Source organism: Pseudomonas sp. KH_017 (assembly GCF_057840285.1).
On sequence record NZ_CM174509.1, the window covers coordinates 1,972,310 to 2,029,554 of the forward strand.

The window sequence follows — 57,245 nt, forward strand, 5'->3', positions numbered from 1 at the left end:
GATGCGTTCATCGGCATGCTGGAAGGGCGCAACTTCGGCAAACTGGTGGTTCGGGTTTCCCGGGACTGAGTAATTGACGCTGCAATTTGACGCTCAACCGAGGCGCGGGTATAAACCGCGTCTCGTTGTTTTGTCGGACTTTTCCACCATGAGCTTCAGCCCTTTGATTCGCCAACTGATCGACGCCCTGCGAATTTTGCCAGGCGTGGGTCAGAAAACCGCCCAGCGCATGGCGTTGCAGTTGCTCGAGCGTGACCGCAGCGGCGGCTCGCGACTGGCGCTGGCGCTGAGCCAGGCCATGGAAGGGGTCGGTCACTGCCGCTTGTGCCGTACGCTGACGGAAGATGATCTGTGCCCGCAATGCGCCGATACCCGTCGCGACGACACCTTGCTTTGCGTGGTGGAAGGCCCGATGGACGTCTATGCGGTGGAGCAGACGGGTTTCCGTGGGCGCTATTTCGTGCTCAAGGGGCATCTGTCGCCGCTCGACGGCTTGGGCCCGGAAGCCATCGGCATTCCGCAGTTAATGGCGCGGATCGAAGAGGCCGGCACATTCGCTGAAGTCATCCTGGCCACCAACCCGACCGTGGAAGGTGAAGCCACAGCGCACTACATCGCCCAATTGCTCAGCAGCAAAGGCCTGATCGCCTCGCGTATCGCCCATGGCGTGCCGCTGGGTGGTGAACTGGAACTGGTGGATGGCGGGACGCTGGCGCATTCGTTTGCCGGGCGTAAGCCGATTTCGCTCTGAGTTCATGTGGCGTCCATGCTGACGCCATCGCGAACAAGCCCGCTCCCGCAGGGTTTTGTGTTTGCCGCATGATCCGGGCACGACGCATAACCTGTGGGAGCGGGCTTGCCCGCGAAGGCGTCCTCTCAGACACCGCAACTACAAGATCTGCCACCCCCCACCCAACGCCTTGTACAGCGCAATACTCGCCTGCATCCGCGACAGCCGCAGTTGCACGTTCAAATCCTGCGCCGCATACAGCGTGCGCTGGGTTTCCAGCACCGTCAGTAAATCCTCGGCCCCGGCCTGGTAACGGCTTTGCGCGATGTTGAACGCGGTCTGCGCCTGGCTCAGCTCTTCACTCTGCCACCCGCGTTGTTCATCCAGTCCGCGAATGCTGTTGAGGGCTTTTTCGACGTCGGCGAAGCCGTTGATGATCGCGCCGCGATAAGTCTCCAGCAGTTCTTCCTGGCGCGCCGTGGCCTTGTCGCGCTGGGCGCCGAGGCGGCCGTTGTTGAACACCGGCGCGAGCAGCCCGGCAGTGAGGTTGTAGAAGGGGCTGCGCAGAATGTCGTCGGCCCGGTCGGCGCCGGAGCCGATTTCGGCGGTGAGGGTCACGGTCGGCAGCATCGCGGCCCGGGCGACGGTGACGTCGGCCTGGGCCGCGGCCAGTTGCGCCTCGGCCCGGGCAATGTCCGGACGGCGGCTGAGCAACTGGCTGGGTACCCCGGCGTCAATCGCGGGCCAGGTCAGTTGATCGAAGTGTTCCTGGCCCAACGACAGCGCCTGAACCGGGCGGCCGAGCAGGGCGGCGAGGCTGATCCGTGCATCCTCGGCCTGTTGCTGCACCAGCGGCAGCTGGCGTTGCTGCGCCGCCACCAGGCTTTTTTGCTGCGCCAGTTCCAGGGCCGTGGCCGAGCCCGAATCGAAACGGGTCTGCACCAGTTTCAACACGCTTTGGGCATTCGCCAGATTCAACCCGGCGATGCGGCTCTGCTCCTGCAATGACAAGGCTTGCGCGTAGCCGTTGGCCACGCCGCTGAGCAACGTCAATTCCACCGTGGCCTGATCGAACTCGCTGGCTTGCAGACTGAATTGCGCACTGTCGCGGCTGGCCCGTTGGCCACCCCAGAAATCGATTTCGTAGCTGGCAACCAGGTTCGCCGTGAAGTAGTCGACGGCATCGTTATCGCTGTCGGCATCGAGCTGACTGTAGCCGCTGCCGCGCAGCAGTTTCTGGCGATTGGCGTTGACCCCGGCCTTGACCTCGGGCAGTTGCGAGCCGCCGGCAATCACCGTGTCGGCCTGTGCCTGGCGCACTCTTGCGATGGCCGCGGCCAGGTCGTAGCTGCCCAGCCGTGCCTGTTCGATCAGGCGCCCCAGTTGCGGGCTGCCGAAGCGGTTCCACCATTGCTGGTTGTCATGGACAGAGCCTGCGCTGTGCGGCGATTGCCAGGCGGCCGGCGGCTGGATGCCGCTGTCGGGGCGCTGGGGCGGGGTGCCGCAGGCACTGAGCAACAGGCACAGGGTTAACACACTGAGTGGCGGCTTCATCAATCGATCATTCACTGGTAAGGGCCGTGACCGGGTCGAGTCGGGCAGCCTTGCGGGCCGGCATGTAGCCGAAAACGACACCGGTGACCAGGGCGCAGCCGAAGGCGCCCAGCACCGCTATCAGGGAGAACGCGACAGCGACTTCGCTGAAAATCAGCACGCCACCGACGATCAGCGCCAGGGCAATCCCGGTGAGGCCACCCACCACCGAGAGCATCACCGCTTCGGTGAGGAACTGGCGCAGGATGTCGCGCTGGCGGGCACCGGTGGCCATGCGGATACCGATCTCGCGGGTGCGTTCGCGCACGGTCATGAGCATGATGTTCATCACGCCGATCCCGCCCACCAGCAACGAAATCGCCGCAATCGAGCCGAGCATCAGCGACAGGGTGTTTTGCGTGCGCGCCTCGGCCTGGATCATCGCCGCGTTGTTGGTCAGTTCGAAATCGTGCTTGCCGTTGTGCAGGCGCAGCATCAGTTGCTCGATGGCTTTTTCGGTTTCCTTGACCTTGCGCGCATCGGCGGCGGCGATGGCGATGTACTCGGGATTGTGGGTGCCGAACAGCCGCACACTGGCGGCGGAGTAGGGGATGGCGATGCGGTCGTCGCTGTCGGAGTCGCCGGAGCTGGCGCCTTTTTCCGCGAGCACGCCGACCACCTGGAAGGGGACGTTTTCGATCAGGATGTACTGGCCGATCGGGTTGGCCACGTCCTTGAGCAGTTTGGTCCGCACCTTGTGCCCGATCACCGCGACCGCCGCGGCGTTCTGTTCATCGGCGTGGGTGAAGTAGCTGCCTTCGACCACCGGCCAGTTGAAAATCGCCGGGAAGTTGGTGTCGTTGCCACCGACGTAGCTCAAGTGGTCGAGGTTGCCAAAGCGCACCCCGGCCTCCTGGCCGTTGACCGGCATGATCCGCATCACCTGGGGCAAGCTGGCAATCGCCGCGACTTCATCGAGGGTGACGATGCCCATGGGCGTGCGCGGGTTGGGCGCCGAGCCGCTGAGGTAAATGATGTTGGAACCGAACGCACCCATCTGCGCCATCACCTGGCGCTTGCTGCCTTCGCCGACGGCCAGCATCACCACCACCGAAGCCACGCCTATGATGATCCCGAGCAAGGTCAGTGCGGTGCGGAACTTGTTGATCCACATCACCCGCCACGCCGCGTGCACGGCATCGACCAATTCGCCTTTCCAGGCGCCGGTGGCTTCGGCGCCTTCGCTCAGGCGTCTGCGCAGATCGACGGCTTGCAGGGCGCCGGGGTTGGCCGAGTTTTGCGCGGTGGGATTGTCCCGGGCGCTGTCGCTGATGATCTCGCCGTCGCGAATTTCGATGATGCGTTTGGCCCGGGCCGCCACTTCGCGGTCGTGGGTGATGAGGATCACCACGTGGCCCTGGCTGGCCAGTTCGTCGAGCAGGGTCATGACCTCGGCGCCGCTGTGGCTGTCGAGGGCGCCGGTGGGCTCGTCGGCCAGGATGATGTGGCCGCCATTCATCAACGCGCGGGCAATCGACACCCGTTGCTGCTGCCCGCCGGAGAGTTGATGGGGGCGGTTGCCGGTGCGCGAAGCCAGGCCGAGGCGCTCGAGCAGAGCGGCGGCGCGGGCGTGGCGTTCGGCGGCCGGGGTGCCTGCGTAGATCGCCGGCATCTCGACGTTTTCCTGGGCCGAACCGGATGGAATCAGGTGGTAGCCCTGGAACACAAAACCGAAGGCTTCGCGCCGCAGCCAGGCCAGTTCGTCACTGTCCAGGGCCGCGACGTTTTCCCCGGCGAAGCGGTATTCGCCCGAAGTAGGGCGGTCGAGGCAGCCGAGGATGTTCATCAGTGTCGATTTGCCGGAACCGGAAGCGCCGACAATCGCCACGAACTCCCCGGCATGGATCGACAGGTCGATGCCACGCAGCACATGGACTTCAGGCGCATCGCCACCGCCGTAGGCTTTGCGGATGTCCGAAAGGTCGATCAGGGGCGTGAGCATTCAGCCGCCACTCCCGTCGACCGGGCCGATCAACAGGTGATCGCCTTCTTGCAGGCCGTCGAGGATCTGCACCCGCAGGCGGTCGCTGATGCCAGTGCGCACGTTGCGCTGTTCGATGCTGCCGTTGCTGGCGACCACTTGTGCTGTCTGCCGGTCTGTCTGCGGGCCGGCCTGCAGGGCTGCTATGGGCGCGGTGAGTACGTTCTGCGCCTGATTGGCGACGAAAAATACCTGGGTGGTCATTTCCGCCATCAAGGCGTTGTCGGCGTTGTCGACGTCCAGCAACACGGTGTACAGCACCACGCGGGCACTCCCGCTTTTGCTGGCGCTGGCGGGGCTGCCGCCGCCCTGGCTGGTCTGGTCCAGCGGCTTGGGCGGGACGGGGAGGATTTGCCGCACGGTGCTGGTCCAGCGCCGGGTGCCGCCACTCAGGGTGGTGAACCAGGCGTGCATGCCGGGTTTGACGTGGCCGATGTCGGCCTCCGAGACCTCGGCCCACACGGTCATCGGCGACAGTTTGGCGATGCGCAGGATCAGCGGCGTTTGCTGCTGGGCGTTGAGGGTCTGGCCGACCCGGGCATCCAGCGCGACCACGGTGCCGGCCATTGGTGCATATATGCGCGTGTAGCCGAGCTCCGCCTGGTCGCTGCGCAGGCTGGCCTCGGCCTGGCGGATCTGCGCCTGGAACATGTCGACCCGTGCCTGGGTGGCGCGCAGTTCGGCCTGGGCGGTCTGCACGTCTTCTTCACGGGTGGCGCCGCCGGCGGCGAGGTTCTGTTGACGCTGGTACTTCTGCCGAGCCAGGTCGTGTTGCGCGCGTTGTTCCTGCAGCTGCGCCTTGAGATTTTCGACGGAGAAGCGCCCGGCATCGAGTTTGGCCTGTTGGGTGGACGGGTCGATTTCCACCAGCAATTGGCCTTCCTTGACCACATCGCCGACTTCCACATGGATCTTGTGGATCTGCCCGGACGCCTGGGCGCCGACGTCGACATAGCGCCGCGGTTGCAGGGTGCCCAATGCGGTGACGCTGCTTTCAATGTCGGCGCGGCTGACCTGGACGGTGGCGAACCCGTCGCGGCCCGGCGGGATGAACTGCCAGGCGGCGACGGCAACCACGGGGATCAGACAAAGTGCTGCAAGCAGGGCGCGTCGGGTCTGTCGGGGACGTTTCATGCAGGGTTCCGGCCTGGGAAAATCGGCCCGTCGTTCAGCAGCGGGACGATGGCTGAACGCTGCCGGCAGGGCCGGACAGGGACGGGGAGCTGTCCTGTAAACGTAGAAAGCACCGGGGAATTTAGGTGCTGAAACAAACTAATGTGGGAGCGGGCTTGCTCGCGAAGGCGGTGTGTCAGGCGCATGAATGATGAATGTGCCGGCCTCTTCGCGAGCAAGCCCGCTCCCACATAGTTCACGACTATTTATCGGGCAAGTTGAAGCAGTACTTTAAATCTATATGAGAATTACTATAAATTACGCGACTCGAACTGCCACTATCGTGCCACTGTGTGATTCAGCAGTCGCCGAAACGGCTCAAGGACAGAAACCGCACCCCCGTGCGGACGGGAGTCATGTTGGAAAACTACTATCGCGAACTGGTGTGTTTCCTGAACGCCAGGCTGGGCAACCGTCAGGTGGCCGAAGATGTGGTGCATGACGCTTATCTGCGGGTTCTGGAGCGCTCCAGTGATACGCCGATCGAGCAGCCCCGGGCATTCCTTTATCGCACCGCCCTCAACCTGGTTATCGATGACCATCGACGCAACACCCTGCGTCAGGCCGAACCTCTGGACGTGCTCGATAATGAGGAGCGCTATTTCACCCCTTCGCCGCAAAACGTGCTCGATCATGGCCAGCGCCTGGACATGCTCCAGCGGGCCTTGGCGGAGTTGCCACGGCTGTGCCGCGAGAGTTTCCTGCTGCGCAAGATCGAAGGCCTGTCCCATCCGCAAATTGCCGAGCAACTGGGCATTTCCCGGGCAATGGTCGAGAAGCACATAGTCAATGCCATGAAGCATTGCCGTATACGCATGCGGCAGTGGGACGCCCAGTGATCCTGCGCGGTTAAATTTTTTTTCACGGTCCTCGTTCCTACTCAACAGACGACCTGTTGTGCGGCCCTTGGCGGGTCAGGTCACTTAGGTTCAATGCCCCGCTCTTGAGGGGAACATCCAGAGGACACTGGACATGACACAGGCAATTGCATCGCCCCTCGTTCACGACCTGATCGGCGTCGGATTCGGCCCGTCGAACCTGGCACTGGCCATCGCGCTGCAAGAGCGCGGGGCGAGCCAGGGCAACCTGGATGTGCTGTTTCTCGACAAACAGGCCGACTACCGCTGGCACGGCAACACTCTGGTGACCCAGAGCGAGTTGCAGATTTCCTTCCTCAAGGACCTGGTGACCCTGCGCAATCCGACCAGCCCTTACTCGTTCGTCAATTACCTCAAGGCCCACGGGCGCCTGGTGGACTTCATCAACCTGGGCACCTTCTATCCATGCCGCATGGAGTACAACGACTACCTGCGCTGGGTCGCCGGGCAGTTCACCGCGCAAAGCCGCTATGGCGAAGAAGTGCTGACCATCGAGCCGGTGCTGCACAACCATCAGGTCGAGGCGTTGCGGGTGATTTCCCGCGATGCGACGGGGCATCAACAGGTGCGCACCACCCGTTCGGTGGTGGTCAGCGCCGGTGGCACGCCACGCATTCCCGAGGTGTTCAAGGCGCTCAAGGATGACGGCCGGGTGTTCCATCACTCCCAGTACCTGGCGCAGATGGCCAAGCAGCCGTGCGTGGACAACCGGCCGATGAGCATTGCGATCATCGGTGGCGGGCAGAGCGCGGCCGAAGCCTTCATCGATTTGAACGACAGCTTCCCGTCGGTGCAGGTGGACATGATCCTGCGCGGCTCGGCACTCAAGCCGGCCGACGACAGCCCCTTCGTCAACGAAGTGTTCTCGCCGGAGTTCACCGACCTGGTGTTCCAGCAGCCCGACAGCGAGCGCGAGCGACTGGTCAACGAGTACCACAACACCAACTACTCGGTGGTGGACATCGATCTGATCGAGCGCATCTACGGCATCTTCTATCGGCAGAAAGTCTCGGGCATCGCCCGTCATGCGTTCCGTACCCTGACCACCCTCTCAAAGGCCACCGCCAACGAACGGGGCATCGAACTGGTGTTGCGCAACAACGCCACCGGCGAAGTCTCGGTGCGTCACTACGACGCCGTGGTGCTGGCCACCGGTTACGAACGGCAGATGCACCGCAAGCTGCTGGCACCGCTGGAGGAGTACCTGGGCAATTTCGAGGTCGATCGCCACTACAAGCTGATCACCGATGAACGCTGCAAGGCCGGCCTCTACATGCAGGGCTTTTGCCAGGCCAGCCATGGGCTGAGCGACACCTTGCTGTCGATCCTGCCGATTCGTGCCGACGAAATTGCCGGTTCGTTGTATGAGCATGGCAAGCATCGCGGGCATGGGCGGTCGGTGGTGGATTTGTTGTTGGCCACGGCCAGCTAGGATCTTCAGCGCCTGTCAGGCCGCCTTCGCGAGCAAGCCCGCTCCCACAATTGATCTGCGAACACAGGTCAAAATGTGGGAGCGGGCTTGCTCGCGAAGAGGCCATAAAAAACACCACAAATTTTGATTCCTGAACCCTTCCTGAAGAACCCCGCGATTCCCCCTGCAATATTTTGTATCGGGTTTACTCTCCAAACATCGGGGCGTAAGCTTCGCGCGTTTTCATCCATTACGGAGACCCACAGTGGGTACTTGTTCGAGTGACAGTTGTCGGCCGGTCTCGGTAACCGGCATTTTCTCGGCAAGATAACGCGCAGTCTCCTGTGCCGTTGTCTCGCCGAAAAGCGAGCAGCGGCATCCTGATCATGGCCAGTCCCGGCCGTGTCCCGACGCCCCTCTCATCGACGCTGAACAGTGCGTGGTTTCGACTTTTTGTCGTAGCCGCCGCTCTATCGACACGCCTGTCATTCGTGACCGGCGCGCCTGGCCTTGCTTTGCCGGTTGTCCCGGCGGCAGCGGCGTGGACCTGCCTGCTCGACGGTTTCCCGGCTGACCAAAGGGGCACCAGCCATGAAACTTACCCTCAAGGAATTCTTCGCAGGCTTCCTGCGTAACCGCCACATCGCCCGGCACTTCCGTCGCCTGGCGTTGCTGGAAACCTTCACCGACACCACGGTCAGCCGTGAAGTCCCGCCCACCCTGGCGCAAACCCTGGTGGCCGCTGCCGGTAGCGACACCGGTCAATTGCTCAACACCCTGGGCAGTCACACCGACGGCTTGAGCGAACTCGAAGCCGATGCCCTGCGCGAGCAATTCGGCCTCAATGAAGTCGAGCACGAACAGCCGCTGCCCTGGTGGACGCACCTGTGGCACTGCTACAAGAATCCGTTCAACCTGCTGCTGACGTTGCTGGCGGTCATCTCCTGGCTGACCGAAGACATGAAAGCCGCCATCGTGATTTTCTCCATGGTGGTGCTCTCGACCTTGCTGCGCTTCTGGCAGGAAACCAAATCCAACCAGGCCGCCGATGCTCTCAAGGCCATGGTCAGCAACACCGCCACGGTGATGCGCCGGGACCTTGAGGACCGTGGCGCGCAGCGCATCGAATTGCCGATCAGGCAACTGGTGCCGGGCGATCTGATCGTGTTGTCGGCCGGCGACATGATTCCCGCCGATTGCCGGGTGCTCAGCGCCAAGGACCTGTTCGTCAGCCAGGCGGCCATGACCGGCGAGTCGATGCCGGTGGAAAAGTTTCCCCATCAGCAGGACCGCAACACGCTCAATCCGCTGGACCTGGACAACATCCTGTTCATGGGCACCAACGTGGTGTCCGGCACGGCCATGGCGGTGATCCTTACCACCGGCAACAGCACCTATTTCGGTGCCCTGGCCCAGCGCGTCGGCGCCACCGACCGGGCGCCGACTTCGTTTCAGACCGGGGTCAACAAAGTCAGTTGGCTGCTGATCCGCTTCATGTTCGTGATGGCGCCGCTGGTGTTGTTCATCAACGGTTTCACCAAGGGCGACTGGAGCGAAGCGTTGCTGTTCGCGCTGTCGATTGCCGTGGGCCTGACCCCGGAAATGCTGCCGATGATCGTCACCTCGACCCTGGCCAAGGGCGCGGTGTTCCTGTCGCGCAAAAAAGTCATCGTCAAACGCCTCGACGCCATCCAGAACTTCGGCGCCATGGACGTGCTGTGCACCGACAAGACCGGCACCCTGACCCAGGACAAGATCTTCCTGGCGCGCAACGTCGACGTCTGGGGCAACGACTCGGATGACGTGCTGGAAATGGCCTACCTCAACAGCTACTACCAGACCGGCCTGAAAAACCTGCTGGATGTGGCGGTGCTCGAACATGTCGAAATCCACCGTGAGCTGAAAGTCGGCACGGCGTTTCGCAAGGTCGACGAGATCCCGTTCGACTTCACCCGCCGGCGCATGTCGGTGGTGGTCGCCGAGCGCGATCAACCGCACCTGCTGATCTGCAAGGGCGCGGTGGAAGAGGTGCTGGCGGTGTGCTCGCGGGTGCGCCATGGCGAAGTCGATGAAGCCTTGACCGAAGAACTGCTGGCGCGCATCCGTCAGGTCACGGCCACGTTCAACGCCGAAGGCCTGCGGGTGGTTGCGGTAGCGGCACGGCCAATGGTCGAAGGCCGCGACACCTACAGCCTGGCCGATGAACAGGCACTGACGCTGATCGGTTACGTGGCGTTCCTCGATCCGCCCAAAGAAAGCACCGCACCGGCCATCAAGGCCCTGGCCGCCCATGGCGTGGCGGTGAAAGTGTTGACCGGCGACAACGAACTGGTGACGGCGAAGATCTGCCGCGAAGTCGGCCTGGAACAGCAAGGCCTGCTGATGGGCAACGACATCGAACGCATGAGCGATGCCGAGCTGGCGAAGGCAGTGGAGACCACTAACGTCTTCGCCAGGCTGACGCCGTCGCACAAGGAGCGCATCGTCCGGCTGCTCAAGGGTAACGGCCATGTGGTCGGTTTCATGGGTGACGGCATCAACGACGCCCCGGCCCTGCGCACCGCCGACATCGGTATTTCCGTGGACAGCGCCGTGGACATCGCCAAGGAAGCGGCCGATATCATCCTGCTGGAAAAGAGCCTGATGGTGCTGGAGGAGGGCGTGCTGGAAGGGCGCCGGACCTTCGCCAACATGCTCAAGTACATCAAGATGACCGCCAGTTCAAACTTCGGCAACGTGTTCTCGGTGCTGGTGGCCAGTGCGTTCATCCCGTTCCTGCCAATGCTGCCGATGCACCTGCTGGTGCAGAACCTGCTCTATGACATTTCGCAGATCGCCATCCCGTTCGATAACGTCGATGACGAAATGCTCAAGCAACCGCAGCGCTGGCAACCGGCGGATGTCGGGCGCTTCATGCTGTTTTTCGGACCGATCAGTTCGATCTTCGACATCACCACGTTCGCCTTGATGTGGTACGTGTTCGATGCCAACACCCCGGATCACCAGACCCTGTTCCAGTCCGGCTGGTTCGTGGTCGGGCTGCTGACCCAGACCCTGATCGTGCACATGATTCGCACGCCGAAGATCCCGTTCCTGCAAAGCCGCGCGGCCATGCCCTTGCTGGTGATGACCGGATTGATCATGGCCGTGGGGATTTTCCTGCCGATGGGACCGCTGGCGCATTACTTCAAGTTGCAGGCGTTGCCGTCGCTGTACTTCGTGTTCCTGCCGGTGATCCTGCTGGCGTACATGGCGCTGACCCAGGCGGTGAAGGGGTTCTACATTCGCCGGTTTGGCTGGCAATAAGGCCGCGAGGCTGGCCAATCAATGCAACCCCTGTGGGAGCGAGCTTGCTCGCGATGACTGAGTGTCAGTCGGTATCTATGTCAACTGACACACCGCTTTCGCGAGCAAGCCCGCTCCCACAAGGGGATCGTGTGTTTTTCAAGGATTTCATCATGCAAGCACTTAACAACCTCAACCTGACCTCCCTGCTCGACACCCTGGTCAGCCTCAGCGCGGCCTTCATCCTCGGTGGCCTGATCGGTTTCGAGCGCCAGTACCGGCAGCGCACCGCGGGCCTGCGCACCAACGTGCTGGTGGCGGTGGGCGCGGCGATTTTCGTCGACATGGCCAACCGTCTCGCCGGTGCCGAAGGCGCCGTGCGGGTCGTAGCCTACGTGGTTTCCGGCATCGGCTTTCTCGGTGCCGGGGTGATCATGCGCGAAGAGGGCAATGTGCGTGGCCTCAATACGGCCGCAACGCTCTGGACCTCGGCGGCAGTCGGTGCCTGCGCCGGTGCCGACCTGCTGGCCGAGGCCTTGCTTGGCACCCTGTTTGTGCTCGCGGCAAACACGCTGCTGCGGCCAATCGTCAACAACATCAACCGTCAGCCGCTGGATGTGATTTCGGCGGAAGTCACCAACATCGTCTACGTCATTGCCCGGCGCACGCAGCAGAAAACCGTGCTGGCCTTGCTCGAAGCCGAGCTGGAACGCAGCAACTACCCGGCCAGCGATGTCGATGTGCATGCCTTCGGCACGGATGAAATTGAAATCGAAGCCACCCTGGCCACCACCTCGGTCGATGGTGATGAACTGGATGCGCTGGTGGCACGGATTTCAACCTCGACCCTGGTGGTGCAGGCGTTCTGGAGTCCGAGTACCACGGAGTAAAGTCCAGGGTTTCCCTGGCAAGAGTCAGACTAACCGGCATTTATTTGGGAATATTCCTACATAAACCTAGGGCGGTCTTCCGTAGGCTTTGCGACCTCTTGAAACCGACATCCTTTTGGAGGTCACCTTGCCGAACAAATCCCTGCGCATCCTGATCGCCGATGCGCAGCACTTCAACCGCCTGCGGATCGAGCGGCTGTTCAACCAGCTTGGCTATTTCCGGGTGGCTCCGGTGCAGAGCCTCGACGAGCTCCTTCCATTGGTTGAGTACGGTTGCGAGCCTCTGGATCTGGTGCTCGTCAATGGGGCGATGGCCAGCGGAGCGCTGGACCTGTTGAGTTTCTTTACCGACAACCCGCAGGTTCATCACGTCTTCATCTTTAATGAGCAGCAGGCGCCGTTGCCGCCAGTCGCGGGCAACGTCCAGGTCAGCCAGGCCGCTCTGCCGGACCTGGCGTCCGTTACGCAGTTGATGAGCGCCGTCGATCGCCGGCTACCGTTCGTCGGAACTGTCATTTCTGTCAGGTAGTTCTTTCCAGCCTTCCATGCAAGAGTCTATGCGCAGCGTTGTGCCTAACCGCTGTGGTGCCTGGAGGGCATTTTTTGCCCGATCGTGTTTTTTTGCACGGGAGTTGTCATGAAGTCAGCACTGATTGTGGAAGATCATCCGGTGGTTCGCTCCATGATCAAACTCGTACTCAAGGGCGAAGGGTTCAAGCAGATTTACGAGGCCTCCCGAGGCGATGAGGTCCTGGCGTTGATCCGGGAACATCAACCGGATGTCGTGCTGCTTGATCTGGGTCTTCCCGGTGTGGCGGGGCTTGAGGTGATGGACCGTATCAAGGCCGAAAACACGCGATGTCGCGTGGTGGTGTTCACCTCGCTGGAGGCCCAGTTCTATCAGGACCGCTGCATGCGTGCCGGGGCTGTTGCCTATGTTTCCAAGAGCAAGGACCTGGATGACTTGAAGGCGGCGGTGAACTCCGTGATGGCCGGCTATACCTATTTCGCCCAGATCCCTTCGAGTTCCGTGTCGATGGGGGAGTTGCAACGCAGTGAAAAGCAGTTGATCGACAGGCTCTCCAATCGTGAGTTGACCATTCTGCAGTACCTGGCCCGGGGTTCGAAAAACCTGGAAATCGCCGAGATCATGCACCTGAGCTACAAGACCGTCAGTACCTACAAGACCCGACTCACCCTCAAGCTCAATGTGAGCTCGTCGGTGCACTTGAGGGATTTCGCCCTGCGCAATCATTTGATCTGAATGAACGCTCTCCGACGACTGGCAGGCGGCTTGCTGATTGGCCTTCTTCTCTGGGCATCGACGGTCTGTGCGCAACAGTCGTTGACCCTGTTGGGACGCTCGAGTGCCGAAGGCCTGAGCGTCAGGTGGACGGAAACCGAACTGCACTGGCTAGAGAAAAAAAGCCGATTGGTGCTGGCGGTCTCGGCGCCGGACTATCCTCCTTTCGAGTTCAACACGGCGGGCAGGGTGTTCGAAGGCGTGACAGCCGATTACGCCGGGTTGCTCGAACAATTGTTGAACGTCGTCATCGAGGTTCAACGTTATCCGTCGCGGGCCGCCGCGGTGCAGGCCATCAAGGAAGGGCAGGCAGACCTGCTGGGAACGGCCAATCGATTTGAAGCCGAAGATCCGCTGTTACAGATGTCCAGCGCCTACGCGGTCGATCAACCGGTGCTGGTCACGCGTACCGATTTCCCTCCGGTGCTCGACCCGACACTGGCCGGCAAGCGGTTGGTGATGCTGTATCACTACTTGCCCGAATACAGCGTGCAACAGTTCTATTCCAAAGCGCAGGTCCAGCTGTTTCCCTCGACACTGGCGGCGATGGGCGCCGTGGCGTTCGGCCAGGCCGATGTCTATCTGGGCGATGCGATCAATGCCCATTATCTGATCAGCAAGAATTACCTGAACAACGTGCAACTGACGGACTTCTCGCCCATGGAGTCCGGGCGTTTTGCCTTTGCGATGGCCCGCGACAACGTTGCGCTATTGCGTGTCGTCAACAAGGCGCTGGCGGTCATCACCACCAATAAACAAATGAACATCCTGCGTCGTTGGGGGGCAAACGGGGTGTCTATCCCCGGCACCCAGTCATTGCAATTGAGCGTGGCCGAACAGCATTGGCTCGAACGCCATCCGCGGGTGAGGGTCGCGATCAACGAAAATATCCCGCCGATTTCATTTATCGACAGCGAAGGCAAGTTTCGCGGTATTGGCATCGATGTGCTGACGAAAATCAGTTTGCGCACCGGCTTGCAATTTGACATCCGCGGCATGAAGTCGGTGGCCGAGATGATGACCGGCATCACCAGCGGGCAGATCGATGTGCTGGCCGGTATCGGCCTCAGTTCCCAGCGTGAAGATCAACTGCTGTTCACCCGGTCGTTCCTGAGCAGCCCTTCGGTACTGGTGACCCACGTGGACACGGACAGCCCCAGGACGCTGGATGACATGGCGGGGAGAACCCTGGCGCTGACCCAGGGCAACATTGCCGGCGAGTACATTCGCCAGCATTACCCGCAGATCCAGCGGGTGGATGCGCCACTGTCGACGGACGCCATGGAAATGGTCGCCCAGGGCAAGGCCCAGGGCGGCATCAACTCCTTGATCAGCGCCCGTTACCTGATTTCCCGGCAGTATCGCGATCGCCTGCAAGTGACCAGCACCGTGGGCACCGACCCGGCACGAAGCACCCTGGCGACCAGTCGCGAAGCTACCGAACTGCATTCGATCCTGGACAAGGCGCTGTTGAGCATCCCTCCCGAAGAAATTGACGAGCTGACCCAGCCCTGGCGCTATGACTCGATGGTCGAGCAGAGTTACTGGCTGCGACACCGCCAGGCGATCGTGCAGGCGTTTGCGGTGGCGGGTGTCCTGCTGTTGCTCGCGTTGGCCGGGATCGTCTGGCAGCGGCGGCAGATTCGCCAGCGTCAGCAATTGCTCGGGCAATTGCAGGAAGCCAAGGACGCGGCGGACGACGCCAACCGGGCCAAGACCACGTTCCTGGCCACCATGAGCCATGAAATCCGCACGCCGATGAATGCCTTGATCGGTATGCTCGAACTGGCGCTGAAACGGGCCGATGAGGGGGAGACCGACCGCGCCGCCATCGAGGTGGCGTCCAACGCCGGGCAGCAGTTGCTGGATTTGATCGGCGACATTCTGGATGTCGCCCGGATCGAATCCGGGCATTTGTCGCTGGCGCCGGAGCGGGTCAATCTGCACGCGCTGGTGACGTCGGTCTGCCGGGTTTTCGAAGGGTTGGCGATACAGAAGAATCTGCAGTGGCGGGTCGAACTCGACGAGCACAGTGACTGCGACGTGATGCTCGACCCCACGCGCTTCAAACAGGTGCTGTCCAATCTGCTGAGCAATGCGATCAAGTTCACCCGGGAAGGCCAGGTGAGCCTGACGTTGCGAGTGCGGCCTCAAGCTCCGGCGCACCTCGCCGTCAGCGTACAGATCGAAGACAGCGGCATCGGCATCAGCGCATTCGACCAGCAACGCCTGTTCAGCCCGTTCGTGCAGGCGGGAAACAGTCAGCAGACAGCCCGGCAAGGTTCCGGCCTGGGCTTGGTGATCAGTCGTACCCTGTGCGAAACGATGGGCGGCCAGTTGCAACTCGACAGTGAGCCTGGGCGCGGGACGCGGGTGGACATCAGCCTGGTGCTGCCCGCCCTGCAAGCGTTACCCGCAGGGGGGACGCCCCAGGATCCGGCGCAGCTCACCACCCGGGCGTTGTCGATTCTGGTGGTCGACGATTATCCGGCCAATCGCCTGTTGCTCTCGCGGCAGCTGAGCTACCTGGGCCATCGCGTGGTGCTGGCTGAGGACGGGGCACAGGGGCTTGAACAGTGGCGTGGGCACGGGTTCGACCTGGTCATTACCGACTGCAACATGCCGGTGCTCAGTGGTTACGAATTGGCGGGCGCGATACGTGAGCAAGAGCGGGTGCAGGGGCTGTCGCCGACGCCGACGCTGATTCTGGGCTTCACCGCCAATGCGCAGGCCGAGGAGAAAGCCCGGTGTCAGGCCGCGGGCATGGACGATTGCCTGTTCAAACCCATTCGCCTGGTGGATTTGCAGGCGTGGCTGGCCCAGCGGTTTTCCAGCGCACCCCCAGCGGCAATCGACGACCATGGCTTCGCCGAATTCGATTTGAGCGGGCTGGAGCGCTATGTGGATTCGGACCGTGAGCTGATCGATCAACTGATGCACGATCTGGCGCTGACCAACCGCGAGGACCGCGTGCATTTGCTGGCCTTGCACGCCGGCGGCAATCGCCCGGGCTTGCAGACGCTGGCACACCGGATCAAGGGCGGGGCGCTGATGGTGCGAGCGCTTGCCCTGGTCGAGTGTTGCGAACAACTGGAGCAGGCGTGCAATGACGGCCGCGCGGCACTGATCGACGACGCCGTCGACCAGTTGCAGCAAGCCATGGCCCGCCTGGACCAGCGTCTGGAGCAGGATTGAGGCTCAATCCCAGTTTGGTGCGATGCCTTTCGGGCTGGTCAACCGGTGGCCGCGATCCAGCGTTGCGATCAAGGCCATGTCGGCCTCGCTCAAGGTCAGCTCGCGAGCCTTCAAGTTGCTTTCGAGATTGGCCCGACGCGTGGAAGACGGGATCACGGCGTAACCCGATTGCATGGCCCAGGCCAGGGTGACCTGCGCCGGAGTCGCGTGCAGGCGTTCGGCGATCTGCTGGATGAGCGGATCCTTGAGGACTTCACCGTAAGCCAGGGTCATGTACGAGGTGATACCGATGCCCTGGCTTTGTGCGAAGGCGACGACGTTGCGGTTTTGCAGGTACGGGTGCAGTTCGATCTGGTGGGTGGCGATGTGCTCGACTCCGATGGCTGCAATCGCTTGCTTCATCAGGCCGATGGTGAAGTTGGACACGCCGATCTGCCGGGTCAGGCCCAGGCGCTTGGCTTCGAGCAGGGCGCCCATGAACTCTTCGACCGGCACTTGATCGTCCGGCGACGGCCAGTGGATCAGGGTCAGGTCCAGGTAATCGGTCTGCAGTTTGCGCAGGCTTTGCTTCAGGCTGTCGATCAGACGATCACCGGCCAGGTTGGCGACCCAGATCTTGCTGGTGATGAACAGTTCGTCACGGGCGATACCGCAGGCAGCGATGGCTTCGCCGACGTCGGCTTCGTTCTCGTAGATTTGTGCGGTATCGATCACCCGGTAGCCGAGCGCCAGGGCGGTGCTCACCGAATCGATGACCACCTGGCCTTGCAAGCGAAAGGTACCCAGGCCGAAGGCGGGAATAGACATCAATGACTCCAGAGGTTGCAGTGGGGATGGGCGGCAGTATCCGCGCCTGCATCCGTGAGAAAAACCGCTGGATCGGCAAAGCAATGTTTACCGAAAGTCATGAATCGGGGCAGGAAGATGTGTTGATGGCGTCTGATCTGACGCCTTCGCGAGCAAGCCCGCTCCCACAGGGATTTACTGCGTCCACAGCTTTTGTGCACGACCCGGATCATTGTGGGAGCGGGCTTGCTCGCGAAGGGGGCAACCCGGTTTCAGAGCCTTACCCCGCGCCTCAAGCATCATGCAATTGGTCGATCTGGTCGCATACAACCATCCCCCTAAGCAATATCGCTACGACTGAATTCCTCCCCGAGAAAATCGATCAACGTGCGCACCGAAGGCAGCAGGCCCCGACGCGAGGGGAAGATGGCATGGATGACACCGCTCTTCGGTGCCCAGCCCGGCACCAGTTCCACCAGTTGCCCGGCAGCGATTTCATCTCGCACCACCACACTGGGCAGGTGCACGATGCCGATCCCGGCGAGCGCCGCATGGCGCAAGGCCAACAGGTCATCGGTGACCATCCGCGGCGCGTGCCGGATCATCGCGGTGCTGCCGTCGGCACCGAACAGTTCCCACTGATATTCGCGCTGCGCCGCGCCCCAGTGCAGGCTCGGCAAGCCGCTGAGGTCGGCCGGGGATGCCGGTGTCGACAGGCGCGATAAAAAGTCCGGGCTGCCGACCACGCTCTGGGTGCTGTTGCCCAGCACCTTCATCACCATGTCGGTGTTCTCCAGCGGCGGAAAACGTACCCGCAGGGCAATGTCGAAGCCTTCGTGAATCAGGTCGACCCGGCGGTTGGTGCTCTCGATGAACAACTCCACCAACGGGTACTTGAGCATGTAGCGGGTCAGCATCGGCCCGACCCAGGAATTGAGCAGCGCCGTCGGGCAACTGACTCGCACCAGGCCCTGGGGTTCGGAGCGGTTGCGCTCGATCAGTTCGGCGGCGCTTTCCGCCTCCACCCGCATGGCCAGGCAACGCTGGTAATAGGCCTGGCCGATTTCCGTCAATGAACAATGCCGGCTGGTGCGGTGCAGCAGGCGTACACCAAGGCGCTCTTCAAGCTCGGCGATGCGTCGGCTGAGCTTGGACTTGGGCATGTCCAGTGCCCGGCCGGCTGCGGCGAAACCGTGATGCTCCACCACCTGGGTGAAGTAGTAGAGGGTGTTGAGGTCTTCCACCATCGTTCTCCAAATAGAACGCTAAAGCTGATTTTTGCAGTCTAGCGCAGCAAAGGTCACGGTTTTAAGCTTTGTCCATGGCTTCACTCACCTCATCAGGAGACACCATGAAAAACATCATCGGTATCTACACCAGTCCACGGACCCATTGGGTTGGCGACGGTTTTCCGGTTCGCACGCTGTTTTCCTACGACAACCTGGGCAAACACATCAGCCCGTTCCTGTTGCTGGATCACGCCGGCCCCGCTGAATTCACCCCGACCAGCGAGCGACGTGGCGTTGGTCAGCATCCGCATCGTGGCTTCGAAACCGTGACTATCGTTTACAAGGGCGAACTGGAGCACCGGGACTCCACCGGCAGTGGCGGCAAGATCGGCCCCGGTGATGTGCAATGGATGACCGCGGCCTCGGGGATCCTGCATGAAGAGTTTCACTCCGAAGGTTTCGCCAAGAGCGGTGGCACCCTGGAGATGGTGCAACTGTGGGTCAACCTGCCGGCCAGGGACAAAATGGCCGACCCCGGCTACCAGACGATTCTCGACCGTGACATCCCGGCCATCGCCTTGAAGGACAACGCCGGCAGCCTGCGCCTGATCGCCGGTGAGTTCGACGGCCACAAGGGCGCGGCGCGCACCTTCACCCCGGTCGACGTGTGGGACATTCGCTTGAATGCCGGCAAGTTGCTCACCCTGGATCTGCATGAAGGGCGCAACACCGCACTGGTGGTGCTGCGCGGTACGGTTCAGGTCAATGGCCTGGAATCGGTGCGCCAGGGGCAACTGGCCCTGTTCGACCGCAAGGGCGATCAGGTGACCCTCGAAGCCAGCGAAGACGCGGTAGTGCTGTTGCTCAGCGGCGAGCCGATCGACGAGCCGATCGTCGGCCACGGGCCGTTCGTGATGAACACCGAGCAGGAAATCCACCAGGCCTTCGCCGACTTCCAGTCTGGTCGCTTCGGCCGGATGCACGCTTAGTTCGCAACGCTTTTACACCCGACTCTACACAGGATGAGTAGGCCGGTTTTCAGGCCAGGGATGGCTATTGCCCAAAAGAAAGAGGAAACGCTCATGAACACTGTCTACGCGGCCAACTTCAACGGCCAGAAACCGACCATCGACCCCAACGACAGCGCGATGCTGCTGATCGATCACCAGAGCGGACTGTTCCAGATCGTCAAGGACATGGACGTGCCCCAACTGCGCGCCAACGCCATTGCCCTGGCCAAGGCCGCGACCCTGCTGAAGATGCCGGTGATCACCACCGCTTCCGTTCCCCAGGGGCCTAACGGGCCGTTGATCCCGGAAATCCACGAGGCCGCACCCCATGCGCAATACGTGGCGCGCAAAGGTGAAATCAACGCCTGGGACAACCCGGAGTTTCACGCGGCGGTCAAAGCCACCGGCAAGAAAACCCTGGTGATCGCCGGCACCTTGACCAGCGTGTGCCTGGCGTTCCCGTCCATCGCCGCCGTGCATGAAGGCTACAAGGTGTTTGCCGTGGTCGACGCCTCCGGCAACCACTCGAAACTGGCCACTGATCTGACCGTTGCCCGTTTGGCCCAGGCCGGGGTGGTGCCGATCGACATCATGGCTACGCTCTCTGAGCTGCAAGGCTCGTGGAACCGTCCGGATGCCGAGCAGTGGGCCGCTGTCTACGCCCAGGCCATGCCGCATTATCAATTGCTGATCGAGAGTTACCTCAAGGCCCAGCAAGTGGCGAACGAACACGAGGCGCTGGACTCCCAGCGCTGACCGGTGACCCCACGCCGATTTCCAATCGGCATCGATAACATGCGAGGACTACTACAATGACCACTTCCTACAAGCGTCTGGACAAGGACAACGCCGCGGTTCTGATGGTTGATCATCAGGCGGGCCTGCTGTCACTGGTGCGCGACATCGACCCGGATCGATTCAAGAACAACGTGCTGGCCCTGGCCGACCTGGCCAAGTACTTCAAGCTGCCAACCATCCTCACCACCAGTTTCGAAACCGGTCCCAACGGACCGCTGGTGCCCGAGCTCAAGGCACTGTTTCCGGACGCGCCGTACATCGCTCGCCCGGGCCAGATCAACGCCTGGGACAACGAAGATTTCGTCAAGGCGATCAAGGCCACCGGCAAGAAACAACTGATCATCGCTGGTGTGGTGACGGAGGTGTGCGTGGCGTTCCCGGCGCTTTCGGCCCTGGCCGAAGGTTTTGAGGTGTTCGTGGTTACCGATGCGTCCGGCACTTTCAACGAACTGACCCGCGAGTCGGCGTGGAACCGTATGACCGCTCAGGGCGCGCAACTGATGACCTGGTTCGGCCTGGCCTGTGAACTGCACCGCGACTGGCGCAACGATGTCGAAGGGTTGGGCACATTGTTCTCCAACCACATTCCGGATTACCGCAACCTGATGACCAGCTACAGCACGCTGGCCAATAGCAAGTAACTTCGGCATCACGCATCCCCCCCTGTGGGAGCGAGCTTGCTCGCGATGGCGGCAAAACAGTCACTGATGTTCTGACTGTCAGGCCGCTATCGCGAGCAAGCTCGCTCCCACATTGGTTTTGTGGTGTTTGTGGGAGGGTGTTCATCCCGCCAAATCAATTGCTCCTACACTATGGCCAATCCATGCGATCTTCGCGTAATTGGCCCTGGCTGGAGTTGCTTGATGCTGTCATTGCTCACCGAACACCCGCTGATCTGCGCACTGGCGCTGATCCTGATCGATCTTGGATTGTGGTACTTGCTCAGTGCCCTTGGCAGCGCCTGGCGGCTGTTGGTGCGGGTGGTGATTTTTTCGTTGTTCAGCCTCCTGCTGTTCAACGAAGGCCTGAACCCGATGGAGCCGCCGCCCTGGCCTGATAACGTACCCTTGCATCTGGCGGCCACCGGCTTGCAGATCGGCTGGTGGTTGTTCGGTGCGCGGACCCTGACCGTGCTGATCGGCGCGGTGATGATGCAACGGGTCGGGCATACCGGGCGATTGCTTCAGGATTTGCTCGGTGCGGTGATTTTCCTGATCGCGGTCATTGCCGCCCTGGCCTATGTACTCGATCTGCCGGTCAAGGGCGTGCTGGCGACGTCCGGCGCGTTGGCGATCATTGTCGGCCTGGCCTTGCAAAGTACCCTCAGCGACGTGTTCTCCGGGATCGTCCTGAACACCACCAAACCCTACCAACTGGATGACTACATCTCCATCGATGGCATGGAAGGCCGGGTCACCGACATCGACTGGCGTGCCACGCGCCTGCAGACCGCCCAGGGTTGCATGGCGGTGATACCCAACTCCCTGGCCGCCAAGGCCAAGATCATCAATTTCAGTCGGCCGAGCGATATGTTCGGCATCTCCGTTTCGTTGGAAGTGAGCCCCCACGCGCGACCGAACACGGTGATCGAAGCCCTGGAGCGGGCCATGCAGGGTTGCCGCTTTCTGCTGGACACTCCGTCGCCGAGCGTCGGCATGAAAAGTGCCGGCAACACCGGCGTGGTCTATGAAATCAGCGGATTTGTCGCGCAGATGGACCAGAAGCGTTCGGTGCGCAATCAACTGTTCGACCTGGCCTACCGGCACTTGCAGGCGTCCGGCGTCAACCTGCTGTCGAGCGTGGAGCCCAATCCGCCAGGCAACCTGTCGCGGGCCCGGGCGTTGCTCGACAGTTCGCCGATTTTCTCCACCCTGCGCCAGGAAGAGAAAGACACCTTCAGCCAGAACATGACCTTGCAATCGTTCCGCGCCGGGGAAACGATCCTGGAGGCGGGGGAGGTCAGTGATCACCTGTTCATCATCGAGTCCGGGGTGGTGACCGTGACGCTGACCCGGCACGGCGAACCTTTTGAATCCGGGCGCATGGGGCCGGGGGAAGTGATAGGCGAAGCCGGGATCCTGGACGGCAGCTCGGTGCCTGCGCGGTTCACCGCCAAGACCTTCTGTGGCCTGTACCGCATCGAAAAGTCCTACCTCAAGCCGTGCCTGGATGCCCGTCACGACATCAGCGATGCAATGAAAACCTTGCTCGATTACCGGCTGCACAAAGCGAAAACCCTGACTCAGGACCTGCCGGTGGCGGAGGCGAAAAAGGGCTTTTTGCAGTGGTTGCGCAATCGGGTTTGAATTCGGTGGTGAATGGCCGCTGCGCGGTTCGTCGCTCGGAGCAACCTCGCTCCCACAGGGGAATGCGCTCAAATGTGGGAGCGGGCTTGCTCGCGAAGGCGGCAGTGAACTCACCAAAAGTGAAGCGTGAAACCCATCACCCCCGCGCCTCCACCGACAACCAGGAAGGAACCGCCAATGGCCTCCTCGACTTCTGGAAGATTGGCTATTTGTGTAGACCGGTCGTGGGACTAACGTAGTGACACACTCATTTACCCTGGAGCACGCCATGCAACCCCGTATCGATTTCTACACCGCGTCCCCTGATGCCCTCAAAGCGATGATCGCCCTGGAAACAGCGGTGTCGAAGCTGCCGCTGGAAAAAAACCTGATCGAACTGGTCAAGCTGCGCACCTCGCAAATCAACGGCTGCGCCTTCTGCCTGGACATGCACAGCGCCGATGCCCGCAAGGGCGGTGAGTCCGAGCGTCGCCTGGCGACACTGTCGGCCTGGCGCGAAACGCCGTTCTTCACCGAGCGTGAACGCGCCGCCCTGGCCTGGACCGAATCCCTGACCCTGATCAGCCAGACCCATGCCCCGGACGAAGACTATGAACTGGCTACCACGCAGTTCGATGCCAAGGAATTGGTCGACCTGACCGTCGCCATCACCACCATCAACGCCTGGAACCGCCTGGCCATCGGCTTTCGCAAAATGCCTCAGGCCTGACCCGCACAAGTATCAATGAGCATCGGCACTCGGCGCGGCCGGTGGTTGCACCTTGCGCATCAGGGGCACCATCGCCGTGGCGATAATGAAGCAGACCATGATCATCAGGAACGCGTCGCCATAGGTTTGCGTCTGGGCTTCGCGGTAGGTCAGCAACCATAGCTGATGCAGACTGGCGGTGACTCCGGCGTCACCGCTCTGGCCGAGGGCGGCGAAGTTGTTGCCGACCTGGGACAGCCAGTGGTTGAGCGCCTCGTTGGTGCTGTTGAGGTTCTCCGCCAGCCGGGTGAAATGCAGGTTGGTGCGGTCGTTGAGGATGGTCGCGCACGCGGCGATGCCGATGGCTCCGCCCAGGTTGCGCATCAGGTTGAACAGCCCCGACGCATGCTTGAGGCGTGCCGGCGCCAGGCCGCCGAGGGTCAAGGTCACCGTCGGCGGCACCGCCAATTGCTGGGCAATCCCGCGCAGGGCTTGCGGCAGCATCAATTCTTTGGCCCCCCAGTCATGGGTGATCGGGCTGAAATCCCACATCGACAAGGCGAACAGCCCGAGGCCGGTCATCATGATCCAGCGCAGGTCGATGCGGTTGGCCAGAAAGGCGTACAGCGGAATCGCCATGATCTGGAACACCCCGGTGGAGAAAACCGCCAGACCAATGTCCAGCGCTCCGTAGCCGCGCACCCGGCCGAGGAACAGCGGTGTCAGGTAAATGGTGGCGAACAGGCCGATGCCGGTGACGAACGAGAAGAAACAGCCGAGGGCAAAATTGCGGTCTTTCAAGGCGCGCAGATCGACAATCGGATTGGCCACATGCAGGGTCCGGCCGACGAATGCCAGCCCGGCGAGGCCGCTGATCCACGCGGTGGTCAGGATCGTGCGGTCGCTGAACCAGTTCCAGCGCGGGCCTTCTTCGAGGGTGTATTCCAGGCAGCCGAGGAACAGCGCCAGAAATACCATGCTCAAGTAATCCGCGCCTTTGAGCAACGACAGTTCCGGCTGGTCGATTTTCACCAGCATCGGCACGGCCACGGCGACAAAGATGCCGGGGACCAGGTTGATGTAGAACAGCCAGTGCCAGGACGATATGTCGGTGATCCAGCCACCGATCACCGGTCCCAGGGTCGGTGCCAATGAGGCCACCGCGCCGATGGTCGCGGCGGCGATCACCCGTTGCTTGCCGGTGAAGAACACGAAGGCCGTGGTGAACACCAGCGGAATCATCGAGCCGCCCAGAAACCCTTGCAGGGCACGGAAGGCAATCATGCTCTGGATGTTCCAGGCCACGCCGCACAGCAGGCTGGTCAGAGTGAAACCCACCGCCGACGCACAAAACAGCCAGCGCGTGGAAAACACCCGGGACAGCCAACCAGACAGCGGGATCACGATGATTTCGGCGATCAGGTAGCTGGTTTGCACCCACGCGGTTTCGTCGGTGCCGGCGGAAAGCCCGCCGCCGATGTCACGCAACGAAGCCGAGACGATCTGGATATCCAGCAGCGCAATGAACATGCCGATGCACATGCTGGCAAAGGCGAAGACCTTGGTCGCCGTCGCCATGTTCGCGGCATTGAACGGTTGCGCCGGGGCGGCAAGGGTGCGGCTCATGGCGCGCTGGCCACGGCTGGCGCTTCAGGCTCCTTGCGTGTGTCCACTTCAGCGGTCACCGACAATCCCGGACGCAGATGGCCGAGTACGCTGTCAGCCGGGTCGAGGTGAATCCGCACCGGCACCCGTTGCACGATCTTGGTGAAGTTGCCGGTGGCGTTTTCCGGCGGCAACACACTGAATTGCGAGCCGCTGGCGGGGGCGAGGCTGTCCAGGTGACCGTGGAATTCCTGCCCCGACAGCACGTCGGCACGGATCACCACCCGTTGTCCCGGCACCATGTGCGCCAGTTGGTCTTCCTTGAAGTTGGCATCGACCCACAGACCGCTGGTCGGCACCACCGAGAGCAATTGCGAGCCGGCCTGGGCATAGGCGCCGACCCGTGCCCGGCGATTGCCGATCACACCGTCGACCGGTGCCTTCAGTTCGGTGTAGCCGACATTCAATTGCGCCAGGTCGCGCTCGGCCTTGGCCTGGATCAGGGCGGCCCGGGCTTGTTGTTTCTGGGTATCGATCACATTCAACTGGCGCTGCGCGGCCAGCAATTCAGCCTGGGCACGGTTACTTTTGGCCTGTGCAGTCTTGAATGTGGCGTTGGCCCGCTGTGCGCTTTCCACCGAGACGGCGTTGGTGGTCACCAGTTTTTTGTAGCGGCTATCGTCGTCCCGCGAACGGGCGGTTTCGGCACCGGCGGCGTCGATGCCGGCGCGGGCCTGGCCAATGACGGCCTGCTGCAGTTGTTCGGTGGCGTCTAGGTTGGCGAGCAGGGCTTCTTCGGCGGCCACTGCGCCTTCGGCCTTGGCCAGGTTGGCGCGGTAGTCGCGCGAATCGAGACGGATCAGCACGTCGCCGGCCTTGACCTTCTGGTTGTCAGTCACCAGCACCTCGTCGATATAACCCGCCACTTTCGGCCCGATCACCGTTACGTCGCCGCCGATGTAGGCGTCGTCGGTTTCCTCGATGAAACGTCCGGCAGTCCACCAATGGGTGCCATATACCCCAGCCAGTACCAGTGCTGCGATTCCTACTGTTGGTAACAGCAGGCGTTTGAGCAGGGGAGGTTTGGCGGCAGTCACCGGGGCAGCCAGGTTGGGTTCAACGGTGGGCATGCTGGTCATGGAGGATTACCTGTCGAATCGGGGGTTAATTATTACGACTGTAATATGATGTATGTAATATTTTGTGGCAAATGGTTTTTGCTGCCGGTCGTCAGGTCTTATTTCAGCCAGTCGCCGGGGGTGATGCCGGTCATGTCCTTGAAGAAGGCGATGAAGGCACTGTCACTGGCAAATCCCAGTTCAAAAGCGCTGTAGCCGATGTTGCGTCCGGTCGCGAGCAATTCGATGGCGCGCATCAGCCGCCACTGTTGCCGCCATTGCTGATAACTCATGCCGGTCTCACGCTGGAAGATTCGGCCAATGGTGCGGCCGCTGGCGCCTATCCGTGCTTGCAGTGCCTGAAGTTTCGGCGGCAACTTCTCGACGGTCGCGAGCAGCGGTGCCAGGCGTTTGTCCGACGGCAGCGGCAGCAGCATGGGCTGGCGGGCCGCGTCGCGAATTTCGCTCAGGCACAGCCCCAGCAGATGGACGTATTTTCCCTGCTGCCAGGCGGTGTCGAAGCTGGCGTGGGCTATCGACTCCAGCACGGCCCGCAGCAACGGGCTGACTTCAATCACGCAGACCTGTTGCGGCAGGTCTGCGCATAACGCGGGGCTCAGGTAAATGGAACGGTAATCGACGCTCTGTTGCATCACGGCGCGATGGGCCACACCGCAAGGAATCCAGGCCGCGCGCGAGGGTGGCAACAGGCACAGCTGCTGCGCCAGGGTAATGCGCGTACAGCCCTGGCGGGTAAACAGCAGTTGCCCGCGTTGATGTTGATGCATGCCCGAATCGTGATCACCGAGGGTTGCGGCGATGCCGATAACCGGCGCGGTGAAGCTGTCGGGATCGAAATGTGCGTGGGCGTCGAGCCAGGCCATGGGTTGTCCGATTTCAGCGATAAGTTGGCAGGGTTCTGATAGTACGTCAGTCACGATTTTTTAAGCTGCACGGCAATTTCTTTTAAGAGTGAAGTCGTGATGAATGACAAAAAAATCGTGGTATTGGCCGTCGCGCTGCTGATGTTCCCGCAGTTGGCGCAATCCATTTACAGCCCGGCGCTGGCGGACATCGGCCGGGCCTTTGCCGTCGGGCCGCAGGCGTCGGCGCAAATGCTTTCCATCTATTTCCTGGCGTTCGCGTTCGGCGTGGTGGTGTGGGGCCGGATGTGCGACCTGGTCGGGCGTCGCCCGACGATGCTTGCAGGGTTCGCCCTGTACGCCGCGGCTTCATTGATGGCGCTCAGTGTCAGCTCGTTCGATGCACTGTTGGCGGCCCAGGGCCTGGCCGCGTTTGGCGCAGCGGTGGGCTCGGTCGTTACGCAAACCGTGTTGCGCGACCGCTTCAAGGGGGTGGCACTGGCCCAGGTGTTTTCGGTCATGGGCATCGCACTGGCCGCCAGCCCGGCCATCGGGCTGTTCGCCGGAGCAAGCCTGGTGCAAGGCTTCGGTTATCCAGGCGTGCCGGGAGGGCTTCTGGTGCTATCGGTTGGACTGTGGTTCTGGTGCCTGCGGGTTTTACCGGAAACCCGACCACAGCATGTGGCTTCGCCCGCACTGTTCGAGACGCTGTGGCAAATGCTTCGGGATCGCGACATATGGCGTTCGACGTTATTGGTAGCAGTCTTCAATATTGGCCTGTTCAGCTACTACAGCCTGGGACCCTTCATGTTTGAGCGGCTGGGGCTGAGTGCGCAAATGTTCGGCTACAGTGGCGTCATCCTGGCCTTGGGTTCCGGCCTTGGGGCCGGGCTCAATAAACGGCTGCTGCAACGAGGGTTGAGTAGTGCACAGCTGATCCAGGCGTCGGGATCACTGATGTTGGTGGGTGCCAGTTTCGTCTGGCTGATGGAGGACAGCGCTTTGTTCGTGCTGGCGATGTTGTTGGTGGTACTGGCCTTTGGCATGGCGATCCCGAACATCCTCGGTTCGGCCTTGGTCAACTACGGTGATCGACTGGGTACGGCCGGCGCGCTGTTTGGCTTGCTGTATTACCTGTTGATCGGTGGCGGGCTGATGCTGGCAGCCTGGGGGCAGGCATTGGGCGCGACCTTGATGGTATGTGCGGTGGTGGCCTGGATGTTGGCGTGGATCAAGCCACAAAAGACCTAGTCATCCCGAGGTTTCTTGCCGCGGCTGCGGTAATGACGGATTACGAACCGTTCGCGGATAAAAACCATCAAACAATCGGCGCACGGAAATGAAAAAAAGGCCGGTGATCTGCGCGATCACCGGCCTTTTTTCGGCTATTGCTTAGACGCGTTCAAAAATCGCCGCAATCCCCTGGCCACCACCGATGCACATGGTCACCAGCGCGTAACGACCGCCGGTGCGGTGCAGTTCGTGGATGGCCTTGGTGGCGATGATCGCGCCGGTTGCGCCCACCGGGTGGCCCAGGGCGATACCCGAACCGTTCGGGTTGACCTTGGCCGGGTCGAGGTCCAGTTCCTGGCTGACGGCACAGGCCTGGGCGGCGAAGGCGATGTTGGCTTCGATCACGTCCAGGTCGGCGACGGTCAGGCCGGCGCGCTTGAGCGCCAGGCGGGTGGCCGGGATCGGGCCCAGGCCCATGAATTCCGGTTCGACGCCGGCGTGGGCGTAGCTGACCAGGCGGGCGAGTGGCTTCAGGTTGTTGGCCTGGACCGCGTTGCCGCTGGCCATGACCAGTGCGGCGGCGCCGTCGTTGAGGCCCGAGGCGTTGCCGGCGGTGACCGAGCCGTCCTTCTTGAACGCAGGCTTCATCGCAGCCAGCTGTTCCAGGGACGTGGCACGCGGATGTTCGTCGACACTGAACAGTTTGACGCCTTTGCGATCCTGGATTTCCACGGTCGCGATCTGCTCGCTGAAGTAGCCGTTGGCAATCGCGTGGGCCGCGCGTTTCTGGTCTTCGAAAGCCAGGGCGTCCTGCATTTCGCGGGTGATGCCGTTGCGCGCAGCGACGTTCTCGGCGGTGATGCCCATGTGGATGCCATGGAACGGGTCATGCAGGATGCCGAGCATGTAGTCGATGACCTGGGCGTTGCCCATGCGCGAACCCCAACGGGCGCTCGGCATCAGGTACGGGCCACGGCTCATGGATTCGGCACCGGCACCGACGACGATGTCGGCATCGCCGAGCATCAGGGTCTGGGCGGCGTTGATGATCGCTTGCAGGCCCGAACCGCACAGGCGGTTGACGTTGTAGGCCGGGGTTTCCTTCGGGATGCCGGCGTTCATCGCCGCGACGCGGGAGATGTAGGCATCGCGGGTTTCGGTCGGGATCACGTTGCCCATCACCAGGTGGCCAACGAGCGCCGGGTCCACGGCGGCTCGCTCCAGGGCGGCTTTCACAGCCGTGGTCGCGAGGTCGGCCAGTGGCACGTCCTTGAGCGAACCGCCGAATGTACCGATGGCGGTACGGGCGGCGCTGACGACGTAGATTTCTGGAGTGTTCATGGCTGGTTTCCTTTCGGTGGATTCTTATCTGTACTGCGATTGAGCAGGGCGTTCAAGGCGGTTTTCGCCTCGTCGGTATTCAGGCGCTGAATGAACAGCGTGTTTTCTTCGCGCAGGGTGGCTTCCAGTTCGGCCAGGGAAGCCTGTTTCATCAATTGCCGGGACTGGCGCAAGGCTTGCTGGGGCATGGCCAGGAAGCGCTGGGCGATTTTTGTCGCCGCCGCCAGGCATTGTGCGCCGTCATCGAAGGCTTCATTGGCCAGGCCCCAGGCCACCGCTTCGTTGCCGTCCAGGCCGTTGCCCAACAGGAGCAGGCTCGCGGCGCGGGCATGGCCGAGCCGGCGTGGCAGCAACAGGCTGGCGCCGAATTCGGGGCACAGGCCGATGTTGACGAACGGCATGCGCAGCTTGGCGTTGCGGGTCACCAGCACCTGATCGCAATGCAGCAGCAACGTGGTGCCGATGCCGATGGCCGCCCCGCAGACTGCCGCGACCAGCGGTTTTTGCAGGCGCGTGACGACCTTCATCAAGTAGAACGCCGGGGCGTCCAGATGAGTGGGCGGATTCTGCAGGAAATCCACCAGGTCATTGCCGCTGGTGAAGCACGCCGGGCCGCCGGTGAGGATGATCACGCCGGTCTGCGGGTCTTCGTCGGCGGCCAGCAACAGCTCGGCCAGTTGCGTGTACATGGCGTTGTTCAGCGCATTGAGCTTGTCCGGGCGGTCGATGGTCAGCGTCAACACGCCGTCGCGTTGCTCGTGTTTGATCAGGTCGGTCATCGCAGGCTCTGCAGGGTCGGTTCAGGGCTGCCACTTTAAGCGCCGGACAAACTCCGGATCTATGGCAAAACGGGTCAACTGCACTGCCGCTTTTTGCCATGCCGGTGTGCCAAAAGCGACACACACCCATTCGGGGTATGGCCGCGCCCGGCGAATCGACCAATAGTGGGGGCATCCGCTCATCCAGAGCCGAACTCGCTATAAGGTGCATTTGCTATGGGCAAGACGCTGCTTAAGGTGATTTCCAGTCTGTTTGTTGTACCGCTGACATTGAATGCCTACGCCGCTCAAGTGGACGACAGCCATACGCTGCGGCTGTACAACTGGGCGGATTACATCGGCGAAAAAACCGTGGCCGATTTCGAAAAGGCCACCGGCATCAAAGTCATCTACGACACCTTCGATGCCTACGAAACGGTGCAGGCCAAATTGCTCACCGGCCACTCCGGTTATGACCTGATCGTGTTGAATGCGTCCCTGGCGCCGCCGCTGATCAAGGCCAAGGTGTTCCAGCCGCTGGACAAGAAACAGCTGCCGGGCTGGACCAACCTGGACCCGAAAGTCCTGGAGGATTTGCAAGGGTACGATCCGGGCACCACGTACTCGGCGCCTTATACCTGGGGCAGCAACGGCGTCACCTACAACGTCGACAAGATCAAGGAGCGCATGCCGGACGCGCCGATCGGCTCGCTGGCGATGATCTTCGATCCGAAGATCGTCTCGCGCTTCGCCGATTGCGGTGTGACCCTGCTCGATGCCCCGACTGAAGTCATTCCCATGGCCCTGAAGTACCTGGGGCGTGATCCTCGCAGCGCCGCACCGGAAGATCTGAAAGCCGCCCAGGACTTGCTGCTGTCCGTGCGGCCGTACATCCGCAAATTCGACTCGGTCAATTACCTGACCAGCCTGCCCAACGGCGACGTGTGCATGGCCATGACCTGGTCCGGCGACTACGCCACGGCGATGGCCCGCGCCGCAGAAGCCAAGAAGAAGATCGACCTGGCGTACTTCATCCCCAAGGAAGGCTCGTTGATCTGGTTCGACAACATGTACATCCCCGCCGACGCACCCCACGTCGCCAATGCCCACAAATTTCTCGAATACCTGATGCAGCCGCAGGTGATGGCGGACGTGAGCGACTTCATCAATTACGCCAACAGCAACGCCGCGGCCACGCCGTTGTTGAACGCCGATGTACGCAATAACCCGGCCATCTATCCCGATCCACAGACCCGCGAGCGGCTGTTTCCGCAGAAGACCCAGGACGCCAAGGACATGCGGGCGATTACCCGGGTCTGGAGCACCGTGAAAAGCGGCATCTGATGGGTTCGATCGTTAGTCATTTCGGTTAGAGGTTTATTTATGGCAACGCCAACACGCAGCGTTTTTTCCCCAGCGGACGAGTCCCGGCTGGTCAAGGCCGACAAGGCCCATCATATGCACGGCTATCACGTGTTCGATGAACACGCCGAACAAGGCTCGCTGAACATCGTCGCAGGCGATGGCGCCTACATCTACGACACCCAGGGCAACCGCTTTCTCGATGCGGTAGGCGGCATGTGGTGCACCAACATCGGTTTGGGCCGTGAGGAAATGGCCGAGGCCATCGCCGATCAGGTGCGGCAACTGGCTTATTCGAACCCGTTTTCCGACATGTCGAACAACGTCGCCATCCAGCTGTGCGAAAAACTCGCCAGCCTCGCTCCCGGCGACCTCGACCATGTGTTCCTGACCACCGGCGGCTCCACCGCCGTGGACACCGCGTACCGGCTGATCCAGTACTACCAGAACTGCCGTGGCAAACCCGAGAAGAAGCACGTCATTGCGCGGTTCAACGCCTATCACGGCTCCACCACCCTGACCATGTCGATCGGCAACAAGGCCGCCGACCGTGTGCCGGAGTTCGATTACGCGAACCCGCTGATCCACCACGCCTCCAACCCCAACCCGTACCGCGCGCCGGACGGCATGGACGAGGCGCAGTTCCTCGAATTCCTGGTCAAGGAATTCGAAGACAAGATCCTCTCGATTGGCGCGGACAAGGTCGCCGGTTTTTTCGCCGAGCCGATCATGGGCTCGGGCGGGGTGATCATTCCGCCCCGGGGTTATCTCAAGCGCATGTGGGACGTGTGCCAGCGCTACGACATCCTGTTCGTCGCCGACGAAGTGGTGACTTCGTTCGGTCGCCTGGGCAAGTTCTTTGCCTCTTATGATGTGTTCGATGTGCAACCCGACATCATCACCACTGCCAAGGGCCTGACCTCGGCCTATCTGCCACTGGGTGCGTGCATCTTTTCCGACCGTATCTGGAAAGTCATCGCCGAGCCGGGCAAGGGCCGCTGCTTCACCCACGGCTTCACCTACAGCGGGCATCCGGTGTGCTGCACGGCCGCGCTGAAGAACATCGAGATCATCGAACGAGAAAACCTGCTGGCCCATGTCGACACGGTGGGTGCTTATCTGGAAGAGCGCCTGGCAACCCTGCGGACCTTGCCGCTGGTGGGGGATGTGCGCTGCCAGAAACTCATGGCCTGCGTGGAGTTCGTCGCCGATAAACGCACCAAGGCGCTGTTCCCCGACGAGATCAACATTGGCGAGAAAATCCACGTGCGGGCCCAGGCCCGGGGCTTGCTGGTGCGGCCGATCATGCACCTCAATGTGATGTCGCCACCGTTGATCCTGACGTTTGCCCAGGTCGATGAAATCGTCGAGACCCTGCGCGAATGCATTCTGGAAGTGGCCGCCGAGCTTGAAGCGAGCGGACAGTACGCGGGCCAATGATTTCGTCAGTCAGGCTGTTACCAAGGGCGTGTCCAGCCGCTAGACTGCGGGGCATGAGCAAACCAGACGACGATACGCTGATCGCGGTGCCCTTCGGGGCATTGCACAAATGGCATGGGGGAATGCGCGAGGCATTCGCCCATATCGACGAGCCTGACGCCCTGCAACACCTGGCGTCGGCGTTGGCGCAGCTGGTGTCCGTCGAGTCGATGATGATCAGCCTGGAGCGCAAGGACCGTGCGCCCCAGTTGCTGCATCAGCGCGGGATCGCGCAGGAGTATCAGGTGTCGATCCTGGAGCGCTATTTTGCCGGCGGTTATTTGCTCGACCCGTTCTGCCTGGCGGTGGAGCAGGGGTTGGCGCAAGGTTTCTATCACCTGGAGGAAATTGCCCCGGACAATTTCTTCGACAGTGACTACTACAAATCCTATTACCTGAAGGCGGGCTGCTCGGAAGACAGCTACTACATCGTCGATATCGGCAATGACACGAAGATTTCCGTCAGCCTCTATCAGGGTTTCGGCGGTGAATGCCTGAGCGCCGAACAGCTGAATCTGCTGCGCGCCGTGGAACCGCTGGTGCGCGAATTCATCAGCGAATTCAGCCAACGGGGCATGCTGCGCAGTCGCGAAATCCAGTGTGATAAAGACCAGGGCATGCGCGATGATCTCAAGCACCGAGTGCAGTCGGCGTTCGAGCATTTCGGCAGCGACTTGCTGACCGAGCGTGAGCGGCAAGTGGCGCATATGGTCCTGCGCGGGCATTCGGTGAAATCCACGGCCAGCCAGATGAACATCTCACCGGAAACCGTACGCATGCACCGCAAGAACCTGTACCTGAAACTGGAGGTGGGGTCGCAGTCGGAGTTGTTTGCGCTGTTTATCGAGTGGTTGCGCAGGCACTGAGAGGTGACCACAGGCCTTTAGCCAGCAGAGATCAAATGTGGGAGCGGGCTTGCTCGCGAAGCGGTGTGTCAGTCAACATCAATGTTGAATGTCAGTCCGCTTTCGCGAGCAAGCCCGCTCCCACAGTAGTTAAAGGTTGACCACAAAATCGTGATCAATCCTCGCGTTTGACCACCAAAGTCAAAATGTCATAACTGGCTACCAACTCACCCAACTGGTTGGTCACTTCCACATCCCACGCCACCACCCCTTGCGGAACGCCCTGCGGGCTCTTCTTGCCCTGGTCGATCTTGCGCTTGCAGGTCAGGCGCGCCTGGATGGTGTCGCCGATGCCCACCGGGTTGATGAAGCGCAGGGTGTCGAGGCCGTAGTTGGCCAGTACCGGGCCGACGCCAGGGGATACGAACAGGCCGGCCGCTGCCGACAGCACGAAGTAACCGTGGGCGATGCGCTTGCCGAACTGCGATTCCTTGGCCGCGATCTCGTCGAAGTGCATGTAGAAGTGGTCGCCCGACAGGCAGCCGAAGTTCACCAGGTCCGCTTCGGTGACGGTGCGACGGTGAGTCAGCAGCGACTCGCCGATCTGCAGGTCCTGGAAGTGGCGACGGAACGGATGCACGTCGGTTTCGATGACCTTGGCGCCGCGCACGTACTCGCCGGTGACCGCCGCCAGCATAGTCGGCGAACCTTGCACCGCCGCGCGTTGCAGGTAGTGTTTAACCGCGCGCAGGCCGCCGAGTTCTTCACCACCGCCGGCACGACCCGGGCCACCGTGCTTGAGTTGCGGCAGCGGCGAGCCGTGACCGGTGGATTCGCCGGCGCAGTTGCGATCCAGCACCAGCAGGCGCCCGTGCAGGGCTGCCGCCACCGGAATTGCCTTGGCGGCGATTTGCGGATCCTTGGTTACGAGGCTGGCTACCAGGCTGCCTTTGCCGCGAGCGGCCAGGGCCAGTGCTTCGTCGAGATCGTCGTAGGCCATCAGGGTGCTGACCGGGCCGAATGCTTCGATATCGTGGGCGCCGCCCTCGGCATGCGGGTCGCGGGCCTGCAACAGGGTCGGGGCGAAGAAGGCGCCTTTGTCGACATTTACACCACGGGGTTCGAAACCGTCGCGGGCGCCGAACAGCATGTCGCTGCTCTGCAACAGCGCTTCCAGGCGCTCGGCCACGTCTTTCTGCTGGTCGTGGGAAGCCAGTGCGCCCATGCGCACGCCTTCCACCGACGGGTCGCCGACCACCACTTTGGCCAGGCGATCACGCAGGCGGGTGGCGACTGCATCGATGTGTTTGGCCGGGACGATGGCACGGCGGATGGCGGTGCATTTCTGCCCGGCCTTGGTGGTCATTTCCCGGGCGACTTCCTTGATGAACAGCTCGAACTCTTCGTCATCCGGGGTCACGTCCGGGGCGAGAATGGCGCAGTTCAGCGAGTCGGCTTCGGCATTGAACGGCACCGAATTGCGAATCAGATTCGGGTTGACCCGCAGCTTGGCCGCGGTGTCGGCGGAACCGGTGAAGGTCACCACGTCCTGGCCTTGCAGGCGGTCGAGCAGGTCGCCGGTGCTGCCGATGATCAGTTGCAGGCTGCCCGCCGGCAGCAGGCCGGATTCGTCCATCAGGCGCACCACGGCTTCGGTCAGGTAGCTGGTGGCGCTGGCCGGTTTGACGATGCACGGCATGCCGGCGAGGAAGCTCGGGGCGAATTTTTCCAGCATGCCCCAGATCGGGAAGTTGAAGGCATTGATGTGCACCGCCAGGCCGCCGCGAGGCACAAGGATGTGCGTGCCGGCGAAGGTGCCCATTTTGCTCAGCTGCATCGCCGGGCCTTCGTGGATGATGTTGCCCGACGGCAGCTCCCGCGAACCGAGGCTGGCGTAGGTGAACAGCGTGCTGTTGCCGCCTTCGATGTCGATCCAGCTGTCGGCACGGGTCGCGCCGCTGTGGTGGGAAATCGCGTAGAGCTGTTCCTTGCGCTCGCTCAGGTACAGGGCCAGGGCCTTGAGACGCTGGGCGCGCTGCTGGAAGTCCAGCGCCATCAAGCCGCTGACGCCCTGGCGACGGCCGTGTTCGATGGCCTCGGCGAAGTCCGGGCGCTCCTCATGGGTGCGGGCGATTTCATGGCCGTCGATGGCACTGCGCAGCACTTGTGCGCCCTGTTGGCCGATCCAGCGACCGGCGATGAAACTCTGCAGGGTAGGGGCATGCAGTGTAGGTGAAGAGGACATCACGATTGCTCCTGGTTATGAAAGGTTGTGGCGCGGCCTTAACCGCGCCATTCAGGGATTACCAAAGCGCCAGGGTGTAGCCGACGATCAGCCGGTTCTCATCCAGGGCGGTAGTCAGGCCATTGCCGGAACGGAAGGTCACGTTGCGCCAGCGCAGGCTGACGTTCTTCAACACACCGCTCTGGATGACGTAGTTGATATCGGTGTCGCGCTCCCATTCACTTCCGTTGTCGACGCTGCCGGCCTTGACATGGCTGCCGTCGGTGTAGCGGGTCATGAAGGTCAGGCCGGGAATGCCTTGCGCCGCGAAGTCATAGTCGTAACGTAGCTGCCAGGAATCCTCGTCGGCGCGGGTAAAGGTGTTGAAGGTCACCAGGTTGACCACGTACGGATCGCCGCCGTTGAGGAACGGAAAGGCGCTGTCGCCGGATAATTGCTGGTAAGCGGCACTGACCTTGTGGGCACCGTGGGACACCGTGAACATGCCGTTGAAGTTGCGGTTGTCGATACGCCCGGCCCGTTCGGCACCGTCACCCCGGCTGTCGAAATAACGCAGGTCGCTGCGCAGGTTGAAGCCGTTGCCCAGCGGTTGCGTATGCACCAGTCCGGCGAATTGCTGGCGATAGATCTGGTCGAGCTTGCCGTAGTAGTAACTCAGGTTCAGTTGCGGACTGAACGCGTAGCTGCCGCCACCGAAGTCGAAGCTATCGCTGGTGGCGGCGCCGAAGCCGATGTCATCGTTACTGGAGGAGTCGCGCAGGTTGGCCTTGGTCAGGCGTCCGGCATTCACTGTCAGGTCGTCGATTTCCTGGCTGGTCAGCAAGCCACCTTCAAAGGTCGAACCCAGCAGGCGTGTGTCGTTGTAAGTCGCCACGGGCAACAAGGGTTGCAGGGTGCCGAGTTTCAACACGCTTTTGGATACGCGCAGTTTGCCGGTCAGGCCCAGTTCGCTGTAATCGTCGTCCGGCTCATGGCTCTGCGGGCCGAACGGCAGCAAGCCGGTGCCACGACGGTCCGGGCTGGAGTCGAGCTTGAGCCCCAACTCGCCCAGTGCATCGAGACCGAAACCGAAGGTGCCGTCGGTGAACCCGGATTCGATGCGCGCAGTGAATCCCTGGGCCCATTCTTCGGCCTTGGATTGCGGCGCGTTGTCCTGACGGAAGTCGCGGTTGATGTAGTGGTTGCGCATATCAATGCGGGCCTTGCTGTCGCCGATGAAGTCGGCCATGGCGCAAGGGGCGATCATGGGCAGACTCAATGCGGCGGTCAGCGAAAACAGTGATGGGTAAGACGTGGTACGTGCGGGTGTCATTATTTTTATTCCCTGCCAACTGTTCGGTCGTCGTTTAGTGTTTGCTGGCGCCGGTGGCACCGATGCCGGTCATCGAGCGGATGAACTGCGCCAGATAACGGCCACGCTCAAGGGCTGCACGGGGCGAGGTGTCGGTGACGGAAAACAGCCATGCACTAAAGAACGCCAGGCTCATGGAAAACAGGGCCGGGTTGGAGTACGGGAAAAGTGCCTTGTCGTGATGCATCACGTTGACCCATACCGCCGGGCTCAGCACCAGCAACACAATCGCCGAGACCAGTCCGGACAGGCTGCCGAGGACCGCGCCGCGGGTGGTCAGGCCTTTCCAGTACATCGAGAGGAACAACACCGGGAAATTCACCGACGCGGCGATGGCCAGCACGAGGCCCGAGAGGAACGCAATGTTCTGCGATTCGAACAACAGGCCGAGGATGATCGCCAGCACACCGATGCACAGGGTGGCGATTCGCGACACGCGCATCTCTTGCTGCTCGCTGGCCTGGCCCTTGCGCATCACGCAGGCATACAGGTCGTGGGACACCGCCGAGGCGCCGGACAGCGCCAGCCCGGCAACCACCGCCAGAATGGTGGCGAAGGCGACCGCCGAGATGAAGCCGAGGAACAGGTTGCCGCCTACTGCCTGGGCCAGGTGCACGGCGATCATGTTGCCGCCGCCGATGATCGCGCCGCTGGCGTCACGGAACGCCGGATCGGTGCCGACCATGACGATGGCGCCGAAGCCGACGATGATCAGCAGCAAGTAGAAGTAGCCGATGAAACCGGTGGCGTAGAACACGCTTTTACGCGCTTCCCTGGCATCGCTGACGGTGAAGAAACGCATCAGGATGTGCGGCAGGCCGGCGGTGCCGAACATCATGCCCAGCCCCAGGGAAATCGCGTCGATCGGGTTGGACAGCAAGCCGCCGGGGGCCATGATCGCATTGCCCTTGGCATGCACGGCGGTGGCACCGGCAAACATCGCTTCAGTGCTGAAACCGAAATGCTTGAGCACCATGAACGCCATGAAGCTGGTGCCGAACAACAGCATCACCGCCTTGATGATCTGCACCCAGGTGGTGGCGAGCATGCCGCCGAAGGTCACGTAGAACACCATCAACACGCCGACCAGCATGACTGCGTAGAGGTAGTCGATGCCGAACAACAGTTCGATCAGCTTGCCGGCGCCGACCATCTGCGCCACCAGGTACATCAGGGCCACGGTCAGGGTGCCGAAGGCCGAGGTCAGGCGCACCGGGGTCTGTTCCAGGCGATAGGACACCACGTCGGCAAAGGTGTATTTACCGAGGTTGCGCAGGCGTTCGGCAATCAGGAACAGGATGATCGGCCAGCCGGCGAGCACGCCCAGGGCGTAGAGCAAACCGTCGTAGCCATTGAGGAACATCATCGCGGAGATGCCGAGGAACGAGGCGGCCGAGATCATGTCGCCGGCAATCGCCAGACCGTTCTGGAAACCGGTCATGCCGCCGCCAGCGGTGTAAAAGTCGCTGGTGGAGCGGGTGCGAAGTGCCGCCCAGCGAGTCACGCCAAGGGTGAACAGCACGAACACCAGGAACATGCCGATGGCGTTCCAGTTCAATGGTCGGGCCGCGCCGTCGGCAGCCAGCGCAACATCAGTGACAGCCGCCAGCGGCAGCAGGAACAGCGCGAGAAGGCGGTTCATCGGGCGCACTCCTGCTTGAGTTTTTCATTCAGCGGGTCGATCACGTTGTTGGCGCGATAGACATAGAAACCGGTCAGCGCAAAGGCCAGCCCGACGATGACGACACCCACCAGCATGCCCACGGTGGTCACGCCGCCGCTGAGGGATTGGCCGAGGGTAGAAGGGGAGAAAGCCACCAGCAGCACGAAGCCGTAGTAAATCACCAGCATGGCCAGGCTCAGTGACCAGTACAGCTTCTGTTTACGACGAACCAGCTGGATGAAATCCGGGTGCTGGCGAATGAGTTCTACTTCCTGGGGTGTCATGACGCGCGCTCCTTTGTTGTTTTTGTTTTGGGTGAAACGGTGAATTCGGGTCGATCGCTGAAACTGTGGGAGCGGGCTTGCTCGCGAAGAGGCCATCACATCCAACATCGCTGGTGACTGATCTACCGCTATCGCGGGCAAGCCCGCTCCCACAGGGTTTGGGTTGTTCCTGTAAACGGGGTTTCAGAGCTGATCGAAATCCAGCACTACCTTGTCGCTGATCGGGAAGGCCTGGCACGACAGCACGTAGCCGGCGGCCACTTCGTAGTCTTCCAGGGCGTGGTTGCTGTCCATTTCCACTTCGCCTTCGATGACCTTGCACTTGCAGGTCGAGCACACGCCGGCCTTGCACGAGTAGGGCAGTTCCGCACCTTGCTCGTTACCCGCTTCGAGGATGCTCTGGCTGTTGCGCGGCAGGTCGAACGCCAGGGCGCGGCCGTCGCTGATCACGGTGATCTGGCTGACCGCCGCATCCACCTGACGGGCGGCTTCACGGGCGGCGCGCTTCTGCTCGCTGCCGGCGGCGGCGAACAGTTCGAAATGGATCCGCTCAGGTTGCATGCCCTTGGCCTTGAGGCTGTCGCGCACGGTCTCGGTCATTTCCTGCGGGCCGCAGATGAAGGCGGCGTCGAGGGCCTTGACGTCGAGCCAGCGGCTGAACAGTTGCTCGCACTTGTCGGCGTTGATCCGGCCGTTGTACAGGTCGACGTCCTGCTGCTCGCGGCTGAACACGAAGATCAGGTTCAGGCGTTGCAGGTAGCGGTTTTTCAGGTCTTCCAGTTGCTCGCGGAACAGCGCACCGGAGCTGGAGCGGTTGCCGTACAGCAGGGTGACGCGGCTGTGGGGCTCGGTTTGCAGGGTGGTCTTGATGATCGACAGGATCGGCGTGATGCCGCTGCCTGCGGCCACGGCCAGGTAATTGCCATGGCGTGCCGGGTCGAGTTCGACGCAGAAGTGCCCGGCGGGTGGCATCACCTCCAGGGTGTGTCCGGCTTTCAGCTGTTCGTTGGCAAACGCCGAGAAACGGCCGCCGATGACACGCTTGACGGCGATGCGCAGCTCACCGTCGTTGACCCCGGTGCAGATCGAGTAGGAACGGCGTACTTCTTCGCCGTCCAGTTGGGTGCGCATCACCAGGTGTTGGCCCTGGGTGAAGTGGAAGCTGTCCTGCAAGTGCTGCGGAATTTCGAAGGCGATGGACACCGCGTCACGGGTCTCAGTGCGCACGTCCTTGATGGTCAGGCTGTGAAATTTGCTCATTGTTGTTCTCCAGCTGGGACGGCCTATTCGCCGCTCAGATGCACTTGAAATAGTCGAACGGTTCCCGGCAATCGACGCAGCGGTACAGCGCCTTGCACGCGGTGGAGCCGAACTGGCTGAGGACCTCGGTGTGGGCGCTGCCGCATTGCGGGCACACAACCTGCGGGCTTTCGCCGAGCAGGCTGCGCTTGCTGGTGCTGCCCTCGGGCGGTGCGATGCCGTAGGCGCGCAGGCGTTCGCGACCGCTGGCGCTGATCCAGTCGGTGGTCCAGGCCGGGGTCAATTTGCGCTCAAGCTGCGGCGCCTTGAATCCGGCCAGTTCCAGCGCTTCGCGGATGTCGCTCTCGATCACTTCGGTGGCCGGGCAGCCGGAGTAGGTCGGCGTGACCACCACGTGAAGGTGACCGGCCTGCCAGTCCAGGTCGCGGACAATGCCCAGGTCGACCACGCTGACCACTGGCACTTCCGGGTCCATGACCTCTGCCAGAATCGCCCAGGCGACAGCCAGGTCGGTCGGTTGTGCCGGCCGGGCGCCGAGGTCGCTGGCGATCAGCTCACCAGGTTGCATCGGGGTACGCTCGTGGCAGGAACTGCATTTCGGCCAGCAGGATGCCCAGGTGTTCGGTGTGCAGGCCCTTGCGTGCATTCAGGTAGAAGTAGTTCGGCGTCGCAGGAACGGGCAGGGTGGCGCTGGTGAAGATCTGCTCGACCTTGGCCTGCCACTGGGCGGCCACGCTGGCGATGTCCGGGGTGATGCCGGCTTCGCACAGCTGTTGTTCGCTGTCATCGGCGGCGATCAGTTCCACGGTGAAGCGCCAGACTTCGGGGATGGCCGCGAGCATGCGCTTGTGGCTTTCCTCGGTGCCGTCGCCCATACGCTCGATCCATTCGCCGGAGCGGCGCAGGTGATAGGTCACTTCCTTCACCGCCTTGGCGGCGATCCCGGTGATGCGTTCGTCGCTGGACTGGCTCAGGCCCTGCAGCACCGGCAGATGCCAGGCGTCATAGAGGAACTGCTTGAGCATGGTCACCGCGAAGTCACCGTTGGGTTGCTCTACCAGCAACAAGTTGCGGTAGGCGCGCTCGTCACGACGGAACGCCAGGTGATCGGCATCGCGGCCGTCGTCCAGCAGTTCGGCGGCGTATTCCAGCCAGTTGCGGGCCTGGCCCACCAGGTCGAGGCCGACGTTCATCAGCGCCAGCTCTTCTTCCAGCGCCGGGGCCTTGCCGCACCATTGGCACAGGCGCTGGCCCTGGATCAGGGCGCTGTCGCCGAGGCGCAGCAGGTATTCGATCAGATCAGTCTTGTTGTCCATGGTCGACCTCACATGTGCCCGACTTCGGCCGGCAGCTCATAGAAGCTGGCGTGGCGGTAAACCTTGTCGTCCGACGGATCGAACAGCGGGTCTTTTTCATCCGGCGACGAGGCGGTGATCAATGCCGAAGGCACCACCCACAGGCTCACGCCTTCGCTGCGACGGGTGTAGAGCTCGCGGGCGTTCTCGATGGCCATGGTGGTGTCGGCGGCATGCACGCTGCCGACGTGCTTGTGGTTGAGGCCGTGCTTGCTGCGCACGAAGACTTCGAAGAGGGTCCACTCGGACATTTCAGTTACTCCACATCAGGTGGCCGGATCAGGCGGCGTTCTTGTTTTGTTTTTTGCGGGCGTGGGCGACGGCGGCTTCACGAACCCAGGCACCGTCTTCAATCGCCTTGCGGCGGGTGGCGACGCGTTCCTGGTTGCACGGGCCGTTGCCCTTGAGCACTTCGTAGAATTCGTTCCACTGGATTTCGCCGAAGTCGTAGTGACCGCGTTCGGTGTTCCATTTCAGGTCCGGGTCGGGGCAGGTGCAGCCCAGCAATTCCAGTTGCGGAATGGTCTGGTCGATGAAGCGCTGGCGCAGTTCGTCGTTGCTCTGGCGCTTGATTTTCCAGGCCATGGACTGGGCGCTGTTCGGCGAGTGTTCGTCGCTCGGGCCAAACATCATCAGCGACGGCCACCACAGGCGGTTGATCGCGTCCTGGACCATGTCTTTTTGCGCCTGGTTGCCGTGGCGCATCATGGTCAGGAGGATTTCGTAGCCCTGGCGCTGGTGGAAGCTCTCTTCCTTGCAGATGCGCACCATGGCCCGGGAGTAGGGGCCGTAGGAGGTGCGCTGCAGCACCACCTGGTTGACGATCGCCGCACCATCCACCAGCCAGCCCACCGCGCCCATGTCGGCCCAGTTCAGCGTCGGGTAATTGAAGATGCTCGAGTACTTGGCCTTGCCGCTGTGCAGCTTGGCGACTTCTTCGTCGCGGTCGGCGCCCAGGGTTTCCATGGCGCTGTACAGGTACAGGCCGTGGCCGGCTTCGTCCTGGATCTTGGCCATCAGTTGCAGTTTGCGTTTGAGCGATGGCGCGCGGGTGACCCAGTTGCCTTCGGGCAGCATGCCGACGATTTCGGAGTGGGCGTGCTGGGAAATCTGCCGGATCAGGGTCTGGCGGTAGGCATCTGGCATCCAGTTCTTGGCTTCGATCTTGATTTCTGAATCGATTTTTTCCTGGAAGGCGCGTTCCTGTTCGGACATCTCCGAGAGGTCCTTGATGCGTTTGACGCCGGTTTCTACGAGCTGTGCGTACATTTTTGAGTTCCCGCCTTGAATCTGTTCTGGGGCATGGGGAACTTTATAAGCGATACAGAATTTAATATCAAACACAAAATGACGTGTCGTATTTGTTTTTTGTATCGCTTTGGGGCTGGGGGGCTTTGGGTGGGTGTGCATATCCGTTTCTTGGGTAGCGGCGGCTGGCGGTTTCGCCCTTACGGCGACTTACTTTTTTTACAAGCGCCTAAAAAAGTAAGCAAAAAAACGCTCGCCCCGAACGTACGGCCCCTCGCCTGGGCTCGGGGTTCCTTCGCTCCGGCATTCATCCGGGGGCATCGCCTCCGGTCGGCTTCGCTCGACCTCCTCTCGATGTGTTCGGCTGCGCCGAACGGCGCTGCGCGCCCACCCCCGGATGAACGCCTCCGCTCAGCCTTCCGAGGGGGCGGGTGGATCAAGATCAAGAGCTGCAGGCGAGCTAACGCTCGGCCTGATGAGTGGTGAGGAGCGAAGGTGTACGCCGGCCTGCTTTTGCTCTTCTGTGGGAGCGGCGGTGCGGCGATCCGACTTGCCCGCGATGACGGCCTGCCAGCCAACTCAATTTTCACAGACGAACGAACCCCGCGATCAGGCCGGCCGGTAGGCCGCCTCGCTTTTGCTTTGGCTTTTGATCTTCTTGCCCCCTCGAGAGGCCGAGTGGAGGTTCTGCGCAGTGGGCAACCCGGCATGGATGCCGGGTTAGCCGCCGCCGGCCCAGAGTGTGTCAAAACTTCTAAGCAAACCCTTGCTATGATTTCCCAGGATTTCATCGCAAGGGCTGCCCATGAAACGCTTCATTCAAGGTGAACACCGAGGTCAAAGTACCTTGCTCCCCGAGAGCCTGGACGATTACGTCAGCGACACCAATCCGGTGCGTGTTGTCGATGTCTTCGTTGATGAACTTGACCTGATCACCTTGGGTTTTGAAAGCGCTGTCCCCGCTGAAACCGGCCGACCGGCTTACCACCCGGCAGTCATGCTGAAGATCTACATCTACGGCTATCTAAACCGCATCCAGTCGAGCCGACGCCTTGAGCGCGAGGCGCAGCGCAACGTCGAGCTGATGTGGCTTACCGGTCGACTGATGCCGGACTTCAAGACCATCGCCAACTTCCGTAAAGACAACAGCAAGGCCATTCGAGGCGTTTGCCGACAGTTTGTTGTGCTGTGTCAGCAATTGGGGCTTTTCACGGAAAATTTCGTCGCCATAGATGGCAGCAAATTTAAGGCTGTGAACCACCGCGACCGCAACTTCACCAGCGCCAAGCTGAAACGCCGGATGGAAGAAATCGAATCGAGCATTGCCCATTATCTGAAGGCGCTGGATGCAGCTGATCGGGAAGAGACCAAGTCTTCAGGGCCCAAAGGCGGCCTGGAAGAGAAAATCGCCAAACTGAAGGAGCAGATGAAGGCGCTTCAGGCGATTGAAATACAGCTTGAGGAGTCCCCGGACAAACAGGTCTCACTGACCGACCCGGACGCGCGCTCCATGATGACGAGCGGCAAAGGGATCGTGGGTTACAACGTACAGACGGCGGTCGATACCAAGCATCATCTGATCGTCGCGCACGAGGTGACCAATGAGGGTCATGACCGTGATCAGCTCAGCTCGATGGCGCTGCTGGCCCGTGAGGCGATGAAACTCGAATCGTTGTCGGTGGTGGCTGACCGAGGGTATTACAAAAGCGGGGAGATCCTTGCCTGCCACGAGGCAGGGATTAGCGCTTATGTGCCGAAGACGCTGAGCTCGCGCGCCAAATTCGATGGCCGCTTCAACAATGACGAGTTTGTTTACGACGCGGACAAAGATGTGTACGTCTGCCCTGCCAAGGAAGTGCTGATCTGGCGCAATTCTTACGTCGATAAAGGCAAGAAGCTGAACAGTTACTGGAGCTCGAACTGCAGGTCCTGCTCGATAAAGGCGCAATGCACACCGGCCAGGGAGCGAAAGGTTCGTCGCTGGGAACATGAAGCCGTGCTGGAGGAAATGCAGGTCCGTCTGGAGAATGCGCCGCAGATGATGAGCATCCGCAAGCGGACCGTCGAACATCCCTTCGGGACGCTCAAACAATGGATGGGTGCGACACACTTTTTGACCCGGCGGCTTGCCGGGGTGAGCACCGAAATGAGCCTGAATGTGCTCGCCTACAACTTGAAGCGAGTGATGAAAATCCTCGGTGCGCAAAATCTGGTGAAAGCGCTGGCGGCCTGAAAAGGCCCTTGTTTTGCCCCGATTGAAGCGCTGTGACGTGTTGGTAGCGACCCTGAGAACCGGCTGCGGCTACGTGGAACGCTTTAGCTGTGATTAGCAGGCCAAAGCAGCGTCTGCGCTGCGCGCCGACGCTGCTTGAGCCGGTTTTTACACACTCTGGGCCATGGATGGCCGATGGCGGCGGGCCCACGGAGCAGGACCGGAGCGAGGGCACCCTGAGCCTAAGCGAAGGGCCGAACGTCAGGGGCAAGAGCCCTTGGTTACTTGGGGCTTTTCCAAGTAACCCGCTGTAAGAGCGGAACCATGGGTGGCCGTTACCAAAAAAATGGATATGCCCCCAAAACCAAAACCCAAAAAAAGCCCCGCAAAAAGCGGGGCCATAAAGGGTGCAGCAGTCATGCTTTAGGACGTTTATCCAACACGTGGCAAGCCTTGCCCTCCGACCGCTTGATCGAATGAAACGGCTGCAAAACGATCCGCGAACTGATCCCGATATACGTCTTGATGTGCTTGCTCAACTCCCCGCAAACAGCCTTCTGCTGTTCATCGGTCAGATGCTGGTGCTCAGCCTTGAGCTCGACATGCACATCAACGCTGTCCAGGTTGCCATTGCGATACAGATGGATCTCATAGCACTCGGCAAGTTGTTTAACTTTGAGAACCTGTTCCTCGATCTGCGTCGGAAACACGTTGACCCCGCGGATGATCAGCATGTCATCGCTACGGCCGGTGATCTTGTCGATACGCCGCATCCGCCGTGCGGTGCCCGGCAGCAGGCGCGTCAGGTCGCGGGTGCGGTAGCGGATCATCGGCAGGGCTTCTTTGCTCAGGGAGGTGAACACCAGTTCGCCCATCTGCCCGTCCGGCAGCACTTCGCCGGTGACCGGATCGATGATTTCCGGGTAGAAGTGGTCTTCCCAGATGGTCGGGCCGTCCTTGGTTTCGGCGCATTCCATGGCGACACCCGGCCCCATGATTTCCGAGAGGCCGTAGATGTCCAGGGCGGTGATCCCCAGGCGTTGCTCGATGGCGCTGCGCAGTTCGGCAGTCCAGGGTTCGGCGCCGAAGATGCCCAGGCGCAGGGCCAGTTTGTGCGGGTCGATGCCCTGGCGCTCGATTTCATCGGCGATGTTGAGCATGTAGGACGGCGTGACCATGATGATGTCCGGCTGGAAATCCTTGATCAGCTGCACTTGTTTTTCGGTCTGGCCGCCGGACATCGGGATCACCGTGCAGCCCAGGCGTTCGGCGCCGTAGTGTGCGCCGAGGCCGCCGGTGAACAGGCCGTAGCCATAGGAAATGTGCACCTTGTCGCCACGATGGCCACCGGCAGCGCGGATCGAGCGGGCGACGACGTTGGCCCAGGTGTCGATGTCGTTCTGGGTGTAGCCGACCACGGTCGGTTTGCCGGTGGTGCCGCTGGACGCGTGCAGGCGCACGATGTCGTGCATCGGCACGGCAAACATGCCGTAGGGGTAGTTGTCCCGCAGGTCGGACTTGGTGGTGAAAGGGAATTTCGCCAGGTCGTCGAGGGACTTGATGTCGTCCGGGTGCACGCCCAGCGCATCGAAACGCTGACGGTACAGCGGCACGTTGTTGTAGGCGTGGTTCAGGCTCCAGCGCAGGCGCTCCAGCTGATGCTGGCGCAGCTCGTCGATGCTGGCGGTTTCCAGCGGGTCCAGCACAGGGTCCAGCACGGCTTTGGCTATTGGCATGTTCATGTGTTCACTCGAATTGTTTTTGTGTTCCAGCCCTTTTGCACAAGGGCTTTGAGTGCATGCCCCAAGGATACCTCTCGGCTCCTTGGGAATCGCGATTCTTTAGTGGGATAGACGCTCGATGATCAGCGCGATCCCCTGGCCGACACCGATGCACATGGTGCACAGGGCGTAGCGGCCGTTACGTTCTTCCAGCTCATGCAGGGCGGTGGTCACCAAACGTGCGCCGCTCATGCCCAGTGGATGGCCCAGGGCGATGGCGCCGCCGTTGGGGTTGACCCGTGGGTCGGTGTCGCTCAGACCCAATTCACGCAGCACCGCCAGACCCTGTGCGGCGAAGGCTTCGTTGAGTTCGATCACGTCCATGTCGGCCAGGCTCAGGTTGGCCACTTCCAGCACCTTGCGGGTGGCTGGAACTGGACCGATGCCCATGATTCGGGGCTCGACCCCGGCGGTGGCCATTGCTACAAAGCGGCCTCGGGCGGTCAGGCCGTGGCGTTTGGCGACTTCCGGGCTGGCCAGCAACAGGGCGCAGGCCCCGTCGTTGACCCCGGAGGCGTTGCCGGCGGTGATGCTGCCGCCTTCGCGGAACGGCGTACCCAGTTTGGCCAGCTGCTCAAGGGTGGTGTCGCCGCGCGGATGTTCGTCGTGCTCGACCACTTTGGCCGGGCCTTTGCGCTGGGGAATTTCCACCGCGACTATTTCCCTGGCCAGACGTCCATTGGCCTGGGCGGCAGCGACGCGTTGCTGGCTGCGCAGGGCGAAGGCGTCCTGGTCGGCCCGGGAGATGTTGAACTGTTCGGCGACGTTCTCCGCCGTTTCCGGCATGGAGTCGATGCCGTAGGCCTTTTTCATCAGCGGATTGACGAAGCGCCAGCCGATGGTGGTGTCGAAGATCTCGGCCGACCGGGAAAACGCCTGCTCGGCCTTGCCCATCACCAGCGGCGCGCGGGACATGGATTCGACGCCACCGACCAGCATCAGCCCGGTTTCGCCGCTGCGAATCGCCCGGGCGGCGGTGCCGATGGCATCCAGCCCGGAACCGCACAGGCGATTGAGGGTGGTGCCCGGCACGCTGACCGGCAACCCGGCCAGCAATGCCGACATGCGCGCGACGTTGCGGTTGTCTTCGCCGGCCTGATTGGCGCAGCCGTAGATCACGTCGTCGACCGTGCTCCAGTCCACTTGCGGGTGGCGGCGCAGTAGTTCGCGCAGCGGTACCGCGCCGAGGTCGTCGGCGCGCACGCTGCTCAGGACACCGGCGTAACGGCCAATCGGGGTCCGGACGGCGTCGATGATCAGGGCGTCATTCATTGGGAGTCTCCTGCGCCAGCACCGGGCCGCGCACTTTGTAGGATTTGCCATGGAACAGGGCGATCAACTGGCCCTGCTGGTTTTCGATGCGCACGTCATAGTTGCCGGTACGCCCGGAACGGCTCTGCTCGATGCAGTCGGCGTTCAGCGTGTCGCCCAGGCGCGCCGGGGCGATGTAGTCGATGCTGCAACCGATGGCCACCGTGGCTTCGTTGTAGCTGTTGCAGGCAAAGGCGAATGCCGAGTCGGCCAGCGCGAACAGGTAGCCGCCGTGGCACGTGCCGTGACCCTGGACCATGTCGGCCCGCACGCTCATGCCGACCCGGGCGCAACCGGGGCCGGCCGAGAGCAGGCGCATGCCCATGGCCTGGCTGGCGTTATCACGCTGGAACAGCGATTGCGCGCATTCACTGGCCAGGGACATGGCTTCATGGTTAGTCATGGAATGTTCTCCCTTCTGTGACGCGACGGCGCAGCAGCAGCGACGGCCGGTAGCGTTCTTCGCCATAACTGGCTTGCAGGTTTTCCAGCGTTTCAAGAATGTGCGCCAGGCCAATGGCATCGGCCCAGGCCAGCGGTCCTTGTGGATAATTGACCCCGGCGCGCATGGCCAGATCGATGTCGGCGGCCGAGGCCACGCCTTGCAGCAGGGCGTCGGCGGCCTCGTTGGCGAGCATGGCCACGGTGCGCAGGACGGCGAGGGCCGGGCTGTCGCTGAGCAGGCTGACCTTGAGGCCGGCCCGTTGCAGCAGGGCAACGCCTTGCTCGAGGGCCTGCGGATCAATGCCTGCCGCATGGCTGATGGCGATGCGTTTGGCATTGCCGTAATCGAACGTCAGATCCAGCAGGATCAGGTTGCGCAGCCCGTCTTCGCGAGCCCGCTGACAGGCCATGCGCCCGTCGCTCAAGGCCAGCACGGCATCACCGACCCGCAGCAAACCTCGACCATCGCGCTGGATGATCTCGACGCCTTGTTCATGCAAGCGTGCGAGCAAGCCTTTAGCGATACCGAGGTCGCCTTCCACGGCACAAACTTCGACCTTCGCAGCGCTGCTGATTTCAGCGGCGTGCGGGCGCTCCGTACCTTGGGCGTAGCTGTAGAAACCCTGGCCGCTCTTGCGTCCCAGGCGCCCGCCGTCCACCAGTTCTTTCTGGATCAGCGACGGCAGGAAGCGCGTGTCCTGGTAATAGGCGTCGAACACCGAGCAGGTCACGGCGTAGTTGACGTCGTGGCCGATCAGGTCGGTCAGCTCGAACGCGCCCATGGCAAAACCACCGGCCTCACGCATCAGCGCATCCAGTGTCGGGCAGTCGGCCGCGCCTTCCTGGAGCATCCGCAGGCTTTCGGCATAGAACGGCCGGGCCACGCGGTTGACGATAAAACCGGGCGTCGAACGGGTGTGCACCGGTTTTTTGCCCCAGGCCTTGGCGGTGTCGTACAGGCACTCGGCGAGTGCCGGATCGCTGGCCAGGCCGGAGACGACTTCCACCAGCGCCATGACCGGTGCCGGGTTGAAGAAGTGCAGGCCGAGCAGGCGTTGTGGATGCTCAAGCTGTGCAGCGATGCTGGTGATCGATAGCGACGAGGTGTTGCTGGCCAGAATGCAGTGTTCGCCGCAGATGCCTTCGAGCTGGCGGAACAGCGCGCGCTTGACGTCTAGGTTCTCGACGATGGCTTCGATGATCAGATTGCAGTCGGCCAGGGCTTCGATGGCTTCCACCGCTTGCAGGAGGGCAATCGTTGCGCTGCGCGACTCAGCCGACAGCTTGCCGTTCTCGACTCGCTTGCCCAGCTGGCGGTCGATGCCTTCAATCGCTTGGGCGGCAGCGCCGGGACGATTGTCCAGCAGCAAAACCGGATGGCCGGCCTGCGCCGCAACCTGGGCGATACCGGCACCCATGGCCCCGGCGCCGATCACGGCGATGCGTGCGTTGGTGTTCAGTGCAGTCATGACTCAGCGCCCCTTGAAAACTGGGGTGCGTTTTTCCATGAAGGCGCCGACGCCTTCGCGGTAGTCCTCGCTGCGCCCGGCCAGGCGCTGCAGGTCTTTTTCCAGCTCTAGCTGTTCGTCGAAGCTGTTGCTCAAGCTGGCGTTGAGGCTGCGTTTGATCAGCGCCAAACCGTAGGTCGGCTGGGTCGCCAGGTGGCGGGCCAGTTTCAGCGCTTCGTCGCGTAAATCGGCGTCGTCCACACACTGGTAGATCAAGCCCCATTGCTCGGCTTGTTCGGCGCTCAGGCGGTTGCCGAGCAAGGCCAGAGCCTTGGCGCGGGCCATGCCCACCAGACGCGGCAGGGTCCAGGTGCCGCCGGAATCCGGGATCAGGCCGATCTTGCAGAACGCCTGGATGAAACTGGCCGAACGCGCCGCCAGTACCAGGTCGCAGGCCAGCGGAATGTTGGCGCCAGCCCCGGCCGCCACGCCATTGACCGCGCAGATCACCGGCAATGGCAGGTCGCGCAATTGGCGGATCAGCGGGTTGTAGAACTTCTCGATGGACTCGCCCAGATCCGGCACGGCGCTGCCCGGCGCGACATTGCGGTCGCTCAGGTCCTGCCCGGCGCAGAAGCCGCGGCCTTCACCGGTCAGCAGCAACACGCGCACGTCCGGGTTCTGCCGCACTTGCTTGAGTGCTTCCTTCACTTCGCCATGCATCTGGGTGTTGAAGCTGTTGAGCTGCTCCGGCCGATTGAGGCTGAGCAGGGCGACGCCGGCGTCGATGGAAAACAGGATGTGTTCGAAGTTCATGGTCTTGGCGTTCTCTTGGCAGTCGTTCGAATTCGGATGTCAGTGGCCGCTTTATTGCCCGGTGAAAGTCGGGCTGCGCTTTTCCTGGAAGGCTGCAATGCCCTCGTCGCGGTCGCGGGTGCCGGCCAGCACGGTGAAGGCGTGACGCTCGAAGCGCAGGCCGCTGGCCAGGTCGGTGTCCATGGCCTTGAGCAGCGACTCTTTGGCCAGGCGCACCGCCAGCGGTGCCTTGGTCGCGATGCTGCGGGCGATGTGCAGGGCGCGCTCGACAGTGAATTCCGGTTGGGTGACTTCACTGACCAGGCCGACGCGCTGGGCCTGACGGGCGTCGATCGGCTCGCCGGTCAGCACCATCTGCATGGCCATGGATTTGCCCACTGCGCGCAGCAGGCGTTGGGTGCCACCGGCGCCGGGCATGATCCCGAGGTTGATTTCCGGCTGGCCGAAACGGGCGTCAACGCCTGCGATGATGATGTCGGCGTGCATCGCCAGTTCGCAGCCACCGCCGAGGGCGAAGCCGTTGACGGCGGCGATCAGCGGTTTGCTGAAGCGGGTAATGGTTTGCCACGAAGCCTGGCGCGGGTCGTCGAGGATGCCGACCAGGTTGCGTTCGGCCATTTCCTTGATGTCGGCGCCGGCGGCGAAGGCCTTGCGGCTGCCGGTAAGGACCACGGCGCGGGTGTCGGGGTCGGCTTGCGCGATATTCAGTTCAGCGGCCAGTTCGCCCAGCAACTCGGTGGTCAGGGCGTTCAGGGCCTGCGGGCGCTGCAGGGTAATCAGGCGGACGCCAGGCTCGATCAATTCGACGGCAAGGGTCAGAGGCATGGCGGATGCTCTCACGGTGCACGCTCGGCGTGGTGCCGGCTCGTTATTGGATCGGCCGCAGGGGCCGGTTTTGCCCAAGTATAGCTATAACGTGATACGTAAATGCAATACGGAAATGTATTTAATGTGTCTTATTGGTGTGAGTTTCGATTTTTTGGCTTTCTGATGGAGAGGCGCTTATAGCGGGTTTTACCCAGAAAACATTGGGTTTTATGGTGATTTTAGAGGCGCGTTGACATTCGTCGGGAAGGTGCATTTCAAGTGATACGGTTTTTAGTCTTTGTGCTGTTAAAAGTGATGTGATACAAAATGAATCATTAATTGCATCGCTTTATGAAGGAAGCTTCCATGACCTGCTACAGCCTTGATGGCCTGACTCCGGTGGTTGACCCGAGCGCTTATGTGCACCCGTCTGCCGTATTGATCGGTGACGTGATCATCGGCCCCCATTGCTATGTCGGCCCGCTGGCCAGCCTGCGCGGGGATTTCGGGCGGATCGTGCTGGAAGAGGGCGCCAACCTGCAGGACACCTGCGTGATGCACGGTTTCCCCGACAGCGACACAGTGGTCGAGCGCAATGGCCACATCGGCCACGGCGCGGTGCTGCACGGTTGCCGGATCGGCGCCGATGCGCTGGTGGGCATGAATGCGGTGGTGATGGACAACGCCCGGATCGGCCCGCGTTCATTCGTTTCGGCGGCGGCGTTCGTCAAGGCCGGCTTCGAATGCCCGGAACAGTCGCTGGTCATGGGCGCACCGGCCAGCATCAAGCGCAGCCTCAGCGATCAGGAAGTGGCGTGGAAACAGGCCGGCACCCGGGAATATCAGCAACTGGCCCAGCGTTGCCTTACGCAGATGCAGGTCTGCGAACCGCTGAGCGAACCGGAGCCGGATCGTCCGCGTATCAGTGACAGCGGGTTGCGGCCCAAGGGCAGTGCCTTGTGAACACTGAACCCCCTTGTGGGAGCGGGCTTGCTCGCGAAGGCGGTGTGTCAGTCTACAAATTTGTCTTCTGACACTCCGCTTTCGTCGGATCGCCGCCCGGAGCAAGCCCGCTCCCACAAGGGATTGGGATTAACCCCATAGGTTTCGGTATATTCCTTTTCTTTTTTCGCACGGAACGCCCATGTCGTCCCTGACTCCCTTGAACCATCTGATTACCCGCTTCCAGGAGCAGACGCCGATCCGCGCCAGTTCCTTGATCATCACGTTGTACGGGGATGCCATCGAACCCCATGGCGGCACCGTCTGGCTGGGCAGCCTGATTCAGTTGCTCGAACCCATCGGCATCAACGAACGGCTGATCCGCACCTCGATTTTTCGCCTGACCAAGGAAGGCTGGCTGACTGCCGAGAAAGTCGGTCGTCGCAGCTACTACAGCCTGACCGGCACCGGCCGCCGGCGTTTCGACAAGGCTTTCAAGCGGGTCTACAGCACCACGATGCCGGCCTGGGATGGCTCCTGGTGCCTGGTAATGCTCTCGCAACTGACCCAGGACAAACGCAAACAGGTGCGCGAGGAACTGGAGTGGCAAGGCTTCGGCGCGATTTCGCCGGTGGTGCTGGCCTGTCCGCGTAGCGACCGTTCCGACGTCAACGCGACCCTGCTCGACCTCGGCGTCCAGGAAGACACCATCGTCTTCGAAACCACCGCCCAGGACGTACTGGCCTCCAAGGCCCTGCGCCTGCAAGTGCGTGAGAGCTGGAACATCGAGGAGCTGGCGGCGCACTACAGCGAGTTCATCCAGCTGTTCCGGCCACTGTGGCAAGCCCTGCGCGAGCAGGAAAACCTGCAACCGGCCGACTGCTTCCTGGCGCGGGTGCTGCTGATTCACGAGTACCGCAAGCTGCTGCTGCGCGACCCGCAACTGCCGGACGAGTTGCTGCCCGGCGATTGGGAAGGCCGCGCCGCCCGCCAGTTGTGCCGCAACATTTACCGTTTGATCTACGCCAAGGCCGAAGAATGGCTGAACGCTGCGTTGGAAACGGCCGATGGCCCGTTGCCGGATGTGGGTGAAAGCTTCTATCGGCGTTTTGGCGGACTGAAATAGCACGTCATTGTTCAGGGAGCGGTGCGGTTCAGGAGACGTGAAGCATCCGATGTCGTGTGGATTGACGTAGACAATAAAAATAAGCCTGCGCGAGGCCTGACATGATTTCTACTACAGCACAGCGCCATGATGGGTTCGACCAGTGGATCCATCAGATCAACCAGATCTGTGGCGCCTTCAACGCACAACCCCTGGGCAGCGAATTTGCCGGGCGTATCCGTGAATACCAGAGCGATGCGCTCAAGCTCAGTTTCGTCGATGCGTGCCAGGCGCGTTTGTACCGTACGCCCCAGGAAGTCGCGGCGGGCGAGGGCGGCAAGTATTTTGCGGTGTTCCAGCTCGACGGCACGGCGGGCATGGCCCAGGGCGACGACAAGGTCTTGCTGTCTCCCGGCGACATCACGCTGATCGATGCCGCGCGGCCCAGCGACTTTACCTACGGCGAAAACTCCCGGCAGTTGTCATTGATCCTGCCGTATCAACTGGTCGAGCAAACCCTGCGCTTCAATCAGGTCAGGTGTGGCCACCGGATCGCCGCCACATCGCCCATTGCGGTGCTGTCGCACCGGCTGATCCTCGATGCCACCCGCCAGCAGCACCTGACCCGCCAGGAAAGCGAAGCGACCCTGGAGGCGATTGTCAGCCTGCTGCGCCCGGCGATCAGCCAGGCCGACGACAGCAGCGACTCCCATGAGCGGATCTTCCGCAAGACACTCACCTGCATCGACGACAACATTCGCTCCGAAGACCTGTGCCCGGAATGGCTGGCGCGGGAAGTCGGCATGTCCACCCGTGGCCTGTACCGCATGTTTGCCAAGAAAGGATTGGTGGTGGCGCGCTACATCAAGAACCGTCGGCTGGATTTGTGCGCCGAATCCCTGCGCCGGTCAGGCAAGGAGGAGAAGTTGTCGGTGCTGGGGTATTCGTGGGGGTTTTCCGATTCGAGCTATTTTTCCACCGCGTTCAAGTCGCGCTTCGGCATTGCGCCGGGGGAGTATCGCAAGCGGCATGCTTGATCGTTTGCATGGGCACCGCCTGACCCTGTGGGAGCGGGCTTGCTCGCGAAAGCGGTGTGTCAGTCAATGAAGTAGTCGACTGACATACCGCTTTCGCGAGCAAGCCCGCTCCCACAGGTTTTTTGTGTGCCTTACTTCGGTGAACTGAGGTTCAGCGTCGGTGTTTCATCGAAGAAGTTCCAAGGCTTGAGCAGCACATGCACCCACTCGGTCGGCATGATCGGCCACTCTTCGGCGCGGGCGATGTGGGTGGTGCCGGTGGTCAGCCAGACCACATCGTCGGTGTTCTCGATGGAGTGGTTGTCCTGGGTGAACTGCCCCAGGCCCGAGTCCTTGTCCGAGCGGTTCGGGTACTTGCCTTCCGGGTACTTTTCCTCGGGGTTGTATTGCGTCACCCACAGCTGCTTGTCCATGAAGCTGAGGCGGTGGTAGAGCCATTCGTCCTTGCCGAAGTTGGCGCCCTTGGCCACCGGGTGCGTGCCGCCGGCGTACGGAATCAGTTGATAGGAAACCGGGTTGCCGACCTTGTTCTCCTTGCTGAGGTTGGTCAGCAGGCGCACGGTCGACGGATCGAATTTCTGTGCTGCCTGTTGCTCGGTGCCGACCACTTTGGTTTCGGTCTGCATGGTGCTGGTGCGCGGGCCGCCACGGTCGTTGGGCAGCACCACCGGGTTTACTTCCACCAGCGAGTTCTGCTCGCCATCCACGTCCATATCGAGGCGGAAGTTGTAGATGTGCTGGTGCGTGGTGCCGACGATGTTGTGGTCCAGCAGGGTGCCGTAGCGCGTGTCTTCCTTGGCGGTGTCTTCGTGCATGGTTTTGGACTTCACGCCCTTGACCGCTTCGATGCCGGTAGCGCCAGCGTCAATGCCGATGGTGCCGTTCTGCTGGAAGACCCAGTCGAAGATGTAGTCGTAGTTGCCCACGGTGCTGATCCAGCGCACCACCAGTTCACGACGCTCGGTGCTGAGGTTGGGCTGGCCCATTTCCTGGTGTTTGTATTCGGGGCCGGCGTAGCGCTCGAACACCGCCATGGCGCGCGGGATCGCGGTCGGTGCGCCGGTGTAGTCGGCGATGGTCGCGTCCAGCAGCACGGCGTTTTGCGGCGCGTCTTTGCCACGGGCAATCGGCGAAGTCAGGGTGCCCATGCCGTAGTCGCCGGAATCGAGGTAGGCCTTGAAGTACCAGCCGATGTCCGGGTCGCCGTAAGGCACGATCATGCCGCCCAGCGAGCCTTCGTACATGATCTTGCGCTTCTTGCCCTTGTCGTCGTAGGTGACGGTGGACAGGATCGGCCCGACCCGCGAGTCGAGGCGAACGTGGAAGTCCCAGTTCTGCCAGTGAATGCTGTTGCCGCTGATGGTGTAGTTCTTGCCCTCGGGCTCGATGATTTCCAGCGGTTTGACCGCCACGCCCTGGCGTCCGCGCCCGTCATACGGCGTCGGTTTCATCGGCACCGGAATGAGCGCTTCGTCTTCGATCTTGATCAGCTTCTTCTGTTCCAGATCGACAATCGCCACCAGGCCCTCGATCGGGTGCGCCCAGTAGTTGCCGTCACCGGTGTTGAGGTAGCTGACGATTTTCAGCAGGCGCTTGTCTTGCTCCAGGCCGTCCTTGCCGTCGAAGTAACCTACGGTCAACGGCGTGGCCACGACCTTCTTCACGTCGTTGATGCCGCGCTTGGCCAGGGCCTGGGCGTATTCCGGGCTGGTTTCCACAGCCGTCTGCACCGTGGCGAAGTCGTCCAGCAGGACCATGCCGTGGGCGCCTTCGATCGGCTTCCAGGACTTGAGTTCATTCTTGTCGAGGTCGACCAGGGCTTCGATCACGTGCTTGCCATCGAGCACCACGATTGACGCCTCACGCGGCTGGGTGACGTTCTGCCCGGTGAAGACGAAGTTCCACACCTGATCCTTCGGCGGCTCCTTGACCGAGACTTCGGTGAAGCGGAAGCCGGGCTTGTAGTTTTCCGATTTCTTGACGATGTCCACGGCCGTGGTGATTTCGGCTGCGCTCAGGGGATTGAGCGGGTTGGGGCGGGTTTCGACGACGAAGGTCTTGTCCAGCCCGGACTGG

At 61.8% G+C, this 57,245-nt stretch carries 48 protein-coding genes (2 of these 48 running past the window's edge); 22 read left to right on the forward strand and 26 right to left on the reverse strand.

Going from position 1 to position 57,245, the window contains the following annotated elements; genetic code table 11:
- Positions 1–69: the 3' end of an NADP-dependent oxidoreductase gene (locus AC3IT6_RS08985; RefSeq protein WP_489354931.1), read on the forward strand. Its footprint begins 963 nt before the window's first position; 69 of the gene's 1,032 nt are visible here — the last part of the coding sequence; the start codon falls outside the window, past its left edge; it ends in the stop codon at positions 67–69.
- A gap of 79 nt (positions 70–148) precedes the next feature.
- Positions 149–751: a recombination mediator RecR gene (gene recR / locus AC3IT6_RS08990; protein ID WP_008050204.1), complete on the forward strand. Its 603-nt coding sequence runs from the start codon at positions 149–151 to the stop codon at positions 749–751.
- Positions 752–889: 138 nt separating this feature from the next.
- On the opposite strand, the gene AC3IT6_RS08995 is transcribed toward recR, so the two are convergent.
- The 3 genes from AC3IT6_RS08995 to AC3IT6_RS09005 are packed head-to-tail and all read right to left on the reverse strand — an operon-like array spanning position 890 to position 5,438.
- Complete coding sequence (locus AC3IT6_RS08995; protein ID WP_489354932.1) at positions 890–2,284, reverse strand: efflux transporter outer membrane subunit; 1,395 nt, start codon at positions 2,282–2,284, stop codon at positions 890–892.
- 7 nt (positions 2,285–2,291) lie between these two features.
- Positions 2,292–4,265 carry a MacB family efflux pump subunit gene (locus AC3IT6_RS09000; RefSeq protein WP_489354933.1) on the reverse strand — a complete coding sequence of 658 codons (1,974 nt, stop codon included), beginning with the start codon at positions 4,263–4,265 and terminating at the stop codon, positions 2,292–2,294.
- Positions 4,266–5,438 (reverse strand): efflux RND transporter periplasmic adaptor subunit, encoded by a 1,173-nt coding sequence (locus tag AC3IT6_RS09005; protein WP_223446117.1) that lies wholly within the window; start codon positions 5,436–5,438, stop codon positions 4,266–4,268.
- A gap of 395 nt (positions 5,439–5,833) precedes the next feature.
- Here AC3IT6_RS09005 and AC3IT6_RS09010 point away from each other — a divergent pair, with 395 nt between their 5' ends.
- From AC3IT6_RS09010 to AC3IT6_RS09040, 7 genes are all read left to right on the forward strand, one after another.
- Positions 5,834–6,316, forward strand: a complete 483-nt coding sequence (locus tag AC3IT6_RS09010; RefSeq protein ID WP_150753194.1) for a sigma-70 family RNA polymerase sigma factor — start codon at positions 5,834–5,836, stop codon at positions 6,314–6,316.
- 133 nt (positions 6,317–6,449) lie between these two features.
- A complete protein-coding gene (locus AC3IT6_RS09015; RefSeq protein WP_489354934.1) occupies positions 6,450–7,787 on the forward strand; it encodes a lysine N(6)-hydroxylase/L-ornithine N(5)-oxygenase family protein in 1,338 nt (445 codons plus the stop codon).
- Positions 7,788–8,357: 570 nt separating this feature from the next.
- Positions 8,358–11,072, forward strand: coding sequence for a magnesium-translocating P-type ATPase (gene mgtA / locus AC3IT6_RS09020; RefSeq protein WP_489354935.1), 2,715 nt, complete (start codon positions 8,358–8,360; stop codon positions 11,070–11,072).
- A 152-nt stretch (positions 11,073–11,224) separates the two neighbouring features.
- Positions 11,225–11,941: an MgtC/SapB family protein gene (locus tag AC3IT6_RS09025; RefSeq protein WP_102672669.1), complete on the forward strand. Its 717-nt coding sequence runs from the start codon at positions 11,225–11,227 to the stop codon at positions 11,939–11,941.
- A 127-nt stretch (positions 11,942–12,068) separates the two neighbouring features.
- Positions 12,069–12,470 carry an ANTAR domain-containing protein gene (locus AC3IT6_RS09030; RefSeq protein WP_489354936.1) on the forward strand — a complete coding sequence of 134 codons (402 nt, stop codon included), beginning with the start codon at positions 12,069–12,071 and terminating at the stop codon, positions 12,468–12,470.
- 108 nt (positions 12,471–12,578) lie between these two features.
- Complete coding sequence (locus AC3IT6_RS09035) at positions 12,579–13,205, forward strand: response regulator transcription factor (RefSeq protein ID WP_150725745.1); 627 nt, start codon at positions 12,579–12,581, stop codon at positions 13,203–13,205.
- Complete coding sequence (locus AC3IT6_RS09040) at positions 13,206–16,439, forward strand: transporter substrate-binding domain-containing protein (protein ID WP_489354937.1); 3,234 nt, start codon at positions 13,206–13,208, stop codon at positions 16,437–16,439.
- 3 nt (positions 16,440–16,442) lie between these two features.
- Here the strand turns inward: AC3IT6_RS09040 and dkgB are convergent, their stop codons facing one another.
- Both dkgB and AC3IT6_RS09050 read right to left on the reverse strand, forming a co-directional pair.
- Positions 16,443–17,246: a 2,5-didehydrogluconate reductase DkgB gene (dkgB, locus tag AC3IT6_RS09045; protein ID WP_489354938.1), complete on the reverse strand. Its 804-nt coding sequence runs from the start codon at positions 17,244–17,246 to the stop codon at positions 16,443–16,445.
- A 317-nt stretch (positions 17,247–17,563) separates the two neighbouring features.
- A complete protein-coding gene (locus AC3IT6_RS09050) occupies positions 17,564–18,472 on the reverse strand; it encodes a LysR family transcriptional regulator (RefSeq protein ID WP_489354939.1) in 909 nt (302 codons plus the stop codon).
- A gap of 104 nt (positions 18,473–18,576) precedes the next feature.
- On the opposite strand from AC3IT6_RS09050, the gene AC3IT6_RS09055 reads away from it, so the two are divergent.
- The 5 genes from AC3IT6_RS09055 (at position 18,577) to AC3IT6_RS09075 (ending at position 23,277) form a co-directional block, all read left to right on the forward strand.
- Complete coding sequence (locus tag AC3IT6_RS09055; RefSeq protein ID WP_489354940.1) at positions 18,577–19,443, forward strand: pirin family protein; 867 nt, start codon at positions 18,577–18,579, stop codon at positions 19,441–19,443.
- A 93-nt stretch (positions 19,444–19,536) separates the two neighbouring features.
- Positions 19,537–20,220 carry an isochorismatase family protein gene (locus tag AC3IT6_RS09060; RefSeq protein WP_008049795.1) on the forward strand — a complete coding sequence of 228 codons (684 nt, stop codon included), beginning with the start codon at positions 19,537–19,539 and terminating at the stop codon, positions 20,218–20,220.
- 56 nt (positions 20,221–20,276) lie between these two features.
- Positions 20,277–20,903 (forward strand): isochorismate family cysteine hydrolase YcaC, encoded by a 627-nt coding sequence (ycaC, locus tag AC3IT6_RS09065; protein ID WP_223446133.1) that lies wholly within the window; start codon positions 20,277–20,279, stop codon positions 20,901–20,903.
- A gap of 222 nt (positions 20,904–21,125) precedes the next feature.
- Positions 21,126–22,568 (forward strand): mechanosensitive ion channel domain-containing protein, encoded by a 1,443-nt coding sequence (locus AC3IT6_RS09070; RefSeq protein ID WP_489354941.1) that lies wholly within the window; start codon positions 21,126–21,128, stop codon positions 22,566–22,568.
- 268 nt (positions 22,569–22,836) lie between these two features.
- Positions 22,837–23,277 (forward strand): carboxymuconolactone decarboxylase family protein, encoded by a 441-nt coding sequence (locus tag AC3IT6_RS09075; RefSeq protein ID WP_223446137.1) that lies wholly within the window; start codon positions 22,837–22,839, stop codon positions 23,275–23,277.
- Positions 23,278–23,289: 12 nt separating this feature from the next.
- Here AC3IT6_RS09075 and AC3IT6_RS09080 read toward each other — a convergent pair whose 3' ends face one another.
- The 3 genes from AC3IT6_RS09080 to AC3IT6_RS09090 form a co-directional block, all read right to left on the reverse strand.
- Positions 23,290–24,882, reverse strand: coding sequence for a DHA2 family efflux MFS transporter permease subunit (locus AC3IT6_RS09080; RefSeq protein WP_489354942.1), 1,593 nt, complete (start codon positions 24,880–24,882; stop codon positions 23,290–23,292).
- A complete protein-coding gene (locus tag AC3IT6_RS09085; protein WP_489354943.1) occupies positions 24,879–26,000 on the reverse strand; it encodes an HlyD family secretion protein in 1,122 nt (373 codons plus the stop codon). Before AC3IT6_RS09085 ends, AC3IT6_RS09080 begins: the two co-directional genes overlap by 4 nt.
- Positions 26,001–26,098: 98 nt before the next feature.
- Entirely contained in the window at positions 26,099–26,863 is a 765-nt protein-coding gene (locus tag AC3IT6_RS09090) for an AraC family transcriptional regulator (RefSeq protein WP_489354944.1), read from the reverse strand.
- Between the two features lie 99 nt (positions 26,864–26,962).
- Between AC3IT6_RS09090 and AC3IT6_RS09095 the strand changes: the two genes are divergently transcribed.
- Complete coding sequence (locus AC3IT6_RS09095) at positions 26,963–28,093, forward strand: MFS transporter (protein WP_489354945.1); 1,131 nt, start codon at positions 26,963–26,965, stop codon at positions 28,091–28,093.
- 141 nt (positions 28,094–28,234) lie between these two features.
- Here the strand turns inward: AC3IT6_RS09095 and AC3IT6_RS09100 are convergent, their stop codons facing one another.
- Positions 28,235–29,416 carry an acetyl-CoA C-acyltransferase family protein gene (locus tag AC3IT6_RS09100; RefSeq protein WP_489354946.1) on the reverse strand — a complete coding sequence of 394 codons (1,182 nt, stop codon included), beginning with the start codon at positions 29,414–29,416 and terminating at the stop codon, positions 28,235–28,237.
- The gene (locus AC3IT6_RS09105; protein ID WP_223446149.1) at positions 29,413–30,195 is read right to left on the reverse strand and encodes an enoyl-CoA hydratase-related protein; all 783 of its coding nucleotides are present in this window, start codon (positions 30,193–30,195) and stop codon (positions 29,413–29,415) included. The genes AC3IT6_RS09100 and AC3IT6_RS09105 overlap by 4 nt, the downstream gene beginning before the upstream one ends.
- Before the next feature lie 216 nt (positions 30,196–30,411).
- Here AC3IT6_RS09105 and AC3IT6_RS09110 point away from each other — a divergent pair, with 216 nt between their 5' ends.
- From AC3IT6_RS09110 to AC3IT6_RS09120, 3 genes are read left to right on the forward strand one after another with little or no spacing between them, the layout of a single operon-like run.
- Positions 30,412–31,518: a polyamine ABC transporter substrate-binding protein gene (locus AC3IT6_RS09110; protein WP_489354947.1), complete on the forward strand. Its 1,107-nt coding sequence runs from the start codon at positions 30,412–30,414 to the stop codon at positions 31,516–31,518.
- A gap of 39 nt (positions 31,519–31,557) precedes the next feature.
- Entirely contained in the window at positions 31,558–32,976 is a 1,419-nt protein-coding gene (locus tag AC3IT6_RS09115) for an aminotransferase (protein WP_489354948.1), read from the forward strand.
- Entirely contained in the window at positions 32,973–33,881 is a 909-nt protein-coding gene (locus AC3IT6_RS09120) for a LuxR C-terminal-related transcriptional regulator (protein ID WP_057713971.1), read from the forward strand. Before AC3IT6_RS09115 ends, AC3IT6_RS09120 begins: the two co-directional genes overlap by 4 nt.
- 154 nt (positions 33,882–34,035) lie before the next feature.
- Here AC3IT6_RS09120 and paaZ read toward each other — a convergent pair whose 3' ends face one another.
- The 9 genes from paaZ to paaA form a co-directional block, all read right to left on the reverse strand.
- Positions 34,036–36,105: a phenylacetic acid degradation bifunctional protein PaaZ gene (gene paaZ / locus AC3IT6_RS09125; RefSeq protein WP_489354949.1), complete on the reverse strand. Its 2,070-nt coding sequence runs from the start codon at positions 36,103–36,105 to the stop codon at positions 34,036–34,038.
- A gap of 58 nt (positions 36,106–36,163) precedes the next feature.
- Entirely contained in the window at positions 36,164–37,417 is a 1,254-nt protein-coding gene (locus AC3IT6_RS09130; protein WP_489354950.1) for an OprD family porin, read from the reverse strand.
- A 34-nt stretch (positions 37,418–37,451) separates the two neighbouring features.
- Positions 37,452–39,098 (reverse strand): cation acetate symporter, encoded by a 1,647-nt coding sequence (locus AC3IT6_RS09135; protein WP_489354951.1) that lies wholly within the window; start codon positions 39,096–39,098, stop codon positions 37,452–37,454.
- On the reverse strand, positions 39,095–39,403 hold the full coding sequence (locus tag AC3IT6_RS09140) for a DUF485 domain-containing protein (protein WP_046042846.1): 309 nt from the start codon (positions 39,401–39,403) through the stop codon (positions 39,095–39,097). The genes AC3IT6_RS09135 and AC3IT6_RS09140 overlap by 4 nt, the downstream gene beginning before the upstream one ends.
- A 183-nt stretch (positions 39,404–39,586) precedes the next feature.
- A complete protein-coding gene (gene paaE, locus AC3IT6_RS09145; RefSeq protein WP_489354952.1) occupies positions 39,587–40,663 on the reverse strand; it encodes a 1,2-phenylacetyl-CoA epoxidase subunit PaaE in 1,077 nt (358 codons plus the stop codon).
- Between the two features lie 34 nt (positions 40,664–40,697).
- Complete coding sequence (gene paaD / locus AC3IT6_RS09150; RefSeq protein WP_489354953.1) at positions 40,698–41,231, reverse strand: 1,2-phenylacetyl-CoA epoxidase subunit PaaD; 534 nt, start codon at positions 41,229–41,231, stop codon at positions 40,698–40,700.
- On the reverse strand, positions 41,218–41,979 hold the full coding sequence (gene paaC, locus AC3IT6_RS09155; RefSeq protein WP_458370953.1) for a 1,2-phenylacetyl-CoA epoxidase subunit PaaC: 762 nt from the start codon (positions 41,977–41,979) through the stop codon (positions 41,218–41,220). Before paaC ends, paaD begins: the two co-directional genes overlap by 14 nt.
- A gap of 8 nt (positions 41,980–41,987) precedes the next feature.
- Positions 41,988–42,269: a 1,2-phenylacetyl-CoA epoxidase subunit PaaB gene (gene paaB, locus AC3IT6_RS09160; RefSeq protein ID WP_007943393.1), complete on the reverse strand. Its 282-nt coding sequence runs from the start codon at positions 42,267–42,269 to the stop codon at positions 41,988–41,990.
- Between the two features lie 28 nt (positions 42,270–42,297).
- Positions 42,298–43,287, reverse strand: coding sequence for a 1,2-phenylacetyl-CoA epoxidase subunit PaaA (paaA, locus tag AC3IT6_RS09165; RefSeq protein WP_489354954.1), 990 nt, complete (start codon positions 43,285–43,287; stop codon positions 42,298–42,300).
- Between the two features lie 784 nt (positions 43,288–44,071).
- Between paaA and AC3IT6_RS09170 the strand changes: the two genes are divergently transcribed.
- The gene (locus AC3IT6_RS09170; protein WP_489351041.1) at positions 44,072–45,499 is read left to right on the forward strand and encodes an IS1182 family transposase; all 1,428 of its coding nucleotides are present in this window, start codon (positions 44,072–44,074) and stop codon (positions 45,497–45,499) included.
- Positions 45,500–45,894: 395 nt separating this feature from the next.
- On the opposite strand, the gene paaK is transcribed toward AC3IT6_RS09170, so the two are convergent.
- From paaK to paaF, 6 genes are all read right to left on the reverse strand, one after another.
- Positions 45,895–47,220, reverse strand: coding sequence for a phenylacetate--CoA ligase PaaK (gene paaK / locus AC3IT6_RS09175; RefSeq protein ID WP_489354955.1), 1,326 nt, complete (start codon positions 47,218–47,220; stop codon positions 45,895–45,897).
- 99 nt (positions 47,221–47,319) lie between these two features.
- Positions 47,320–48,531 (reverse strand): 3-oxoadipyl-CoA thiolase, encoded by a 1,212-nt coding sequence (gene pcaF / locus AC3IT6_RS09180; protein WP_489354956.1) that lies wholly within the window; start codon positions 48,529–48,531, stop codon positions 47,320–47,322.
- Positions 48,524–48,973, reverse strand: coding sequence for a hydroxyphenylacetyl-CoA thioesterase PaaI (paaI, locus tag AC3IT6_RS09185; protein ID WP_489354957.1), 450 nt, complete (start codon positions 48,971–48,973; stop codon positions 48,524–48,526). The genes pcaF and paaI overlap by 8 nt, the downstream gene beginning before the upstream one ends.
- The gene (gene paaH / locus AC3IT6_RS09190; RefSeq protein ID WP_489354958.1) at positions 48,966–50,483 is read right to left on the reverse strand and encodes a 3-hydroxyacyl-CoA dehydrogenase PaaH; all 1,518 of its coding nucleotides are present in this window, start codon (positions 50,481–50,483) and stop codon (positions 48,966–48,968) included. Before paaH ends, paaI begins: the two co-directional genes overlap by 8 nt.
- Positions 50,484–50,486: 3 nt before the next feature.
- Positions 50,487–51,278, reverse strand: coding sequence for a 2-(1,2-epoxy-1,2-dihydrophenyl)acetyl-CoA isomerase PaaG (paaG, locus tag AC3IT6_RS09195; RefSeq protein ID WP_150725775.1), 792 nt, complete (start codon positions 51,276–51,278; stop codon positions 50,487–50,489).
- A gap of 51 nt (positions 51,279–51,329) precedes the next feature.
- On the reverse strand, positions 51,330–52,103 hold the full coding sequence (gene paaF, locus AC3IT6_RS09200) for a 2,3-dehydroadipyl-CoA hydratase PaaF (RefSeq protein WP_489354959.1): 774 nt from the start codon (positions 52,101–52,103) through the stop codon (positions 51,330–51,332).
- Positions 52,104–52,451: 348 nt separating this feature from the next.
- Here paaF and paaY point away from each other — a divergent pair, with 348 nt between their 5' ends.
- The 3 genes from paaY (at position 52,452) to feaR (ending at position 55,169) form a co-directional block, all read left to right on the forward strand.
- Entirely contained in the window at positions 52,452–53,048 is a 597-nt protein-coding gene (gene paaY / locus AC3IT6_RS09205) for a phenylacetic acid degradation protein PaaY (protein ID WP_150725777.1), read from the forward strand.
- 181 nt (positions 53,049–53,229) lie between these two features.
- Entirely contained in the window at positions 53,230–54,153 is a 924-nt protein-coding gene (paaX, locus tag AC3IT6_RS09210) for a phenylacetic acid degradation operon negative regulatory protein PaaX (RefSeq protein WP_008003007.1), read from the forward strand.
- A 101-nt stretch (positions 54,154–54,254) separates the two neighbouring features.
- Positions 54,255–55,169, forward strand: a complete 915-nt coding sequence (gene feaR / locus AC3IT6_RS09215) for a transcriptional regulator FeaR (RefSeq protein WP_489354960.1) — start codon at positions 54,255–54,257, stop codon at positions 55,167–55,169.
- 131 nt (positions 55,170–55,300) lie between these two features.
- Here the strand turns inward: feaR and tynA are convergent, their stop codons facing one another.
- A protein-coding gene (gene tynA / locus AC3IT6_RS09220) for a primary-amine oxidase (protein ID WP_489354961.1) crosses the window boundary here: on the reverse strand, positions 55,301–57,245 show its 3' portion. The gene runs 344 nt beyond the window's last position; the window shows 1,945 of its 2,289 coding nt (coding positions 345–2,289); the start codon falls outside the window, past its right edge — the gene reads right to left on this strand; it ends in the stop codon at positions 55,301–55,303.

What these genes read in the sequence shown, in the direction of transcription:
- recR (WP_008050204.1), top strand. Translation starts at nt 149, where the DNA reads ATGAGCTTCAGCCCTTTGATTCGCCAACTGATCGACGCCCTGCGAATT.
- AC3IT6_RS08995 (WP_489354932.1), bottom strand. Translation starts at nt 2,284, where the DNA reads ATGAAGCCGCCACTCAGTGTGTTAACCCTGTGCCTGTTGCTCAGTGCC.
- AC3IT6_RS09000 (WP_489354933.1), bottom strand. Translation starts at nt 4,265, where the DNA reads ATGCTCACGCCCCTGATCGACCTTTCGGACATCCGCAAAGCCTACGGC.
- AC3IT6_RS09005 (WP_223446117.1), bottom strand. Translation starts at nt 5,438, where the DNA reads ATGAAACGTCCCCGACAGACCCGACGCGCCCTGCTTGCAGCACTTTGT.
- AC3IT6_RS09010 (WP_150753194.1), top strand. Translation starts at nt 5,834, where the DNA reads ATGTTGGAAAACTACTATCGCGAACTGGTGTGTTTCCTGAACGCCAGG.
- AC3IT6_RS09015 (WP_489354934.1), top strand. Translation starts at nt 6,450, where the DNA reads ATGACACAGGCAATTGCATCGCCCCTCGTTCACGACCTGATCGGCGTC.
- mgtA (WP_489354935.1), top strand. Translation starts at nt 8,358, where the DNA reads ATGAAACTTACCCTCAAGGAATTCTTCGCAGGCTTCCTGCGTAACCGC.
- AC3IT6_RS09025 (WP_102672669.1), top strand. Translation starts at nt 11,225, where the DNA reads ATGCAAGCACTTAACAACCTCAACCTGACCTCCCTGCTCGACACCCTG.
- AC3IT6_RS09035 (WP_150725745.1), top strand. Translation starts at nt 12,579, where the DNA reads ATGAAGTCAGCACTGATTGTGGAAGATCATCCGGTGGTTCGCTCCATG.
- AC3IT6_RS09040 (WP_489354937.1), top strand. Translation starts at nt 13,206, where the DNA reads ATGAACGCTCTCCGACGACTGGCAGGCGGCTTGCTGATTGGCCTTCTT.
- dkgB (WP_489354938.1), bottom strand. Translation starts at nt 17,246, where the DNA reads ATGTCTATTCCCGCCTTCGGCCTGGGTACCTTTCGCTTGCAAGGCCAG.
- AC3IT6_RS09050 (WP_489354939.1), bottom strand. Translation starts at nt 18,472, where the DNA reads ATGGTGGAAGACCTCAACACCCTCTACTACTTCACCCAGGTGGTGGAG.
- AC3IT6_RS09055 (WP_489354940.1), top strand. Translation starts at nt 18,577, where the DNA reads ATGAAAAACATCATCGGTATCTACACCAGTCCACGGACCCATTGGGTT.
- AC3IT6_RS09060 (WP_008049795.1), top strand. Translation starts at nt 19,537, where the DNA reads ATGAACACTGTCTACGCGGCCAACTTCAACGGCCAGAAACCGACCATC.
- ycaC (WP_223446133.1), top strand. Translation starts at nt 20,277, where the DNA reads ATGACCACTTCCTACAAGCGTCTGGACAAGGACAACGCCGCGGTTCTG.
- AC3IT6_RS09070 (WP_489354941.1), top strand. Translation starts at nt 21,126, where the DNA reads ATGCTGTCATTGCTCACCGAACACCCGCTGATCTGCGCACTGGCGCTG.
- AC3IT6_RS09075 (WP_223446137.1), top strand. Translation starts at nt 22,837, where the DNA reads ATGCAACCCCGTATCGATTTCTACACCGCGTCCCCTGATGCCCTCAAA.
- AC3IT6_RS09080 (WP_489354942.1), bottom strand. Translation starts at nt 24,882, where the DNA reads ATGAGCCGCACCCTTGCCGCCCCGGCGCAACCGTTCAATGCCGCGAAC.
- AC3IT6_RS09085 (WP_489354943.1), bottom strand. Translation starts at nt 26,000, where the DNA reads ATGACCAGCATGCCCACCGTTGAACCCAACCTGGCTGCCCCGGTGACT.
- AC3IT6_RS09090 (WP_489354944.1), bottom strand. Translation starts at nt 26,863, where the DNA reads ATGGCCTGGCTCGACGCCCACGCACATTTCGATCCCGACAGCTTCACC.
- AC3IT6_RS09095 (WP_489354945.1), top strand. Translation starts at nt 26,963, where the DNA reads ATGAATGACAAAAAAATCGTGGTATTGGCCGTCGCGCTGCTGATGTTC.
- AC3IT6_RS09100 (WP_489354946.1), bottom strand. Translation starts at nt 29,416, where the DNA reads ATGAACACTCCAGAAATCTACGTCGTCAGCGCCGCCCGTACCGCCATC.
- AC3IT6_RS09105 (WP_223446149.1), bottom strand. Translation starts at nt 30,195, where the DNA reads ATGACCGACCTGATCAAACACGAGCAACGCGACGGCGTGTTGACGCTG.
- AC3IT6_RS09110 (WP_489354947.1), top strand. Translation starts at nt 30,412, where the DNA reads ATGGGCAAGACGCTGCTTAAGGTGATTTCCAGTCTGTTTGTTGTACCG.
- AC3IT6_RS09115 (WP_489354948.1), top strand. Translation starts at nt 31,558, where the DNA reads ATGGCAACGCCAACACGCAGCGTTTTTTCCCCAGCGGACGAGTCCCGG.
- AC3IT6_RS09120 (WP_057713971.1), top strand. Translation starts at nt 32,973, where the DNA reads ATGATTTCGTCAGTCAGGCTGTTACCAAGGGCGTGTCCAGCCGCTAGA.
- paaZ (WP_489354949.1), bottom strand. Translation starts at nt 36,105, where the DNA reads ATGTCCTCTTCACCTACACTGCATGCCCCTACCCTGCAGAGTTTCATC.
- AC3IT6_RS09130 (WP_489354950.1), bottom strand. Translation starts at nt 37,417, where the DNA reads ATGACACCCGCACGTACCACGTCTTACCCATCACTGTTTTCGCTGACC.
- AC3IT6_RS09135 (WP_489354951.1), bottom strand. Translation starts at nt 39,098, where the DNA reads ATGAACCGCCTTCTCGCGCTGTTCCTGCTGCCGCTGGCGGCTGTCACT.
- AC3IT6_RS09140 (WP_046042846.1), bottom strand. Translation starts at nt 39,403, where the DNA reads ATGACACCCCAGGAAGTAGAACTCATTCGCCAGCACCCGGATTTCATC.
- paaE (WP_489354952.1), bottom strand. Translation starts at nt 40,663, where the DNA reads ATGAGCAAATTTCACAGCCTGACCATCAAGGACGTGCGCACTGAGACC.
- paaD (WP_489354953.1), bottom strand. Translation starts at nt 41,231, where the DNA reads ATGCAACCTGGTGAGCTGATCGCCAGCGACCTCGGCGCCCGGCCGGCA.
- paaC (WP_458370953.1), bottom strand. Translation starts at nt 41,979, where the DNA reads ATGGACAACAAGACTGATCTGATCGAATACCTGCTGCGCCTCGGCGAC.
- paaB (WP_007943393.1), bottom strand. Translation starts at nt 42,269, where the DNA reads ATGTCCGAGTGGACCCTCTTCGAAGTCTTCGTGCGCAGCAAGCACGGC.
- paaA (WP_489354954.1), bottom strand. Translation starts at nt 43,287, where the DNA reads ATGTACGCACAGCTCGTAGAAACCGGCGTCAAACGCATCAAGGACCTC.
- AC3IT6_RS09170 (WP_489351041.1), top strand. Translation starts at nt 44,072, where the DNA reads ATGAAACGCTTCATTCAAGGTGAACACCGAGGTCAAAGTACCTTGCTC.
- paaK (WP_489354955.1), bottom strand. Translation starts at nt 47,220, where the DNA reads ATGAACATGCCAATAGCCAAAGCCGTGCTGGACCCTGTGCTGGACCCG.
- pcaF (WP_489354956.1), bottom strand. Translation starts at nt 48,531, where the DNA reads ATGAATGACGCCCTGATCATCGACGCCGTCCGGACCCCGATTGGCCGT.
- paaI (WP_489354957.1), bottom strand. Translation starts at nt 48,973, where the DNA reads ATGACTAACCATGAAGCCATGTCCCTGGCCAGTGAATGCGCGCAATCG.
- paaH (WP_489354958.1), bottom strand. Translation starts at nt 50,483, where the DNA reads ATGACTGCACTGAACACCAACGCACGCATCGCCGTGATCGGCGCCGGG.
- paaG (WP_150725775.1), bottom strand. Translation starts at nt 51,278, where the DNA reads ATGAACTTCGAACACATCCTGTTTTCCATCGACGCCGGCGTCGCCCTG.
- paaF (WP_489354959.1), bottom strand. Translation starts at nt 52,103, where the DNA reads ATGCCTCTGACCCTTGCCGTCGAATTGATCGAGCCTGGCGTCCGCCTG.
- paaY (WP_150725777.1), top strand. Translation starts at nt 52,452, where the DNA reads ATGACCTGCTACAGCCTTGATGGCCTGACTCCGGTGGTTGACCCGAGC.
- paaX (WP_008003007.1), top strand. Translation starts at nt 53,230, where the DNA reads ATGTCGTCCCTGACTCCCTTGAACCATCTGATTACCCGCTTCCAGGAG.
- feaR (WP_489354960.1), top strand. Translation starts at nt 54,255, where the DNA reads ATGATTTCTACTACAGCACAGCGCCATGATGGGTTCGACCAGTGGATC.